Annotated in this window: 49 protein-coding genes (1 of these 49 only partly in view); 12 read left to right on the top strand and 37 right to left on the bottom strand. The window is 73.7% G+C overall.

Features of this window, described 5'->3' with window-relative positions; translation table 11 throughout:
• From ACSJJR_RS04290 to ACSJJR_RS04265, 6 genes are all read right to left on the bottom strand, one after another.
• Nucleotides 1-199, bottom strand: partial view of a glutamate-5-semialdehyde dehydrogenase gene (locus ACSJJR_RS04290; protein WP_435942244.1) — the 5' portion only. It extends 1,133 nt beyond the left edge of the window; 199 of the gene's 1,332 nt are visible here — the first part of the coding sequence; its start codon is at nt 197-199; its stop codon lies beyond the left edge, outside the window.
• A 68-nt stretch (nt 200-267) separates the two neighbouring features.
• On the bottom strand, nt 268-1,410 hold the full coding sequence (proB, locus tag ACSJJR_RS04285) for a glutamate 5-kinase (RefSeq protein WP_435942243.1): 1,143 nt from the start codon (nt 1,408-1,410) through the stop codon (nt 268-270).
• A gap of 5 nt (nt 1,411-1,415) precedes the next feature.
• Entirely contained in the window at nt 1,416-2,981 is a 1,566-nt protein-coding gene (gene obgE, locus ACSJJR_RS04280) for a GTPase ObgE (protein WP_435942242.1), read from the bottom strand.
• A gap of 147 nt (nt 2,982-3,128) precedes the next feature.
• Nucleotides 3,129-3,386: a 50S ribosomal protein L27 gene (gene rpmA / locus ACSJJR_RS04275; protein WP_435942241.1), complete on the bottom strand. Its 258-nt coding sequence runs from the start codon at nt 3,384-3,386 to the stop codon at nt 3,129-3,131.
• 50 nt (nt 3,387-3,436) lie between these two features.
• Complete coding sequence (gene rplU, locus ACSJJR_RS04270) at nt 3,437-3,754, bottom strand: 50S ribosomal protein L21 (protein WP_435942240.1); 318 nt, start codon at nt 3,752-3,754, stop codon at nt 3,437-3,439.
• A 186-nt stretch (nt 3,755-3,940) separates the two neighbouring features.
• Complete coding sequence (locus tag ACSJJR_RS04265) at nt 3,941-6,904, bottom strand: Rne/Rng family ribonuclease (protein WP_435942239.1); 2,964 nt, start codon at nt 6,902-6,904, stop codon at nt 3,941-3,943.
• A gap of 557 nt (nt 6,905-7,461) precedes the next feature.
• On the opposite strand from ACSJJR_RS04265, the gene ACSJJR_RS04260 reads away from it, so the two are divergent.
• From ACSJJR_RS04260 to ACSJJR_RS04240, 5 genes are all read left to right on the top strand, one after another.
• Nucleotides 7,462-8,958, top strand: a complete 1,497-nt coding sequence (locus tag ACSJJR_RS04260; protein ID WP_435942238.1) for a cytochrome ubiquinol oxidase subunit I — start codon at nt 7,462-7,464, stop codon at nt 8,956-8,958.
• Nucleotides 8,959-8,981: 23 nt separating this feature from the next.
• Nucleotides 8,982-10,112, top strand: a complete 1,131-nt coding sequence (gene cydB, locus ACSJJR_RS04255; protein WP_435942237.1) for a cytochrome d ubiquinol oxidase subunit II — start codon at nt 8,982-8,984, stop codon at nt 10,110-10,112.
• Between the two features lie 193 nt (nt 10,113-10,305).
• Entirely contained in the window at nt 10,306-12,048 is a 1,743-nt protein-coding gene (gene cydD / locus ACSJJR_RS04250; RefSeq protein WP_435942236.1) for a thiol reductant ABC exporter subunit CydD, read from the top strand.
• Complete coding sequence (gene cydC, locus ACSJJR_RS04245) at nt 12,045-13,919, top strand: thiol reductant ABC exporter subunit CydC (protein ID WP_435942235.1); 1,875 nt, start codon at nt 12,045-12,047, stop codon at nt 13,917-13,919. The genes cydD and cydC overlap by 4 nt, the downstream gene beginning before the upstream one ends.
• On the top strand, nt 13,916-15,967 hold the full coding sequence (locus ACSJJR_RS04240; protein ID WP_435942234.1) for a GAF domain-containing sensor histidine kinase: 2,052 nt from the start codon (nt 13,916-13,918) through the stop codon (nt 15,965-15,967). Before cydC ends, ACSJJR_RS04240 begins: the two co-directional genes overlap by 4 nt.
• A gap of 39 nt (nt 15,968-16,006) precedes the next feature.
• Here the strand turns inward: ACSJJR_RS04240 and ACSJJR_RS04235 are convergent, their stop codons facing one another.
• The 6 genes from ACSJJR_RS04235 to coaD all read right to left on the bottom strand — a co-directional run bounded on the left by ACSJJR_RS04235 (nt 16,007) and on the right by coaD (nt 20,430).
• A complete protein-coding gene (locus ACSJJR_RS04235) occupies nt 16,007-16,660 on the bottom strand; it encodes a response regulator (protein ID WP_435942233.1) in 654 nt (217 codons plus the stop codon).
• Nucleotides 16,661-16,751: 91 nt separating this feature from the next.
• The gene (gene mutM, locus ACSJJR_RS04230; protein ID WP_435942232.1) at nt 16,752-17,819 is read right to left on the bottom strand and encodes a bifunctional DNA-formamidopyrimidine glycosylase/DNA-(apurinic or apyrimidinic site) lyase; all 1,068 of its coding nucleotides are present in this window, start codon (nt 17,817-17,819) and stop codon (nt 16,752-16,754) included.
• A gap of 3 nt (nt 17,820-17,822) precedes the next feature.
• A complete protein-coding gene (gene rnc / locus ACSJJR_RS04225) occupies nt 17,823-18,608 on the bottom strand; it encodes a ribonuclease III (RefSeq protein ID WP_435942231.1) in 786 nt (261 codons plus the stop codon).
• Nucleotides 18,608-19,186, bottom strand: a complete 579-nt coding sequence (locus tag ACSJJR_RS04220; protein ID WP_435942230.1) for a YceD family protein — start codon at nt 19,184-19,186, stop codon at nt 18,608-18,610. Before ACSJJR_RS04220 ends, rnc begins: the two co-directional genes overlap by 1 nt.
• 37 nt (nt 19,187-19,223) lie before the next feature.
• Nucleotides 19,224-19,805, bottom strand: a complete 582-nt coding sequence (locus tag ACSJJR_RS04215; protein WP_435942229.1) for an ATPase — start codon at nt 19,803-19,805, stop codon at nt 19,224-19,226.
• Nucleotides 19,806-19,875: 70 nt separating this feature from the next.
• Entirely contained in the window at nt 19,876-20,430 is a 555-nt protein-coding gene (gene coaD / locus ACSJJR_RS04210) for a pantetheine-phosphate adenylyltransferase (RefSeq protein WP_435942228.1), read from the bottom strand.
• 153 nt (nt 20,431-20,583) lie between these two features.
• Here coaD and rsmD point away from each other — a divergent pair, with 153 nt between their 5' ends.
• A complete protein-coding gene (gene rsmD, locus ACSJJR_RS04205; protein WP_435942227.1) occupies nt 20,584-21,156 on the top strand; it encodes a 16S rRNA (guanine(966)-N(2))-methyltransferase RsmD in 573 nt (190 codons plus the stop codon).
• Between the two features lie 22 nt (nt 21,157-21,178).
• On the opposite strand, the gene ACSJJR_RS04200 is transcribed toward rsmD, so the two are convergent.
• Together ACSJJR_RS04200 and ACSJJR_RS04195 are read right to left on the bottom strand one after the other, a co-directional pair.
• Nucleotides 21,179-23,449 carry an ATP-dependent DNA helicase RecG gene (locus ACSJJR_RS04200; RefSeq protein WP_435942264.1) on the bottom strand — a complete coding sequence of 757 codons (2,271 nt, stop codon included), beginning with the start codon at nt 23,447-23,449 and terminating at the stop codon, nt 21,179-21,181.
• Nucleotides 23,450-23,501: 52 nt separating this feature from the next.
• On the bottom strand, nt 23,502-25,343 hold the full coding sequence (locus ACSJJR_RS04195; protein ID WP_435942226.1) for a DAK2 domain-containing protein: 1,842 nt from the start codon (nt 25,341-25,343) through the stop codon (nt 23,502-23,504).
• A gap of 246 nt (nt 25,344-25,589) precedes the next feature.
• Between ACSJJR_RS04195 and rpmB the strand changes: the two genes are divergently transcribed.
• Nucleotides 25,590-25,781, top strand: coding sequence for a 50S ribosomal protein L28 (rpmB, locus tag ACSJJR_RS04190; protein WP_003785965.1), 192 nt, complete (start codon nt 25,590-25,592; stop codon nt 25,779-25,781).
• A 96-nt stretch (nt 25,782-25,877) separates the two neighbouring features.
• Here rpmB and ACSJJR_RS04185 read toward each other — a convergent pair whose 3' ends face one another.
• Nucleotides 25,878-26,936: a thiamine-phosphate kinase gene (locus tag ACSJJR_RS04185; protein WP_435942225.1), complete on the bottom strand. Its 1,059-nt coding sequence runs from the start codon at nt 26,934-26,936 to the stop codon at nt 25,878-25,880.
• A gap of 7 nt (nt 26,937-26,943) precedes the next feature.
• Nucleotides 26,944-28,116, bottom strand: a complete 1,173-nt coding sequence (locus ACSJJR_RS04180) for a D-alanine--D-alanine ligase family protein (protein ID WP_435942224.1) — start codon at nt 28,114-28,116, stop codon at nt 26,944-26,946.
• A 118-nt stretch (nt 28,117-28,234) separates the two neighbouring features.
• On the opposite strand from ACSJJR_RS04180, the gene ACSJJR_RS04175 reads away from it, so the two are divergent.
• Nucleotides 28,235-28,924 (top strand): AMIN-like domain-containing (lipo)protein, encoded by a 690-nt coding sequence (locus tag ACSJJR_RS04175; protein ID WP_435942223.1) that lies wholly within the window; start codon nt 28,235-28,237, stop codon nt 28,922-28,924.
• A gap of 55 nt (nt 28,925-28,979) precedes the next feature.
• On the opposite strand, the gene ACSJJR_RS04170 is transcribed toward ACSJJR_RS04175, so the two are convergent.
• From ACSJJR_RS04170 to leuC, 5 genes are all read right to left on the bottom strand, one after another.
• Entirely contained in the window at nt 28,980-30,020 is a 1,041-nt protein-coding gene (locus ACSJJR_RS04170; RefSeq protein WP_435942222.1) for an NAD(P)H-dependent glycerol-3-phosphate dehydrogenase, read from the bottom strand.
• Nucleotides 30,017-30,826: a lysophospholipid acyltransferase family protein gene (locus tag ACSJJR_RS04165; RefSeq protein WP_435942263.1), complete on the bottom strand. Its 810-nt coding sequence runs from the start codon at nt 30,824-30,826 to the stop codon at nt 30,017-30,019. Before ACSJJR_RS04165 ends, ACSJJR_RS04170 begins: the two co-directional genes overlap by 4 nt.
• Before the next feature lie 78 nt (nt 30,827-30,904).
• On the bottom strand, nt 30,905-32,227 hold the full coding sequence (murA, locus tag ACSJJR_RS04160) for a UDP-N-acetylglucosamine 1-carboxyvinyltransferase (protein ID WP_435942221.1): 1,323 nt from the start codon (nt 32,225-32,227) through the stop codon (nt 30,905-30,907).
• A gap of 231 nt (nt 32,228-32,458) precedes the next feature.
• Nucleotides 32,459-33,145 (bottom strand): 3-isopropylmalate dehydratase small subunit, encoded by a 687-nt coding sequence (gene leuD / locus ACSJJR_RS04155; protein ID WP_435942220.1) that lies wholly within the window; start codon nt 33,143-33,145, stop codon nt 32,459-32,461.
• A gap of 20 nt (nt 33,146-33,165) precedes the next feature.
• Nucleotides 33,166-34,587 carry a 3-isopropylmalate dehydratase large subunit gene (gene leuC, locus ACSJJR_RS04150; protein WP_435942219.1) on the bottom strand — a complete coding sequence of 474 codons (1,422 nt, stop codon included), beginning with the start codon at nt 34,585-34,587 and terminating at the stop codon, nt 33,166-33,168.
• 88 nt (nt 34,588-34,675) lie between these two features.
• On the opposite strand from leuC, the gene ACSJJR_RS04145 reads away from it, so the two are divergent.
• Nucleotides 34,676-35,413, top strand: coding sequence for an IclR family transcriptional regulator (locus tag ACSJJR_RS04145; protein ID WP_435942218.1), 738 nt, complete (start codon nt 34,676-34,678; stop codon nt 35,411-35,413).
• 90 nt (nt 35,414-35,503) lie between these two features.
• The gene (locus ACSJJR_RS04140; protein ID WP_435942217.1) at nt 35,504-36,643 is read left to right on the top strand and encodes a glycosyltransferase family 4 protein; all 1,140 of its coding nucleotides are present in this window, start codon (nt 35,504-35,506) and stop codon (nt 36,641-36,643) included.
• A gap of 52 nt (nt 36,644-36,695) precedes the next feature.
• Here the strand turns inward: ACSJJR_RS04140 and nrdR are convergent, their stop codons facing one another.
• Both nrdR and ACSJJR_RS04130 read right to left on the bottom strand, forming a co-directional pair.
• The gene (gene nrdR / locus ACSJJR_RS04135) at nt 36,696-37,169 is read right to left on the bottom strand and encodes a transcriptional regulator NrdR (protein ID WP_435942216.1); all 474 of its coding nucleotides are present in this window, start codon (nt 37,167-37,169) and stop codon (nt 36,696-36,698) included.
• A 256-nt stretch (nt 37,170-37,425) separates the two neighbouring features.
• Nucleotides 37,426-38,223, bottom strand: a complete 798-nt coding sequence (locus ACSJJR_RS04130) for a LysM peptidoglycan-binding domain-containing protein (protein WP_435942215.1) — start codon at nt 38,221-38,223, stop codon at nt 37,426-37,428.
• A 239-nt stretch (nt 38,224-38,462) separates the two neighbouring features.
• Between ACSJJR_RS04130 and lexA the strand changes: the two genes are divergently transcribed.
• Nucleotides 38,463-39,266, top strand: coding sequence for a transcriptional repressor LexA (gene lexA, locus ACSJJR_RS04125; RefSeq protein ID WP_435942214.1), 804 nt, complete (start codon nt 38,463-38,465; stop codon nt 39,264-39,266).
• A gap of 213 nt (nt 39,267-39,479) precedes the next feature.
• On the opposite strand, the gene ACSJJR_RS04120 is transcribed toward lexA, so the two are convergent.
• The 3 genes from ACSJJR_RS04120 to hflX form a co-directional block, all read right to left on the bottom strand.
• Complete coding sequence (locus ACSJJR_RS04120) at nt 39,480-40,484, bottom strand: L-lactate dehydrogenase (protein WP_435942213.1); 1,005 nt, start codon at nt 40,482-40,484, stop codon at nt 39,480-39,482.
• A 105-nt stretch (nt 40,485-40,589) separates the two neighbouring features.
• The gene (locus ACSJJR_RS04115) at nt 40,590-42,485 is read right to left on the bottom strand and encodes an ATP-dependent DNA helicase (protein WP_435942262.1); all 1,896 of its coding nucleotides are present in this window, start codon (nt 42,483-42,485) and stop codon (nt 40,590-40,592) included.
• Nucleotides 42,486-42,591: 106 nt separating this feature from the next.
• Nucleotides 42,592-44,214 carry a GTPase HflX gene (gene hflX, locus ACSJJR_RS04110; protein WP_435942212.1) on the bottom strand — a complete coding sequence of 541 codons (1,623 nt, stop codon included), beginning with the start codon at nt 44,212-44,214 and terminating at the stop codon, nt 42,592-42,594.
• A 77-nt stretch (nt 44,215-44,291) separates the two neighbouring features.
• Between hflX and ACSJJR_RS04105 the strand changes: the two genes are divergently transcribed.
• Nucleotides 44,292-44,900: a class I SAM-dependent methyltransferase gene (locus tag ACSJJR_RS04105; protein WP_435942211.1), complete on the top strand. Its 609-nt coding sequence runs from the start codon at nt 44,292-44,294 to the stop codon at nt 44,898-44,900.
• A gap of 28 nt (nt 44,901-44,928) precedes the next feature.
• Here the strand turns inward: ACSJJR_RS04105 and ACSJJR_RS04100 are convergent, their stop codons facing one another.
• From ACSJJR_RS04100 to ACSJJR_RS04050, 11 genes are read right to left on the bottom strand one after another with little or no spacing between them, the layout of a single operon-like run.
• Nucleotides 44,929-46,416, bottom strand: coding sequence for an MFS transporter (locus tag ACSJJR_RS04100; protein WP_435942210.1), 1,488 nt, complete (start codon nt 46,414-46,416; stop codon nt 44,929-44,931).
• Between the two features lie 28 nt (nt 46,417-46,444).
• On the bottom strand, nt 46,445-47,866 hold the full coding sequence (brnQ, locus tag ACSJJR_RS04095) for a branched-chain amino acid transport system II carrier protein (protein WP_435942261.1): 1,422 nt from the start codon (nt 47,864-47,866) through the stop codon (nt 46,445-46,447).
• Between the two features lie 51 nt (nt 47,867-47,917).
• Nucleotides 47,918-48,904: a diaminopimelate epimerase gene (locus ACSJJR_RS04090; RefSeq protein WP_435942209.1), complete on the bottom strand. Its 987-nt coding sequence runs from the start codon at nt 48,902-48,904 to the stop codon at nt 47,918-47,920.
• Nucleotides 48,905-48,914: 10 nt separating this feature from the next.
• Complete coding sequence (miaA, locus tag ACSJJR_RS04085) at nt 48,915-49,931, bottom strand: tRNA (adenosine(37)-N6)-dimethylallyltransferase MiaA (RefSeq protein WP_435942208.1); 1,017 nt, start codon at nt 49,929-49,931, stop codon at nt 48,915-48,917.
• Nucleotides 49,928-50,596, bottom strand: coding sequence for a YbjN domain-containing protein (locus tag ACSJJR_RS04080; RefSeq protein ID WP_435942207.1), 669 nt, complete (start codon nt 50,594-50,596; stop codon nt 49,928-49,930). The genes miaA and ACSJJR_RS04080 overlap by 4 nt, the downstream gene beginning before the upstream one ends.
• Nucleotides 50,593-51,069: a YbjN domain-containing protein gene (locus ACSJJR_RS04075; RefSeq protein ID WP_435942206.1), complete on the bottom strand. Its 477-nt coding sequence runs from the start codon at nt 51,067-51,069 to the stop codon at nt 50,593-50,595. The genes ACSJJR_RS04080 and ACSJJR_RS04075 overlap by 4 nt, the downstream gene beginning before the upstream one ends.
• Nucleotides 51,070-51,124: 55 nt before the next feature.
• Nucleotides 51,125-51,649, bottom strand: a complete 525-nt coding sequence (locus tag ACSJJR_RS04070; protein WP_435942205.1) for an FMN-binding protein — start codon at nt 51,647-51,649, stop codon at nt 51,125-51,127.
• A complete protein-coding gene (locus ACSJJR_RS04065) occupies nt 51,646-52,422 on the bottom strand; it encodes an ABC transporter ATP-binding protein (protein WP_435942204.1) in 777 nt (258 codons plus the stop codon). Before ACSJJR_RS04065 ends, ACSJJR_RS04070 begins: the two co-directional genes overlap by 4 nt.
• 1 nt (nt 52,423) lies before the next feature.
• Nucleotides 52,424-53,668 (bottom strand): ABC transporter permease, encoded by a 1,245-nt coding sequence (locus ACSJJR_RS04060; protein WP_435942203.1) that lies wholly within the window; start codon nt 53,666-53,668, stop codon nt 52,424-52,426.
• Between the two features lie 5 nt (nt 53,669-53,673).
• On the bottom strand, nt 53,674-54,966 hold the full coding sequence (locus ACSJJR_RS04055) for an ABC transporter permease (protein ID WP_435942202.1): 1,293 nt from the start codon (nt 54,964-54,966) through the stop codon (nt 53,674-53,676).
• Entirely contained in the window at nt 54,966-56,237 is a 1,272-nt protein-coding gene (locus tag ACSJJR_RS04050) for a Fe-S-containing protein (RefSeq protein WP_435942201.1), read from the bottom strand. The genes ACSJJR_RS04055 and ACSJJR_RS04050 overlap by 1 nt, the downstream gene beginning before the upstream one ends.
• Between the last annotated feature and the right edge of the window lie 113 nt (nt 56,238-56,350).

Genomic DNA, 56,350 nt, shown 5'->3' with positions numbered 1-56,350 from the left:
GGACCCGGTCGGTGGCCTCCACGAGCGCGTCCGCGAGGGCGTGCAGAGCGGCGTCCTTGTCCTGGCGGGTGAGCGGGGCGAGCTGGCGCTGCGCCCGGCGGGCGGCGGTGGCGACCTCGGTGACGAGCTGGGCGGCGCGCGCGGCCTCGTCCGTGGGCACCGGGCGACCCGTCGTCTGGCTGGTGGCGTCGTGTGTCATGGCTGCACTCTAGGTGAGGGCCGTCACCGGCCGGAGGGGGCCGCCCGGATCACGGACGCGCCGGGCCCTCAGCCCCGGGTGGTGCGGGGCAGCTCGGCGAGGTCGTCGCGGTGGATGACGGGGGTGACGTGGTCGGGCGCGCCAGCCCCGTCGCGGCGCGCCTGGAGCACCTCGCGCAGGTCGGCCGCCGAGTAGCGGCAGATGCCGCGGGCGAGCAGTCCCGCCGCGCCGACGACCTCGACGACGGAGCCGGACTCGAAGTCGCCGTCCACGCCGACGACGCCGGGCAGCAGCAGGGACTTCTTGCCGACCGTCACCGCCCGGGCGGCACCGTCGTCCACCAGGACCCTGCCCTGGGGCAGGGAGGCGTGCGCCATCCACAGGCGCCTGGAGGGCCGGTGCGGCCCCGTCGGCAGGAACCACGTGCCCATGTCCTGCGGGACCTGCTGGCCGCCGAGGAGCTCGACGACGTCGGCCGCCGAGGCGATGATGGTGGCGGTGCCCGAGCTGCAGGCGAGGGTGGCGGCCTGGACCTTCGTGCGCATCCCCCCGGTGCCCAGTGAGGAGCCGCGTCCCGTGACGTCCACCCCGGCCAGCTGGGCAGGGTCCGTCACGAGGCGGATCGGCCTCGCCCCGGCGGATCCCGGGCGGGCCGTCCACAGGCCATCGACGTCGGTGAGCAGGATGAGGACGTCGGCGGCCACCAGGTGCGCCACCAGCGCCGCCAGGTGGTCGTTGTCGCCGAGGTTGAACTCGGTGTTGGCCACGGCGTCGTTCTCGTTGACGACCGGCACGGCCCCCATGGACAGCAGCGCGTCGAAGGTCTCTCGCACGGTGCGGTAGTGCTCGCGCACGGCCACGTCGTGGGCGGTGAGCAGCACCTGGGCGGCGACCAGGCCGTGCACGCTCATGGAGGCCTCCCACCGCCCCATGATGCGGCTCTGGCCCACGCTGGCCGCGGCCTGCAGCAGCCGCAGCTCGGTGGGGCGCTGGGCCATGCCCAGGGTCGGCAGTCCGGCGGCCACGGCCCCGGAGGCGACGAGGACGACGTCGTGACCGCGTGCGCGCAGCCTGGCGGCCAGCGACGAGATGACGTCGATGCGGTTGAGGTCGAGCCCGCCGTCGGCGCGCGTGAGGGAGGAGGAGCCGATCTTGATGACGATCCTCGCGCCCTGGGGAAGGTGGGCGGGGCGGGTCCCGGGGGCGGTCATGGCGCTCAGTCCTGCTGGTCCCAGCTCGAGGCGTCCGTCCACAGCCCCTCGGCGGCCTCGTCGCGCAGCTGCTGGCGGGCGGCCTCCTTGGCGTCCATGGACGCGTGGTACTGGCGACGGCGCTCGACGTTGGTGCGGCGGTGGTAGTCCTCCACCCGCACGTCGGTGCCCCGGGCGCCCAGGAGCTCGGCACCGGCGGTGACGGTGGGCTCCCAGGTGAACAGGACCCCGCCCTCGACCTCGCCGATGAGCACACTGTCACCGGCGTGGGCGCCGGCCTTGACGAGCTCGGTCTCGACCCCTGCGGTGGCCAGGCGGTCCGCGAGGTAGCCGACCGCCTCGTTGTTGGTGAAGTCTGTCTGGCGCACCCAGCGCTCCGGCTTGTCCCCGCGCACCTGGAAGACCTCCCCCTCCCCCGGGTAGTGGATGCGGTGCACGTTGGCGACCACCTCCGGGGTACGGCGGGCGACGGCGGCGGGGCGGATGACCTCGCGCACGGGCTCCAGGGCGGCGGGGGCGTCTCGGCGGGCCTGCTCGACGAGGGCGGCCAGGGCGAAGCTGAGCGGGCGCAGCCCGGTGCGGGCCAGGGCGGAGACTGCGAAGACCGGCAGGCCGCGCGCGGCGACGTCGGCGCGCACCATCTCGGCCATGGCCGCGCCGTCGGGGTCGTCCACCTTGTTGAGCACGACGACGCGCGGGCGCTCCATGAGGGGCAGGCGCCCGGTGCGGGCCGGGTCGTTCTCCTCCTGCCCGAGCCGGGTGCTGTAGGCGGCGAGCTCGGCCTCGATGGTGTCGAGGTCCGCCAGCGGGTCGCGGCTGGAGTCGAGGCTGGCGCAGTCCAGGACGTGGACGATGACGGCGCAGCGCTCGATGTGGCGCAGGAACTCCAGGCCCAGTCCGCGTCCCTCGGAGGCACCGGGGATGAGGCCCGGGACGTCCGCGACCGTGTAGCGCGACTCGCCCGCCTCGACGACCCCGAGGTTGGGCACGAGCGTGGTGAAGGGGTAGTCGGCGATCTTGGGGCGGGCAGCGCTCATCGCGGCGATGAGGGAGGACTTCCCGGCGCTCGGGTAGCCCACGAGCGCGACGTCCGCAATGGTCTTGAGCTCGAGGACGACGTCTCGCCGCTCGCCCGGCTCACCGAGAAGGTGGAAGCCGGGGGCACGCCGTTTGGAGGAGGCCAGGGAGAAGTTGCCGCGGCCGCCCGTGCCTCCCGCCGCGGCGACATAGGTGGCGCCCGGCTCGACGAGGTCGGCCAGCACGGTGCCGTCGCGGTCCTTGACGACGGTGCCCTCGGGGACAGGCAGCCGCAGGTCCGCGCCGTCTACGCCGCGACGCCAGTCCCCCATGCCGGGCGTGCCCTTGCCGGCGCTGCGGTGGGGTGAGCGGTGGTAGCTCAGGAGGGTGGTGACCTGGGGGTCGGCGACGAGGACGACGTCACCGCCGTGCCCGCCGTCCCCGCCGTCGGGTCCGGCCAGCGGCTTGAACTTCTCGCGGTGGATGGACGTGCAGCCGTCGCCGCCGTCGCCACCGGCGACGTGAAGGACCACTCGGTCGATGAAGCTGGGCATGTCTCGTCTCCTGGGCTGGACGCGTGACGGGGGTCGGGGCCGGCCCCGTCACGGGACGGCCGTGGCGCTACGGCGGGGCGCTGCTACAGCGCGAGGGCGGACGGCCGAAGCCGTTCGCCCTCGCGGATGCCGTGGTGTGCTGGAGGCTCAGGCCTCGGGGAGCACGACGTTGACGACCTTGCGGCCGCGGAAGGTGCCGAACTCGACGTTGCCGGCGGCGGTGGCGAACAGGGTGTCGTCGTTGCCGCGGCCGACGTTCGTGCCGGGGTGGAAGTGGGTGCCGCGCTGGCGGACGATGATCTCGCCGGCGCCGACGTACTGGCCGCCGAAGCGCTTGACGCCGAGACGCTGAGCGTTCGAGTCACGGCCGTTACGGGAGGAGCCAAGACCCTTCTTGTGTGCCATATCAGGCTTCTTTCTCTCGAGCTGGTGCGTTCAGGATGCCCCGAGGGCGCTCACTTGATCGCGGTGACCTTGACGGCCGTGAGCTGGGCGCGGTGACCCTGGCGCTTGCGGAAGCCCGTCTTGTTCTTGAACTTGAGGATGTTGATCTTGGGGCCCTTCTCGTCACCGACGATCTCGGCCGTGACGGAGGACTGAGCCACGTCGGCTCCAGCGGTCACCTTGTCGCCATCCACCAGCATGACGGGGGCGAGGGTGACCTCGTCGCCCACCTCACCGGCGAGCTTGTCGACAACCACGACGTCGCCGACGGAGACCTTCTCCTGACGGCCGCCGGCCTTGACGATCGCGTAGACCACTTGAATGCTCATCTCTGTCGAAATCTTCGGACAGCCCCGTCCGTGGACGGCGGGCCGTCCGCAGGGCTGTCTCCTTGGCATGGTGCAAAGCGCACCGGCGGACCACTGTATGCGATCGTGCAGGCCGGTCCAACTCCGTCGGGCCCGCCGCCCCTGTGGTCTTCCGCACGGAGGCGGGCACCACAGGGGCGGCGCCCCTCACTCCTGCTCGGCGGCAGCGGCCTCGGTGGAACCCTCCTCGGGGGCCTGCTCCGCCTCCTTGTGGGCGTTCTCCGCGGCGGCGGCGATCTGGGCGAGGGCGCCGCGCACGGCCGCACGGGTCTGGCCGTCGATGACGTCGTCGGCGTCCTCCTTGCCCCGGCGGCGCGAGGTGCCCTTGCCAGACGCCTTGGGCGCGGTGGCCTCAGCGGCGGCCTTGCGGCCGCGCCCGCGTCCCGATGAGCGCGCGGCGGAGGCGCTGAGGTCCGCCTGCTGGTTCTCCACCGGCTCGGAGTGGACGATGAAGCCGCGCCCGCCGCAGCAGTCGCAGGGTGTCGAGAAGGCCTCGACGAGCCCCTGGCCCACACGCTTGCGGGTCATCTGCACCAGGCCGAGGCTCGTGACCTCCGTGACCTGGTGGCGGGTGCGGTCGCGCCCCAGGCACTCGACCAGGCGGCGCAGCACGAGGTCGCGGTTGGACTCCAGGACCATGTCAACGAAGTCGATGACCACCATGCCGCCGATGTCGCGCAGGCGCAGCTGACGGACGATCTCCTCGGCCGCCTCGATGTTGTTGCGGGTGACGGTCTCCTCGAGCGTGCCGCCGGCGCCGGTGAACCGGCCCGTGTTGACGTCGATGACCGTCATGGCCTCGGTGCGGTCGATGATGAGCGTGCCCCCGCTGGGCAGCCAGACCTTGCGGTCGAAGCCCTTGGCGAGCTGCTCGTCGATGCGGTGGGCGCTGAAGACGTCCTCCGGGCTCACCCAGTGCTCGAGCCGGTCGGCCAGGTCCGGGCTGAGCTCGGTGACGTAGTCCCTGATGGTGGCCCAGGTCTCCGTGCCCTGGACCACCAGTGAGCGGAAGTCCTCGTTGAACACGTCGCGCACGACGCGCACGGCGAGCTCGGGCTCGCCCTTGAGCAGGACGGGGGCCTTGCCAGAGCCGGACAGGACCCGTGTGGCCTTCGTGTCGATGGCCTGCCACTGCGCGAGCAGGCGCTCGACGTCGGCGGTCAGCTGCTCCTCGCTGGCGCCCTCGGCGGCGGTGCGCACGATGACCCCGGCGGCGTCGGGGACGATCTTCTTGAGGATCTTCTTCAGGCGGGCGCGCTCGGTGTCCGGCAGCTTGCGGGAGATGCCGGTCATCGTGCCACCGGGCACGAGGACGAGGTAGCGGCCGGCCAGGGTGATCTGGCTGGTCAGGCGGGCGCCCTTGTGACCGATGGGGTCCTTGGTGACCTGCACGAGGATGGTGTCGCCACTGGAGAGGGCGTCCTCGATGCGGCGCGGCTTGCCCTCCATGCCCGCCGCGTCCCAGTTGACCTCACCGGCGTACAGGACGGCGTTGCGGCCCTTGCCGAGGTCGACGAAGGCAGCCTCCATCGAGGGCAGGACGTTCTGGACGCGTCCGACGTAGACGTTGCCGACCATGGAGGTCTGGGTCCGTCGGGCGACGTAGTGCTCGACGAGGAGCCCGTCCTCGAGGACGGCGATCTGGTTGAGGCCGTCCTGCTCGCGCACGATCATCTGCCGGTCCACGCTCTCCCGGCGGGCCAGGAACTCGGCCTCGGTGACGATGGGGCGACGGCGTCCGGCAGCGCGCCCCTCACGGCGGCGCTGGCGCTTGGCCTCCAGCCGGGTGGAGCCCTTGAGGGCCGTGACCTCGTCGCGCACGTCGCGCCCCTCACGGCCGGCCTCCGCGCGGGTGGAGCGCGAGCGGCGACGACGGCGACGGCGTGAGCCGGAGGCGGTCTCATCCTGCGCGTCGGCGTCGGTCCCGCCGGTGGCATCGGCCTCGGGCTCGGCGTCCTCAGCGGGCTCGGGGTCGGAGCCCTCGACGGCCTCAGCGGCCTCGTCGGAGCGCGAGCGCGAGCGGCGTCCACGACCGCCGCGGCGGCGCTTGCGGTGCCCCGCCTCGGTGGTGTCCGCAGCCTCGGCGGCCTCGGGAGCCTCGGGGTCCTCCGTCTGCTCGTCGGCAGTCTCCTCAGTGTCGTCGGCGAGGGCGGGCTCGGTGTCCTGCGCGGTCTGGGCGGCGTCGGCGTCCTGGGTGCGTGCGCGGCGTCCACGGCCACGGCGCGCACGCCGGGGCCGGGCCTCCTCTAAGGCGGCCTCCTCAGGCTCCGCAGCCCCGGCCCGACCGGCCTCGGCGGGGTCGGTGTCCACAGGCTCCGCGGCCGCCGGCTCCTGCGGGGCGGGAGCGGTGCCGGGGGTGGCCTGGGCGGCGGTGACCTTGCGGCGACGGCGGGCTCGGGGGGCAGCGGCAGTGACGGACGGCTCCTGGTCCTGCTCGTCGTCCCGCCCGGCGGCTGCCACAGGGCCATCAGCCTCGACCTCGGGGGCGGCCGCGGGGGCCGCCTGGACGGCCGTCACCTTACGACGGCGGCGGGCGCGGGAGGGGTCGGGGGCCTGGAAGAGGAGGGAGGCGGCGGGCAGGCGCGGGCCCTGGTCCTCATCGGCCTCGGTGGTGTCCTCAGCCTGCTCGGCCTCTAAAGCCTCGGCGCCGTCGGCACCGTCGGTGTCCTCGGCGGGGCCGGTGCTGGAGGAGGTGCCCTCGTCCTCGGCGCCCTCCGCGTGTGGGGCCGGCACCTCGGGCTCGTCAGCCCCCTGTCCACCCGTGGACGGAACTGCCGGCGCCACCGGGACCTCCACGGCCTGCGGTGCGGCCGCGGGCGCCGTCTGGGCCGCGGTGACCCGCCGACGGCGCGAGGCGCGCTTGGGCGCTGGCGCCTTGGCAGGGGCGTCTGCCGTCGCCTCGGGGGCCGCCGTCTCGGGGGCAGCGGCGTCGGCGGGCGCCTCGGGGGCCGCCGTCTCGGGGGCAGCGGCGGGGGTAGTTGTCCGGGACGTCGCGCGGCGACGGCGCGCCCTGGGCGCTGCTTCGGCGGTGGGAGCCTGCTCGGCGGCAGGCCCGACGGTCTCGCCCTCAGTGGGCTCGAGGGACTGGTCGGGTGTCGTGGGGGACGTCATAGTGCGTCGCACTCTCCGGGGCACCGCTGCTCCCGCCGTACCCTCGGGCGCGCGGTGCGCTCGTGCTCCCTGGTGCAGGGAGCAGGAAAAGCCTGTGTGTGCGCCTGACGGCGCCGGGCCTGGGCCACCCGCACGAGACGGGACCGCAGCAGCGCTCACGGCGGCGCAAGGTTCCCGGACGGGGTGGACCCTGAGGTCCGGACACCGGGAGCCGGTACGCAGCACCCGGGGCCGGTCCGAGTATCACACACGTGCCGCCGTCACGGCACCAGGCCGCTGCCCCGGCCCTGGTGGCTGCCCGGGGCGACGGGCCCGGCGAGCGCCGTCACAACAGCCCGGACGGCCTCCAGCCGCCCGCCGCACGGCCGTTCCTGACGTCCGGGGCAGGTGTGTCACCTCGCACCCCGCCCGGACCCTTTCTCGTGCGGTTGACACCCTCAAGGGGCCCGTTCTTTCACGACAGGCCGTCAGTGACGGCATACACTGACCTTATCCCTCGTGGCTCATGCCACCACTTTTCTTATCTGTCTCATCACCTACCCCGAAAGGTGGCGCCGATGGTCACTGCACCGATGGCGCTGGACGCCCTTGAGCTCGCTCGATGGCAGTTCGGCATCACGACCGTCTACCACTTCATCCTCGTCCCCCTGACCATCGGTCTGTCACCGCTCGTCGCGCTCATGGAGACCCTCTACCTGCGCACGGGCAACGAGCAGTGGCGCGTCGCCACGAAGTTCTTCGGCAAGATCCTGCTCATCAACTTCGCCCTCGGCGTCGCCACGGGCATCGTCCAGGAGTTCCAGTTCGGCATGAACTGGTCCGAGTACTCCCGCTTCGTCGGCAACATCTTCGGCGCCCCCCTCGCCTTCGAGGCCCTGCTCGCCTTCTTCATGGAGTCCACCTTCCTCGGGCTGTGGATCTTCGGGTGGGACCGCCTGTCCGGACGCCTGCACAACCTGTGCATCTGGATGGTCGCCCTGGGCACCAACCTCTCGGCCGCCTTCATCCTCGCGGCCAACTCCTGGATGCAGCACCCCGTCGGCACCGTCCTCAACCCCGAGACCGGCCGCGCCGAGCTCGACGGGATCGGCGGCTTCTTCGCTGTCCTGACCAACAGCATCTTCCTGCACACCTTCGCCCACACGATCACCTCCTCGCTGCTGACCGCCGGAGCCCTCATGCTGGGCGTGTCGGTCTGGTGGATGGTCAAGGCTGCCCGCGCGGACCAGGGCTACGAGGCCCGCGAGACCTGGCGCCGCATGACCCGCTTCGGCGCGGTCACCATGGTCATCGCCGGCCTGCTCGCGGCCGGCACCGGCCACTCCATGGGACAGGTCGTCGCCGAGGAGCAGCCCGCCAAGATGGCCGCCGCCGAGGGCCTGTACAACTCCGAGGAGGGCGCCCCCTTCACGCTCATCGCCATCGGCGACGACGAGGACTCCACCTTCCGCTTCATCTCGGTGCCCTACGTCTACTCCTTCCTGGCCACCAACAACCCGGGCGCCGAGGTCATGGGCCTCAACGACGCCCAGGAGATGTACGAGGAGCTCTACGGCGAGGGCGTGGACTACACCCCCGACGTCATGACCACCTTCTGGTCCTTCCGCCTCATGATCGGCCTGGGCAGCCTGTCCATCGCCATCGGCGCCCTGACCCTGTGGCTCACCCGCAAGGGCCGTCTCATCACCGACACCCGGCTGGGGACCGCCGCCCTGTGGTCCATCGCCCTGCCCTACCTCGCCTGCACCTTCGGCTGGATCTTCACCGAGATCGGGCGCCAGCCCTGGGTCGTCGTGCCCAACCTCGGCGACCCCATGAACGAGGTCTACATGCTCACCCTCGGCGGAGTGTCCACCGCCGTCTCCGCCGGCACCGTCCTGGCCTCGATGGTCATCTTCACGCTGCTGTACGCGGCCCTGGGCGTCGTGTGGTTCGTGCTCCTGCGGCGCTACGTCCGTGAGGGCGTGCGCACCCAGACCGAGGAGTCCGTGGCGGCCGTGGAGACGGCCGGTGCCACGGGAGCCCAGGCCCCCGTCCTGTCCTTCGAGTACTGAGCCGAGAGAAGAAAGAACACACCATGACGCTCTCCATCCTCTGGTTCATCCTCATCGCGATCCTGTGGGTCGGCTACCTCGCCCTCGAGGGCTTCGACTTTGGAGTCGGCATGCTCCTGAGGATCCTCGGGCGCAACGAGAGGGAGCGCCGCGCCATGCTGGGGACCATCGGCCCCCACTGGGACGGCAACGAGGTCTGGCTCCTCACCGCCGGTGGCGCCACCTTCGCAGCCTTCCCCGAGTGGTACGGCACCCTCTTCTCCGGCGCCTACCTCGTCCTGTTCCTCATCCTGCTGTGCCTCATCGTGCGCGTGTGCGCCATCGAGTGGCGCCCCAAGATCAACTCCCAGCGCTGGCGCGACGGCTGGGACTGGATCCACACGGTGGCCACCTGGCTGCCCGCCGTCCTGTGGGGCGCCGCCTTCGCCAATCTGGTCCAGGGCATGCAGATCGAGGTCGTCGAGACCGCCACCGGCGCCGTCGTGCCCGCCTCCGAGATCGGTGGTGAGCTCGTCCGCGGGGCCTCTCACCAGATCACCGGTGGCTTCCTCAGCCTCCTGACGCCCTTCACCCTCCTGGGCGGGGCCGTCACCTGCCTGCTGTTCCTCACCCACGGCGCCCTGTTCACCGCCCTCAAGACCGCCGGCGACCTCTCCAGGCGCGCCGAGGCCTTCGCCCGCCGCTCCGGCATCGCCTCGACGCTCGTGTGCGCCGTGTGGGCCCTGTGGGCCCAGCTCGCCTACTCCCTCAACGCCCTGGCCTGGCTGCCGCTCGTGCTCGCCGCCGCAGGCCTCCTCGCCTCGCTGTGGACGAGCTGGCAGGGACGTCAGGGCTGGGCCTTCGCCCTGCACTTCGTGGGCATCGCCTTCGCGGTGGTCTTCATCTTCTCCGCCATGGCGCCCAACGTCATGCGCTCGTCCATCGACGACGCCTACTCGCTGACGATCTCCCAGGCCGCCAGCACCGACACGACCCTCGTCATCATGACGGTCGCGGCCGTCATCTTCGTGCCGGTCGTGCTCTTCTACACGGTCTGGGGCTACAAGGTCTTCTCCCGGCGCATCAACGCCGAGGAGATCAACCCCGACGAGGGCGGCCTGCACCCCACCCAGGTGCGTGACTCCCGCCAGCCCGAGGCCGTCATCGGGTACTGACCGGGGCCCGGGCCCCACACGGGCACACGGCCGGGACCACTCCGGACACCGCGAGGACCCGTCGGACGCACACGCGTCCGACGGGTCCTCGCCGTCACGGCCCCTGCCCTCGCCGGCCCTGTCGGGCGCCTGGCCACCGCCCACACGGCCACCAGGTCCTGGGACCAGCGTCCCATCCCACTATCCTGAGCGGGTGAAGCCCCTGGACCCCCGTCTCATGCGCCACGCGCGCACCGCCCGGCGATACATCGTGTCCACCGCCCTGAGCGGGCTGGTCCTGTCCCTGCTCGTCATCGCCCAGGCGTGGCTCATCTCCCGCATCATCTCCCCCGTCATCACCGCGCAGACCGACGCCGGCCAGGTCCTGCCCCTCGTCGGGGCCCTCGCCGCCGTCGTCCTGGCCCGCGCCGGCGTCCTGCACCTGCAGGAGGCCCGCGCCCACCGCGCCGCCGTCGGCACCACCATCGAGCTGCGCCGCCAGGTCCTGGAGCACGCCGCCGTGCTCGGCCCCCGCTGGCAGGCCGAGCACGCCAGCGAGACCGCCACCCTGCTCACCCGCGGCCTGGACGACCTCGAGCCCTACCTCACGCGCTACCTGCCCCAGCTGCTGCTCGCCGCCACCGCCACTCCCCTGCTCGGCCTCGTCATGCTCCTGCAGGACCTCGCCTCCACCGTCGTCGTGGTCCTGACCATGCCGCTCATCCCGGTCTTCATGATCCTCATCGGCAGGCTCACGGAGCGTCACTCCAAGGACCGTCTCGAGGCCATGGAGCGGCTGGGGTCACAGGTGCTCGACCTCATCGCCGGGCTGCCCACCCTCAAGGCCTTCGGGCGTGAGATCGGGCCGGGCCGGCGCGTCAAGGAGCTCGGCAGCGCCTACAACCGCACCACCATGGCCACCTTGCGCGTCGCCTTCCTGTCCGGCGCGGTCCTGGAGTTCCTCACCACCCTGTCCGTGGCCATCATCGCCGTCGAGGTCGGCTTCCGGCTCCTGTTCGGCCACCTCGACCTCGCCACGGGCCTGCTCGTCATCATGATCGCCCCCGAGGTCTACCAGCCCCTGCGCCAGGTCGGCTTCCAGTTCCACGCCTCCGCCAACGGCGCCGCCGCCGCCGACGCCGTCTTCGCCGTCCTCGCCACTCCTCTGCCGCCTCGCGGGTCACGCCTCGCCCCGGACCTGACGGGGGCGAGCCTCGAGATCGAGGGCCTCGGCGTGCGCGCCCGCGGCTCCTGGGCCCCCAGCAGCCTCACCGCGACCATCCGCCCCGGACGCCTCACCGCCCTGGCCGGTCCCTCCGGGGCGGGCAAGACCACCACCTCCCAGGTCCTGCTGCACCTGCTCGAGCCGGACCGCGGCGGCGTGAGCGTCCTCGCAGCCGACGGCACCCGCACGTGCCTGGCCGACATCGACCCCGCCTCCTGGTGGGAGCAGGTCACCTGGGTGCCCCAGCGCCCTGCCATCGTGCCCGGGACGGTCCTCGACAACGTCCTGGGCCCTGAGGCCGCCGGGCGCCCCGGCGCCGAGGACGACCCGGCCCTGCGCGCCGCCGCCCGCGCCTGCGGCCTGGACGAGGTGGTGGCCGGCCTCGACGGCGGCTGGCACCAGCGCGTCGGGCAGGCAGGGGTCGGTCTGTCCGTCGGGCAGCGTCAGCGTCTGGCCCTGACCCGCGCCCTCATCGAGCGCACCCCGCTCGTCGTGCTCGACGAGCCCACGGCCCACCTCGACGCCGCCAGCGAGGCCCACGTCGTTGACGCCGTCGAGGCGTTGCGCTCGGCAGGCCGCACCGTCGTCGTCATCGCCCACCGCAGCGCCCTGCTCGCCGTCGCCGACGACGTCATCACCGTCTCCAGCGCCCCGCTCGAGCAGGATGCTCCCGGCGGGGACGGCACCGACGCGCACGTGCCCCCCACGGCCCGGAAGGAGACCTCGCGATGAGCCTCGTCCTGACCCCCGCCGAGCGCCACGCCCTGCACCGGGCCACGCGGATGCTCGGGCTGGACCGCGGTCGCTTCGCCCTGTCCGTCCTCACCGGTGCGCTCGGCCTCGTCTCAGCCATCGCGTTGTCCGGTGTGGCCGCCTGGCTCATCGCGCGCGCCTCGCTGACCAACGAGGTCGTCGCCCTGGGCGTGGCTCCCGTCCTCGTGCGCCTGTTCGGCGTCTCACGCTCCCTGCTGCGCTACTGCGAGCGCCTCGTCTCGCACGACACGGCCCTGCGCGGCATGAACGCCCTGCGCACCAGCGTCTACGAGGTCCTGGCCTCCTCGCGCGCCGACACCGTCGCCGCTCTGCGCCGAGGTGACGTGCTCGCCCGGGTGGGGGCCGACGTCGATCGTGTGGGTGACCTCGTCGTGCGCGCCTACCTGCCCGCCGCCGTCGCCACCACCGTCGCCGTGCTCACGAGCCTGGTCGTCGGCCTCATCCACTGGCCCGCCGGCCTCGTCCTGGCCGCCTGCCTCCTGCTCGCCGGGCTGGGCGGGCCGCTCATGACCATGCGGGCGGCCCGCGCCGCCGAGCTCGCCCGCCAGGAGGAGGCCACCGACCTGGCCGCCTCCTGCCTCACCGTCCTCGAGGACGGAGCCGAGCTGAGCGTCTCCGGACGCATGGGCGAGGTCATGGACACCCTGGACCGCACCGAGGCCCGCATGGCGGCGGCCCGCGACCGTGCCGCCCGGCCCGCGGCGGCTGCCGCCGCCGTGGACGCCCTGGCCATGGGCCTGTCCGTCATCGGCAGCATCCTCGTGGGCCTGCCCGCGGTGAGCAGCGGCGTGCTGCCACCCGTGTGGCTCGCCGTCATCACGCTGCTGCCCCTGTCCGCCTTCGAGGCCACCGCGGCCCTGGGCCCCGCCAGCGTCCAGCTCGTCACCTCGGCCGGAGCCGCGGTGCGGGTCATCGAGCTCGTGGAGTCGGCCGAGGCCTCCCGTGAGGCCATGGCCCCGGTGACGCCGCTGCCCCCGCAGCGCCAGGCCGTGGGCCCGCTCCTGCGCGCCCGCGGCCTGGCGGTGGGCTGGCCCGGCGGCCCCGTCGTCGCCGAGGGTATCGACCTCGAGCTGCGGCCCGGGCGCAGCCTCGCGCTCGCCGGCCCCTCCGGCATCGGCAAGACCACCCTGCTGTACACGCTCGCAGGGCTGCTCGAGCCCAGGGCGGGCTGCGTCGAGCTCGACGGCGTGCCCGTCTGGTCCGCCCCGCGCGGCCAGGTGCACGAGCAGCTGAGCGTCACCACCGAGGACGCCCACGTCTTCTCCACCACCGTCCTGGAGAACCTGCGCGTGGCCTGGGGCCGGCTCGACCCCCCTGCCGCCGAGGCCAGTCTGGCCGCCGCTGGGCTGGAGGACTGGTACCGGGCGCTGCCGCAGGGCCTGGGCACCATGCTCGGCGAGGGCGGTCAGGGCGTCTCCGGCGGCGAGCGGCGCCGCCTCCTGCTGGCGCGTGCCCTGTGCTCGCCCGCCGGGCTCATGATGCTGGACGAGCCCGCCGAGCACCTGGACCCGGGCACCGCCGACCGCCTGGTCAGCAGCCTGCTCGCCACGGCCCACGAGGACCCGCCGGAGGCCACCGCCGGGGCACGCCGTGGGGTCCTGGTGGTCACGCACCGCCTGAGCGCCCTGGCAGGGGCCGACGAGGTCATCGTCCTCGCGCACGCCGACGGCCAGGACCCGCAGGCGCCCGCAACCGTCACCGACCGGGGCAGGCACGACGAGCTGCGCGAGCGCAACGCGGCCTACGCCTGGTCCCTGGCACAGGAGGGCCTGGCGCAGGAGGACCTCAGCCCCCTCGCGGGGCACGACACCCAGGAGGCAGGCTCATGACGCACCCAGCCACGACGGGCGCCGGCCTGCCACCACAGCGGGACCCCCACACGCCCTTGGCCCCCTTCCCCGGCGCGGGAGAGGACGAGGACCTCCTCGGCCTCCACGTGCCCTCCGGCGTCAGCCCTGACGACCCGGCCGGCGTGGGACCCGTCGCCTACGCGGTCCACACCGACTGCCTCGGCTCGACGCGCGCGGGCGGTGGCAGCGCCCCCGTCCTGGAGGACTCCACCGTCGAGCTGTTGCGTGCCGCACTGAGCCTGACGAGCTCGCTGCAGGTGCCCGACGCGCTGCGCCGTCTGGTCGAGTCAGCCTGCTCCATCACCGGCGCGGCCTGGGGCACGATCGCCGTGCGGGGCCGCTCACGCTCCACCGGGCGCCAGACCGAGCCCGTCACCGTGGGCCCGGCCACGGCCACACCCGACCACCTGGAGTCGATGCTCACCGTGCCCGCCGGGGAGGACGAGGTCGTCGTCGTCAACGAGCTCGCCGCCACCACGGCCTTCACCGGGGCCATCGAGGGCGAGGTCCCCGGCTCGGTCCTGTCCGCACCGCTGCGCGCCCACGGCCAGGTCTACGGGCGCTTGTACCTGTGCGACCGCCCCGGGGGCTTCGGGGAGGCAGAGGTCACCGCCGTCCTCACGCTGGCGCAGGCGGCGGGCGTCGCCGTCGAGAACGCGCACCTGTACCGTCAGGCGCGCAGCCGTGAGAAGTGGATGGCCGTGTCCCAGGAGCTGACGACGATGCTGCTGTCCGGCGCGCAGGAGGACGACGCCTTCACCCTCATCGCCCAGCGCATCCGTCAGGTCGCGCACGCGGACACCTCCGCCCTCGTGCTGCCGGGCGTCGGGGACACGTGGGTGTGCGAGATCGCCGACGGCAACCACGGCCCCGAGCTCATCGGGACCTGCTTCCCCCCCGAGGGCCGCGCACGCCAGACTCTCGTGCGCCAGGAGGGCGTCCTGGTGGAGTCGCTGGCCGAGGCCTGGCAGGCCCAGGAGCTGGCCGTGCCCGCCCTGGCCGGCTTCGGTCCCGCCCTGTACGCGCCGATGATCCACCGGGGCCGTGACGTGGGGGTCATGCTCCTGCTGCGCCAGCAGGGGGCTCCCCCCTTTACCGAGCAGGACCTGGCGATCGCGGAGCTGGTCGCGGGCCAGGCGACGATGGCCTTCGAGCTGGCGGACGCCCAGCACGCGCAGGAGGTGGCGACACTGCTGGACGAGCGCGCCCGGATCGGCCGGGACCTGCACGACCTCGCCATCCAGCAGCTCTTCGCCACCGGGATGCGCATCACCGCTGAGCGCGACCGGCTCCGGCAGGGGACAGCGGGCGGAGTGGACGCCGAGGCCGTGTGCCGTGCCCTGGACGCCGCCCTCGCCGCCGTGGACGACTCCGTGAGCCAGATCCGCTCGATCGTGCGCTCCCTGCGCGACCGGGACGAGGACGCCAGCGTCGTCGAGCGGCTGCGCCGCGAGGCCTCACTGGCACGCACCTCGCTGGGCTACGCGCCCTCCCTGCTGCTGAGCGTGGACGGGCGTGGGCTGGCCCAGGCGGACCGCGAGGAGGAGGACGAGCTCATCGCGGCGGTGGACGCGGCGGTGGACCCGGCGATCGCGGATGACATGGTGGCTGTGGTGCGTGAGGGCCTGAGCAACGTGGCGCGGCACGCGCACGCCTCCTCGGTGACCGTGGACGTCAAGCTGTGGGGGGCGCTGCCGGTCACCTCGTCCCAGGCGGCACGCGGTGACCAGGCCTCCGGCGACTGGGCCCCCTACACGGGTGAGCCCGTGGTGGAGATCGTCTGCCGTGACGACGGCGTGGGCGTGGACCCGAGGGTGACGCGCCGCTCCGGCACGGCGAACATGGCCGAGAGGGCCCGCCGTCACGGGGGATCCTTCGTCATCGGCCCGCGGGCGAGGTCCGACGGCGAGCGGCGCGGGACGTGCTTCACCTGGCGGGTGCCGCTGGAGCGTCCCGACCGGCCCGAGCCCTTGAGGCCACGCCCGCTCGCACCGGTGCCCTGGCAGGTACAGGCCGACCCCCACTGAGCCGACGCGGGTCCGGGCCGCCGAGGTGGCGGGCCGGACTCAGTTGTTGCGCCAGCCGGAGGCGCGCTGGCCGGCCACCCAGGCGGCCACCTGGGTGCGCCGCTGCAGGCCCATCTTCGCCAGCAGCGAGGTGATGTGGTTCTTCACGGTCTTCTCGGCGACGCCCAGGCGCTCACCGATCTCACGGTTCGACATGCCGTCGCCGATGAGCTCGAGGACCTTGCGCTCGGCGTTGGTCAGCTCAGCAGTCGGGTCGTCGTGGTCGGCGCGGCGCCGGGTGACGGTGCGCTCGTCGAGCAGCACGCGGCCGGAGGCGACGGCACGCACGACGTCGGAGATCTCCGCACCGTGGACCGTCTTGAGCAGGTAGGCGCGCGCACCGGCCTCAAGCGCCTCCGCCAGGGCCTCGTCGTCGTCGAAGGAGGTCAGGACGATGGGCAGGGCGTCGGGGGCCGCCTCGGCGAGGTCATGCATGAGCTCGATGCCGGTGCCGTCGGGCAGCTGGAGGTCAACGAGGACGACGTCGGGGCGCATGAGCTCGGCACGACGCACGGCCTCCGCGCGGGAGCCGGCCTCCGCGACGACGTCGAGGCCATCGGCACGGTCGATGATCTCGGCGATACCGCGGCGGACGATCTCGTGGTCGTCCACGATCATCACACGGACCTGCTCGGAGGCGGAGGGGATCGGCATGCCGACGAGACTACCAGCGCCGGGGACCAACGTCTCACGACCCGCGCCCGGCGGGGCCCTGCTGCTCACGGAGCCACGTGCCGTGCGCCGGTCAGGCTGGCCGACGCCGCGTGCGCGGGCGCGTCTGGCAGCGCGGGCAGCTCGTGTGGCTGCGGCCCCCGACGGCCTCGGTGCGCAGAGGCGTCCCGCAGCGCCGGCAGGGCTGTCCCTGGCGCCCGTAGGCGGCCAGGCTGCGGGCGAAGAAGCCCGCCGCCCCCTCGGCGTCGACGTAGAGGGCGTCAAAGCTCGTGCCCCCGGCTGCCAGCGCCCGCCGCATGACGGCGCAGGTCTCCTCCAGCACACGGGCGGTGACCCGCGGCCCCAGCGCACGGCCCTGGCGCAGGCCGTGCACGCGGGCGGCCCACAGGCCCTCGTCCGCGTAGATGTTGCCCACCCCGGAGACGACCGACTGGTCCATGAGCAGGCTCTTGACGGCGCGCGAGGACGAGCACATCCGCTCCACCACCGCCGTGCGGTCCAGGTACGGGTCGAGCAGGTCACGCGCGATATGCGTGGCGTCCTCGGGCACAAGGGCCTGCGCCGAGCCCTGGCCGCCGGGCCCGCCGTCGTCGGTGGGCACGAGCCTGGTCAGGTGCAGGCCGCCGAGCATGCGCTGATCGACCAGGTCGAGGGCTGGCCCGCCCACGCCGGCAGGGCCGTCGGTGCCGCAGCGCCCCCACCCGGGGTCGCCCTCGCGCCCGGACAGGCTCAGGCGCACGCGCAGGTGGCGCGGGCGCACCGACAGGTCTCGCACCAGGCTGGGTGCCCGCGTCGCCGTGAGGTCCACAGGCACCTCGCCGGGGGCGGCGAGGTACTGCGACGGGTCTGGCGCGGGCCGGGCGCCGCCGCTCGGTGCGGTGGCGCGCACGAGGAGCTGACCGCTCATCCCCAGGTGGGCGCTCAGGGCGGTTGCGTCGTCGAGCGGCAGCCACATGAGCTTGCCGCGCCTGACCGCCGCGGTGAGCACACGCCCCGTCAGGGCGCGCACAAAGGCCTCTGCACCGCCCTTCTGGCGGCGCAGGGGCCTGGGGTCAAACACCTCGACGGCGGTGACGGTGCGTCCGACGACGTGGCGCGCCAGGCCGGCGCGCACGGACTCAACCTCGGGCAGCTCCGGCACGGCTCAGCCGAGCCCCAGGTCGGCGCGCAGGGCCTGCGTGGCACCGGGGATCGTGAGGCCACCGTCGCCGTGGGAGGCGAGGATGGTGGCGTAGGCGACCTCGGCGGCCGCGTGCTCGGCGACCTTCTTCGAGGGGCCGGTGCCCGTGCCGCGCACCTGCCCCTCAAGGGCGGCGGAGGCGGTGAAGACGAGCGCGTGCTCGGGGCCCTCGCTCGTGACCTCGTAGGAGGGCGCTCCCAGGCGGTGGACGGCGGCCAGCTCCTGCAGGCTCGTCTTCCAGTCCAGGCCGGCGCCGCGTGAGGGAGCGGCCTCGAGCAGGCGGGCGACGAGCCGGGTGACGACCTCGCGCGTGGGCTCCAGCCCCTGGGTGAGGTAGGTGGCGCCGATGAGCGCCTCAAGGGTGTCGGACAGGATCGAGTCCTTGTCCCGGCCGCCGGACAGGGCCTCACCCCGGCCGAGCCGGATGAACTCCCCCAGGCCCAGGTCCCGGGCCACCGAGGCCAGCGCGGGCTCGGAGACGGTGGCGGCACGCATCTTGGCGAGCTGTCCCTCGGGAACCTGCGGGTGGTCGCGGTAGAGACGCTCGGTGACGATGATCTGCAGGACCGCGTCACCGAGGAACTCCAGGCGCTCGTTGGTGGGCAGGCCGCCGTTCTCGTGCGCCCAGGAGCGGTGCGTGAGGGCCAGCTCGAGCAGCCCGGGCTCGATGGCGGGCCCCCACCGGTAGACCAGGGTCTCGACGTCGGTGCGCGCGGGCGGGGCCTGTCGCCTCTGGGAGCCGCGGGACATCAGGCCTGCCCCTGGCCGTCGGGCGCGCCGCCGGGGGCGGGGTCCTCGCCCAGCAGCCCGGCCAGGGCGGACCAGCGCGGGTCCAGCACCTCGTGGTGGTGGCCGGCAGGAAGGTCGTCCAGCCTCTCCCCGCAGTGCGGGCACAGGCCGGCGCAGTCCTCGCGGCACAGCGGCCGCAAGGGCAGGTCGAGGACGAGGGCGTCGCGCAGGGCCGGCTCGAGGTCGAGGCTCGTGTCCCCCAGGAGGAAGACGTCGTCGGCCTCCTCGTCGCCCTCGGCACGCTGGGCGGCGGCCGCCTCGGGCAGGTAGTAGAGCTCGTCGAAGGAGACCCGGCGCTCCTGGTCGATGTCACGCAGGCAGCGCACGCACTCGGCGTGGACGTGGGCCTGCGCCCCGCCGCGCACGAGGACGCCGTCGTCGACGCTCGTCAAGGTGGCGTCGATGACGAGGGGGGTGCCGGGTGCTGCGCCGATGACCTCGGTCCCCAGGCCCTCGGGGGCCACCAGGTCGAGGTGGACGGCCTTGGCGGAGCCGACCTGCCGGGGCAGGTCAACGATGTCGATGACGAGCGTGCTCACGAGTCCTCCTGTCGGTCCAGGTCGCCGAGGTTACCCGTCAGTGCTGGGAGGCCGCAGCGGAGGGGTCGACCGACCAGCCGGCGCGCCTGCGCCCACCGCCCTCCGGCCTCGTCTCGGAGGGCTGCGCCCAGCGCTGGGAGGGGTCGGCGTGGGCCAGCCTGGCGGCCAGGACCTCGCGCCCGGTGCGGACCTGGTCCAGGACCTTGCCGAGCTCGATCTCGAGCGCGGCCAGGGAGCGGTCGGAGTAGTCGTCCGCGCCGTGGCGAAGCGAGGAGGCGCGCTCCTCTGCGGAGGCGATGATGGCGTCGGCGCGGTCATTGGCCAGGCGCACGACCGTCTCGCCGGCGACCAGGCGCTCGGCCTCCTCCTGGGCCCGCATGACGATGCGCTCAGACTCCTGACGCCCGCGGTCCTGGACGGCGGTGGCCTGGGCGACGATCTCCTCGGCCTGGTGCACGGCGCTGGGGACGGCGGAGCGGGCGCGGTCGATGAGGTCGAGCGCGTCCTCCCGGTTGACGATGACGGAGGCGCTCATCGGCATGGAGCGGGCGCTGGCGATGAGGGTGCTGAGCTCGTCGAGGATGCGCAGGAGTTCCTCTCCGGCGTCGTGTCCGTTCATGGTCACGAGGGTCGTCCTTCCGTGTGGTCGTGCGTTCCGCGGTGGTCGGGGTGTGCGGGGCCGTTCCGGCTCAGCGGGCCGCCGGCAGACGGTGCTGGCCCAGGGCGCGGCTCAGTGCCTGGGCCACGCAGGCCGGGACGTGGGCGGTGACGTCTCCTGCGTGGGAGGCGATGTCCTTGACGTGGGAGGAGGAGACGTGGGCGTGCGCCGGGTCCGCGGTGAGGAACACGGTCTCGGGCCCTCCCAGCTCCCGGTTGAGCAGGGCCATGGGCGCCTCGGCGTCCAGGTCGGTGCCCGAGCGCAGGCCCTTGACGATGGCGGTGGCGCCACGGCTGCGGCAGTAGTCGGCGAGGAGGCCGGGAACGAGCTCCACCTCGACGCCCTCGAGGTGGGCCAGGCTGTGGCGGGCGAGCTCGACGCGCTCCTCGACGCCGAGCAGGTGGCGGCCGGACTTCGCGGCGTTGTGGGCGACAGCGACGACGACCCGGTCGAAGATCGTCAGGGCGCGGGTGACGACGTCCACGTGCCCGAGGGTGATCGGGTCGAAGCTGCCGGGGTAGACCGCCAGCCTCCGTGCGCCGGGGGCGGCGGGCGGAGGGGAGGTCGGGAGGGGGGCGGCGCTCACCCCACGACGGTATCTGCCCGGGGCCTGCGGGGAGCCGGGGCGCGCCGCGCGGGCGCGACGGTGATCACCACACGGACCGTCAGGCTGCCCGTGCACAGCCGGCGGTGGGCCCAGCCGCCGTCACCGGGGGCAAGCTGCCGTAGGCTCCGGCCCATGACGCGGATCGTGGCCGGCACCGCCGGCGGACGCAGGATCGACGTGCCCCGCTCCGGCACCCGCCCCACCTCCGAGCGGGTGCGCGAGGCGCTCTTCGGCCGCCTGGAGCACTACAACGTCCTGCGCGGCGCCAGGGTCCTGGACCTGTGCGCGGGCTCCGGCGCCCTGGGCCTGGAGGCAGCCAGCCGTGGCGCGGCCGACGTCACCCTCGTGGACTCCTCGAGGGCCGCCGCCCAGGTGTGCGAGCGCAACGCCCGCCGCCTGGGCCTGCCGGGCGTGCGGGTGGTGACGGCACGGGCTGAGGCCTTCCTGGCGGGGGCGGCGGGGGCGCCGGCGGAGCTCGTGCTCATCGACCCTCCCTACGACGTCGGTGAGGCCGGGGTCCTCGCCATGCTCGAGCCTCTGGGCCGCGAGCGGGACCCGTGGCTGGCACCGGGTGCCGTCGTCGTCCTCGAGCGCTCGACCCGCTCGCCGGAGCCCGTGTGGCCGGCGGGGCTGCGCCGCTTCAGCGACAAGCGCTACGGGGAGACGACCGTCTGGTTCGCCGAGCCGGACAGGGCCGACGGGTAGCGGCCCCACGGGGACCGCCCGCTCAGGCCCGCTCGAGGTAGGCCTGGGACTCCTCGTCGAGGCGCTCGGCGATCGCGGCGGCGAGGTCCGGGTGCTGCTCCAGCCGCGGGTCCTGGGCGATGACGGCCTCCGCCTCCTGGCGCGCCTGCTCGATGAGCCGCGCGTCGCGGGTCACGCGCAGCAGGTCGAGGTCGCTGCGGCGCCCGGACTGCGCCGCCCCGAGCACGTTGCCCTCGCTGCGCAGCTCCAGGTCCGCCTCGGCCAGCGCGAAGCCGTCCGTGGTCTGTGCGAAGGCCTTGAGCCGGTGGAAGGCGGCGGAGCCGACCTCGCAGCCGGTGACCGCCACGCACAGCGCGGGCCGCTCACCACGCCCGACGCGCCCGCGCAGCTGGTGCAGCTGGGACAGCCCGAAGCGGTCAGCGTCGAGGATGACCATCATCGTCGCCTCCGGCACGTCCACTCCGACCTCGATGACGGTCGTGGCCACGAGCACCGGCGTGCGCCCTGCGGCGAAGTCCGCCATCGCCGCGTCCTTGTCCGCCGGGCTCATGCGCCCCGTGAGCGTGCCAATGCCCACGCCCGCGAGCGCGGGCTCGGCGGCCAGGCGCCCGGCCCACTCGGTGACGGCGGCCGTCGGCCGGGCCGGGCCGTCGTCCTGCCCGGGGGTGGGGACGGGCTCGTCCGGGCCGGCGGGCTCCGGCTCGTCGGCGGCGTCGATGCGCGGGCAGACGACGTACACGCGCCCGCCCTCGGCCACCTCCCGGGCGGCGCGGCGCCAGATGCCCTCGACCCAGCTCCCGCGCTGCCAGGGCACGAGGTGGGTGGTCACCGGGCTGCGGCCGGCGGGCAGCTCGTCGAGGACGGCGGTGTCCAGGTCCCCGAAGACCGTCATGGCGATGGTGCGCGGGATGGGGGTCGCCGTCATGACGAGCAGGTGCGGGGTGCGGCGCTCCCGGGACCCCGGCAGGGCGGAGGGTGCGGACGCTGAGCCGCGCTCGCGCAGGGCGTCGCGCTGGGCGACGCCGAAGCGGTGCTGCTCATCGACGACGACGAGGCCCAGGAAGGGCATCTGGACGCTGTCGCTGAGCAGGGCGTGCGTGCCCACGAGGATGGACGGCTCACCTCCCGCGAGCGACGCGAGGACCTTGCGGCGCTGTGGTGCCGGGGTGGAGCCGGTGAGCAGGTGGACCCGCGTGGCACGCTCGGCGCCGTCGAGCATGCCACCGCGCGCGAGCGGCCCGAGCAGGTGCTCGAGCGAGGCCTGGTGCTGGGCGGCCAGGACCTCGGTGGGGGCGAGCAGGGCCGCCTGCCCGCCGGCGCCGACCACCTGGAGCATGGCGCGCAGGGCGACGAGGGTCTTGCCGCTGCCGACGTCGCCCTGCAGGAGGCGCTGCATGGGCACGGTGGAGGCCAGTGCGGTGGCGATCTCCTCACCGACGTGCTCCTGCCCCGAGGTGAGCGTGTAGGGCAGGGCCGCGTCCAGGTCCGCCCGCAGGGAGCCCGGGCCGGGGACGGGCCAGGCGACGGCGGTGCGGGTGGACTCGTGCTCAGCGCGGCGGCGGGCGAGCGCGGTCTGCAGGACGAAGGCCTCCTCGTGGCGCAGGCGCTGGCGGGCGGCGCGCCACTGGCCTGCGTCCTCGGGACGGTGGACCCAGCGCCAGGCGGTGAGGGCGTCAACCAGGCCGTGGGCGGCGCGCACCTCGTCTGGCAGGGGCTCGGGCACGTCCTCGGGGCCGAGCTGGTCCAGGACGGTGCGCACGGCCTTGGCGACCCTCCACGAGGGCATCGCGTCGCTGGCGGGGTAGATGGGCACGGGCCGGGCCACAAGCGCCTCGCGCTCGTCCTCGTCGAGGTCGTCGAGGACCTGGAAGCGGGGGCCGGCGAGCTGCCTGCGGCCGTGGCGCAGGCCCACCCTGCCCGACAGCAGGACCGTGGTGCCCGGGGCGAGCTGGTCGGCGTGGTGGCTCATGAGGCCGGCGGTGCCGAAGAGGACGACCTCCATCGTGCTCGTGCCGTCGGTGACGGTGGCCTCCATGAGGGCGGGAGGGCGTCCGCTGCGGGTGCGCCGGCAGGAGGCGCGCAGGACCTGCGCCTGGACGGTGGCCTGCTCGCCATCGACGAGGCGGCTGAGGTCGGTGAGCTCTCCCCAGGTGTCGTAGCGGCGTGGCATCAGGCGCAGGAGGTCGCCGACGGTGCCCGCGCCCTGACGCGACAGGTGCTCGGCGGTGCGGGTTCCCAGGACCTTGCCAAGCCGCTGGGCGAGCAGGGGGACGCTGCCGCGCGGCGGGGGCACGGCGGGCGGGGCCTGTCGGCCGGGGAGGTCGGGGATCACGTCGGCGCGCACGCTACTCGACGGCGATGAGGACGTCGGGGTGGGCCTGTCCCCCGGCGTGGACGACGACCTCGACGGGCAGGCTCCCGGTGAGGCCGGCGGCGCGCTCGGCCGCGCAGACGGCCAGGGCGCCGACGTCAGGCAGCGCGTCGCGTCCGAGGATGATGGTGAGCAGCTCGTCGTCGGGCCGCAGGAGGGTGTCCAGGGTGGAGGCGACGGCGTCAGGCTCAGCGGCCTCACCGTCCAGGGCGAGGGTGCGCATGTCCTCGCTGGCTCGCCCGGCCCACAGGGCGAGGTCGGTGAGGCTGGTGCCGGTGGCGCGCGAGGCGACGGCGACGGCCGCCGCCAGGACCCGGGCCTCGTCGTCGGTGTCGGCGATGAGCAGCTGGGTGGAGGCCGGGGCCTGCCCCGCGTGCACCGGGGTGGCCGCTCCGGAGGGGCCGCAGACCGTGGAGGGCACGGTGCGGGCGCTCAGCTGCCGTCCGGCCTCGTGGGCCCGGGCGGCGCAGGCCGCGTCGCAGGGCAGGACGAGGACCTGGGGCAGGCCGAGGTCGCCGACGGCGCGCAGGACGCCCTCACGGTCGGGGTCGAGCAGGACGACGGCGCCGGTGCGGGCGAGCTGCTCAATGAGCCCTGGGGCCCGGGTGCAGGCGATGACGCCCACCCGGCGGGCCCGGTCGGGCTCCCAGGGGCTGCGACCCAGGTCCTGCGGTGTGGCGCCGACCAGGCGCCGCCCGCGGCGGGCGGCCAGCCGCTCGAAGGAGACGACGTGCCCGGCGGCCGCCTGGGCGGAGGTGTAGGGCAGCGGGGGATCACCGGCCTCCAGGGGCTCGCTCAGGGCGAGGGCGGTGGGGTGCAGGTGGTGGATGCAGACCTGGCGGCAGCGCCCGGCGCGGGGCAGAGCGGCACGTGGGGTGTCGGTGTGGACATGGACCTGGTAGAGGCCCACGCCCAGGGCGTCCGGGGTCCCGACGACGCCGACGCTGTCTCCCACGCGCTCGAGCTGGTGGCGCAGCTCGGCCGCCTGGGCGGCGGTGGCCTCGAGCAGGTACATGACCTCGAACTCCCCGGTGGAGGAGTCGGGGCCGCCCTGGGCCAGGGCGCCGTGGGAGACGCTGGAGGCGGCCAGGTCGGTGAGCATCTGGACGGCGACGGAGGTCAGCGGACCGTTAGGCGCCACACCGGCAGCCTCCTCGCCGGGCCTGGCGGCCGGGAGGGACAGGACGTCGCACAGGGCGGTGAGCATGAGCATGAGCGCGGCGCCGCCGGCATCGACGGGGCCGTGGCCCGTCCCGGCGGTCTCGACGACGCTCTCCTGGGCGCTGAGCGCTGCCGCCCCGGCAATCTCGCCGACGGTGGGCGGGGTCAGTGGGCGGTGCTCGCCCAGGACGGCGCGGGCCGCGGAGGCGGCGTCGGCGGCGACGGTGAGCAGGGTGCCGGTGACGGGACGGGAGACGGCCTCCCAGGTGGAGGAGGCGATGGCCTCGTAGGCGTGGACGAGCTCGACGGGGCGCAGCCCGCCGGGGGCGTCGGCGGCGACGTCGGCGAGGGCGGCCAGGGCCTGGGAGACGAGCAGGCCGGAGTTGCCGCGGGCACCTCTCACGGCGCCGTCCGCGACCGTGCGGGTGGCCTGGGCGGTGTCGGCGGCCCGGGGCAGGCGCTCGAGGGCCTCGGCGGCCGAGGTGAGGGTGAGCAGGACGTTGGTGCCGGTGTCGGCGTCGGGGACGGGGAAGACGTTGAAGGTGTCCACGAGCTCGCGGGTGAGGGTGGCGGTGCGCACCGCCAGGCTCATCCAGGAGCGGATCGTGCGCGCGTCGAGCACGGGTGGGGTCGTGCGCGTGCCTGTCACCGTCATGTCCTCCTGGGGCGGGGCGCGCGAGGAGCGCGGCCTGTCCTGCCCAGGCTACCCGCCCCGGGTGGGTGCGCTCGGACCTCGGGGGCCGCAGGGTGTGCCTCACCCCACGCGGGTCCGGCTTGGGGACGGCCTGGGGCGTCAGATACAGTGACCGGGTTGTCCGAGGGACCTGTTCCCCGGGCGGTGGACCTAGCGCCGGGCCGTTCGGCTCGAGCGCTCAAGCAATGAAGATTCAGGAGTGAGACCGTGGCTGCTGTGTGCGACGTCTGCGGCAAGGGCCCCATCTTCGGCAAGAGCGTCTCGCACTCCCACGTGCGGACCAACCGCCGGTGGAACCCGAACATCCAGCGTGTGCGTGCTCTCGTGAACGGTGCTCCCAAGCGCCTCAACGTGTGCACGTCCTGCCTCAAGGCCGGCAAGGTGACGCGCAACATCTGAGCGCACCCGCCGGTCCCGGCTGCTGGAGGCCGTCACCCCCTGGGGTGACGGCCTTCCTTGTCATCCGCCCGCCCCTCAGGCCCCGCGGCACTGCCCTCAGGCCCCGAAGTGGTCCCATCCGAGGGGCCCTGCCCAGGGGCGCGAGCCCACGAGCACGCCCGGGGCCGCAAGCGGGCCCTCGCCGAGGGGGCGCACGCGCCCGATGACGCTCACGCCCTCCGGCAGGCCGGTGCCGGGCGCGACGGTGGCGAGCAGGCCGTGGTCCTCTCCCCCGGTGAGCACCCAGGAGCGCGCCGCCGCGGCCGGGTCCGCCTCGCCCGCCAGGGCGGCCACGGGCTCCAGCGCGGCGAGGGCCGCCGCCAGCCGGCTGCGCGCACCGCCCTGCGCCGGCTCGTCCAGGTCGATGACCACCCCGGAGGCGGCCGCCACCCGCCCGCAGTCGCGCACCAGCGAGTCTGAGACGTCCATCATGGCGCTCGCCCCGGCAGCAGCCAGTGCCGGGCCGGCGTCCAGCGGAGGCTCCGGGGACAGGAAGCGCTCGACGCAGTGGCGCGCTGCGCCGTCGGCGGGCAGGGGCTGCGGGACGGTACTGGAGCTGAGCAGGGCCAGACCGGCCCGGGAGGTCCCGATGTCCCCGGCGTGGACCAGGAGGTCGCCGGGGCGCGCCCCCGAGCGCAGCACGGGCGCGCGCCCCTCAAGGTCCCCGTGCACGGTCACGGCGATGACGACCGCGTCCCCGGAGCTGAGGTCCCCGCCGACGACGCCGGCCCCCGCCCGGCGGCAGGCCCGGCCCAGGCCCCGGGCCAGGCCCTGCACCCAGGACAGTGGCGTCGTGGCAGGCAGGACGAGTGAGACGACCAGGGCGGTGGGCCGGGCGCCCATGCCCATGACGTCGGCGAGGTTCTGCACGGCGGCGCGCCGACCCACCTGCTCGGGCGTGGACCAGTCGGTGCGGAAGTGACGGCCCTCGACGAGCACGTCGGTGGACACGACGTAGCGGCCGTCCGGGGCCGCCAGGACCGCACCGTCGTCGCCGTTGCCGACCAGCTGGTACGGGCTCGCAGGCAGCAGCGGGGTGAGAGCGGCGAGCAGCTGGGACTCGTCGACGTCGCCCACGAGGGGGCCGGGCAGCGCCGTCGGGGTGCCGGTGCCCACCAGGACCTCAGCGGTTGACGCTCAGCGGGCGTTCGAGGGCCAGCTCGATGAGCTCGGTGACGAGGTCCGTGTAGCCCAGGCCGGAGACCTGCCACATGTACGGGTACATGGAGAAGGGGGTGAAGCCAGGCATGGTGTTGACCTCGTTGACCACCACCTCGCCGTCGGCGGTGAGGAAGAAGTCAACCCGGCTCAGGCCCTCCCCACCGATAGCCTCGAAGGCACGGGCGGCGGTGCTCATGAGGCGCTCGCGCTCGTCCGGGGTGATGCGGGCGGGGCAGACCATCTGGACGGCGTCGTGAGCCAGGTACTTGGTCTCGTAGTCGTAGAACTCGCCGGCGCCGTGGGAGGCGTCCATGACGATCTCACCGGGCTCGGCCACGCGGGGGGCGTCGTCGCCGTGCCCGCCGAGGACGGCCACCTCGACCTCGCGGCCCAGGACGCCGGACTCGACGAGGACCTTCGGGTCGACGGCGCGGGCAGCCTCGATGGCGGCCTCGAGGTCCTCGGGGCGCTCGACCCTGCTGATGCCCAGCGAGGAGCCGGCGCGGGCAGGCTTGACGAACAGCGGGTAGCTCAGCTCCTCACAGGCCGCCAGGACGCCGGCCCGGTCGCGCACCCACTCGTGGCGGCCGACGAGGACGTGGGAGGCGGTGCGGATGCCCGCGGCTCCCAGCAGGACCTTGGTGACCTGCTTGTCCATGCCCGCAGCGCTGGCCAGGACGCCACAGCCGACGTAGGGCACGCCCATCATCTCGAGCATGCCCTGGATGGTGCCGTCCTCACCGTAGGGGCCGTGCAGGAGCGGCAGGACGACGTCCACCTCCCCCAGGACCTGCGGGCCGCTGGCCTTCAGCGCCGTGAGGCTGGTCATCGCCGCGCCACCGAGCCTGAGGGAGAGCTCGCCGCGGCCCAGGCCGTCGGCCGTGATCTCGACGGGCTCAGGACCGCTGAGGCCGAGGGGTGCGGGGTCGTCATCGACGAGGAGCCACTGGCCGTCGGTCGTGATACCCACGGGCAGGACCTCGTAGCGCTCACGGTCGATGGCCTCCAGGACGCCTGCGGCGGTGGCGCAGGAGATCGCGTGCTCGCCGCTGCGGCCGCCGAAGACGACGGCGACGCGGCGCCTGCCCGTCGCGGTGGTGGGTGCGCTGGGAGCGGGCTCGAGGGTGTGCGGCATGGCGGCAACGCTACCGCCTCCTCCCACCGGCTCGGCACGTACCCTGGTGCCGTGTCCCCGGCCCCGTCTCGCGGTGGGCCACGGGGCGCCCCGCCCGCAGGACGCACCAGGAGGAGCCGTGCCCGTCACACGCCGCACCGCGCTGCCCGCCCACCCCCTGGGCGCTCACGTGCCGCGCCGCACCGCGCTGGCCGCCCTCGCCCTCACGGGTGCGGGCCCGCTCGTGGCCTGCGCAGGGCCCTCCCCGCATGACCCGGTAGCCTCGGCTCCCGCGCCCAGCGCCTCCGCAGGCGCCGCGTCGCCGTCCACCTCCGCCGGGTCCTCGCCGCTGCCCGCCGCCCCCGCCGCCACGGCCGAGGAGCCGCGGTGGACCACGGGGGACTCACTCGCCGCGCCCGCGCCGGGCTCGGCGCTCGTCGTCACCGGGTTCCGGGTGGGGGCGCACCCCGAGGAGGGCTACGACCGCGTCGTCGTCGAGCTCACCGGCACGGGTGCGCCGGGGTGGAACGCCAGGTGGGTCGAGGAGGCTCACAGCCAGGGCAAGGGTGAGCCCATCGACGTGGCGGGCTCGCACACCCTCGTCGTCTACGGCACGGGAGCCACGATGGCGCTGGTGGAGGACGTGCCCGCAGCCCTGGACTCGGGCCGGCGCGAGAGCGTTCCCGGCGGGACGGGCCTCATCGAGGCGGACCTCCAGCTGACCTTCGAGGACCAGTTCCAGCTCACCCTGGGCACCCAGACGCAGGACTACCGGGTCCTCACGCTCACCGGGCCCACGCGCCTGGTCGTCGACGTGCGCCGTCCCTGAGGCCCGTGGGCGGCTCCGCGGCCGCCCAGCCGGCGCCGCCCGGCCCGCCGTCGCCTCAGGGCATCGGGGCGGCGTTGACGCCCTCGGCCTTGCGCGGCCGGGTGAGCAGGGCGTCCGTGACCTCCTCGGCGGTGGCACGGCCCTCGACGACGGCGACGACGCCCGCGGTGATAGGCATCTCGACCCCGTGGGAGGCGGCCAGGTCGAGCACGGCGCGCGCCGAGCGGGCGCCCTCGGCCACCCCGCGTGAGGCCGCGGAGGCCTGCTCGGCCGTCATGCCCTCGCCCAGGTGCCGGCCGAAGGACTGGTTGCGGCTCAGGGGTGAGGAGCAGGTGGCGACGAGGTCGCCCATCCCGGCCAGTCCGGAGAAGGTCTCCGGACGCGCGCCCAGCGCCAGCCCCAGGCGGGTGATCTCCACCAGGCCCCGGGTGATGAGCGCGGCCTTGGAGTTGTCGCCCAGGCCGCGCCCGGCAGCGATGCCGACGGCGAGCGCGATGACGTTCTTGACGGCCCCGCACAGCTCCACGCCCAGCACGTCGGTGTTGGTGTACGGGCGGAAGGTGCTCGTGGCGCAGGAGGCGGCCACCGCCGCCGCCAGGGCCTCGTCCTGGGCTGCGACGACCGTGGCCGCCGGCTGGCCGGCAGCGATCTCGTCGGCGAGGTTGGGCCCTGAGACGACGGCGAGGTGCTCCGTCCCCAGGCCCAGGGCCTGGCCGAGGACCTCGCTCATGCGCAGGCCCGTGCCCAGCTCGATGCCCTTCATGAGGGACACGGCGGCGGCACCGTCGGCCAGGCGCCCCTGGAGGGGGGCGAGGACCTGGCGGGCGCTCTGCGAGGGCACGGCGACGACGACGAGCCCGGCGCCGTCAACGGCCTGGGCCAGGTCCGCCGTCGCGCCGAGCAGGCCCGGCAGGACGACGCCGGGCAGGTAGCGCTCGTTGCGGCCGGCGGCGATCTCGGCGGCCACCTCAGGGCGGCGGGCCCACACGGTCGTCGGCGTGCCGGCCTGGGCGAGCAGGGCGGCGAAGGCCGTGCCCCAGGCGCCGGAGCCGACGACGGCCGCACGCGCGAAAGGGCCCGGCGTCGTGCAGGTCACGAGGCGTCCTCGGCGGGGGGCGCACCCTCGGCCCCGCTGTGCCCGGCCCCGGGCTGGGGGTCGGGGCGCCGGGTGCCGAGCAGGTCGCGGCCGCCGGGCTCCTTGCCGGGGTCGCCGTCGTAGTGCAGGTCGTAGGGCCGCGGGGCCTTCTGCCCGCGCAGGACCTCGACCAGGCCGGTGATGCGGGCCATGATCTCGGCGGTGGCGGCGACGACCTGCTCACGGTCCTGGGGGTCGGTGCCGAAGCGGTCGGTGAGGGTGAAGGGCTTGCCGATGAGCACCCGGACCTCCTTGCGCGGCAGCGGGTGGAAGCCGCCGCCGAAGGAGTCGAGGATCTCGTGGGCTCCCCACTGCCCCATCGGCAGGACCGGCACGCCGGTGGACATGGCCAGCCGGGCGGCTCCGGTCTTGCCGGTCATGGGCCACTGCAGCGGGTCACGGGACAAGGTGCCCTCGGGGAAGATCATGATGACGTCTCCCCCGCGCAGGCGCCGCTCGGCCTCGATAAGGGCGTTGCCGGCCTTGTCGGTGCCGCGGTAGACGGGGATCTGGCCGCCGGCCTTGAAGACGTGGCCGAGGACAGGGACCTCGAAGAGCGTGGACTTGGCCAGGGAGTAGGCCGGGACGTCGGCATCGACGAGCGCCCGCATCGCCGTGAGCGAGTCGAGGTCGGACAGGTGGTTGGCCACGGCGATGAAGCCCCCGTCGGGCGGGATGTTCTCCAGGCCCTCCACCTTCTGGCGGGAGACGGCCTTGAGGAAGGGGATGATGACACCGCGCGAGGCGAAGCGGTAGAAGGCAGACATGGGGCGCGTGCTCACAGGGCGACTCTATCCTCCGGCCGCCCGCCGCGTCGGCGCCCGGCACCTGTGAGGACGGCGGCCTCAGGCCAGGCGGGTGACGTCGGCGTCGAGAGCCTTGAGCTTGCTCATGAAGGACTCGTAGCCGCGGTCGATGAGGTTGATGCCCTCGACCCGGCTGGTGCCCTCGGCCGCCAGCGCCGCGATGAGGTGGGAGAAGCCGCCGCGCAGGTCAGGGACCTCGATGTCGGCGCCGTGCAGGGGCGTGGGCCCGGAGATGACGGCGGAGTGGTAGAAGTTGCGCTGGCCGAAGCGGCAGGAGGCACCGCCCAGGCACTCGCGGTAGACCTGGATCTGGGCGCCCATCTGGCACAGCGCGTGGGTGAAGCCGAAGCGGTTCTCGTAGACGGTCTCGTGGACGATGGACAGGCCCTGGGCCTGGGTGAGGGCGACGACGAGGGGCTGCTGCCAGTCGGTCATGAAGCCGGGGTGGACGTTGGTCTCGACGACGAGGGACTTGAGGTCGCCTCCCGGGTGCCAGAAGCGGATGCCGTCCTCGCGCACGTCGAAGGCCCCGCCGACCTTGCGGAAGACGTTGAGGAAGGTCGTCATGTCGCTCTGGTGGGCGCCGCGCACGAGCACGTTGCCGCCAGTGGCCAGCGCGGCCGAGGCCCAGGAGGCGGTCTCGATGCGGTCGGGCAGGGCGACGTGGTGGTATCCGACGAGCTCGTCCACACCCTCGATGTGGATGGTGCGGTCGGTGTCCACGCTGATGATGGCGCCCATCTTCTGCAGGACGTCAACGAGGTCCATGATCTCCGGCTCCACGGCGGCGCCGCGCAGCTCGGTCAGGCCCCGGGCGCGCACGGCGGTGAGCAGGGTCTGCTCGGTGGCGCCGACGCTCGGGTAGGGCAGCTCGATGACGGCGCCGTGCAGGCCCGAGGGCGCGGTGAGGCGGATGCCTTGGGACTGCTTGTCCACCGTGGCCCCGAAGGTGCGCAGGATGTCGAGGTGGAAGTCAATGGGGCGGTCGCCGATGCGGCAGCCACCGAGGTCCGGGATGAAGGCCTCGCCCAGGCGGTGCAGGAGGGGTCCGCAGAAGAGGATCGGGATGCGTGAGGAGCCGGCGTGGGCGTCGATGTCGGCCACGTGGGCGCTCTCGACCCGGGAGGGGTCGAGCCCCAGGACGCCCTCCTGCTCGTCGTACTCGATGGCGACGCCGTGCAGGCGCAGCAGCCCTGAGACGACCTCGACGTCCCGGATGCCCGGCACGTTGCGCAGGACGGAGGCCGTGGTGCCCAGCAGCGCGGCCACCATCGCCTTGGGCACGAGGTTCTTGGCCCCACGCACGGTGATCTCACCGGTGAGCGGACGACCGCCCTCGACCTGCAGCAGTCCATCGACCATACGAGTCCTCCGTGGGTCACGACGCTCCCGGGCTCGCTCGTGCCCGGTCCTGACAAGGCGGCAACAGGTGCCGCCCCTGAGGTGTTCCCCGCCGGGGCAGTGGCTCTGACCACGTCGGAGGGGTTGTCCCAGCATAGGCGAGCGTTCCGACGACGACGGGCGCTCGCCGACTGCCCGGGTGCGGCGCGCGTCTCACCGTCGGCCACGGCCTGGGGCCGTGGCCGACGGCCGTCATGCCTGCGCGGGGCGGATGAAGGGGTAGCCCAGGGCGACGGGCATGTCCGCGCTGCGGGCGGGCACGACCTCCTCCTTGGGCAGCGTGCGCGCCGGCAGGGTGCGGGGCTTGTAGGCGGGGCGCGCGGCCTCGAAGGTGGCGATCTCGTCCTCGTGCGTCAGGGTCAGGGAGATGTCGTCGAGACCCTCCATGAGGCACCAGCGCACGTAGTCGTCGATCTGGAAGGTCGTGCGGAAGGAGCCGGCCTCGACAGTGCGCTGCTCGAGGTCCACCGTGATCTCGCTGCCGGGATCGGCCTCGAGGATCTTCCACAGCTGCTCGGTGTCCTCCTGGCTGATGACGCCGGTCACCAGACCCTGCTTGCCTGAGTTGCCGCGGAAGATGTCGGCGAAGCGCGGCGCGAGGACCACCTTGAAGCCGTAGTCCTTCAGGGCCCACACGGCGTGCTCGCGTGAGGAGCCGGTGCCGAAGTCGGGGCCGGCGACGAGCACGGAGGCACGCTTGTAGGCCTCCTGGTTGAGGACGAAGTCAGCCTCGCTGGCGCGCCAGCCGGCGAAGAGGGCGTCGTCGAAGCCGGTGCGGGTGATGCGCTTGAGGTAGACGGCGGGGATGATCTGGTCGGTGTCCACGGCGCTGCGCCGCAGGGGGGCGCCGATGCCGGTGTGGCGGATGAACTTGTCCATGGGGGTCTCCTTTGTCCGGCTCAGGCGACAGGCTCGAGGGCCGGCAGGTCCGCGGGGGTGGACAGGGTGCCGCGCACGGCGGTGGCCGCGGCGACGACGGGCGAGACGAGGTGGGTGCGTCCTCCCTTGCCCTGACGTCCCTCGAAGTTGCGGTTCGAGGTGGAGGCGGAGCGCTCTCCGGGCTGGAGCTGGTCCGGGTTCATACCCAGGCACATGGAGCACCCGGCGTTGCGCCACTCGGCGCCGAAGTCCTTGAAGACCCGGTCCAGTCCCTCGGCCTCGGCCTGCAGGCGCACGCGGGCGGAGGCGGGCACGACGAGCATGCGCACGCCCTCGGCCTTGGTGCGTCCGCGCAGGACCTCGGCGGCGGCGCGCAGGTCCTCGATCCGCCCGTTGGTGCACGAGCCGAGGAAGACGGTGTCGACGTGGATGTCGCGCAGGGGCGTGCCAGGAGCCAGGTCCATGTACTCCAGGGCGCGCTCGGCGGCACGGCGCTCGGTGGCGTCGGCGATCTGCTCGGGGTCGGGCACGGTGGCGGAGATGGGCAGGCCCTGGCCGGGGTTGGTGCCCCAGGTGACGAAGGGCTCGATGTCCTTGGCCTCGAGGACGACCTCGGTGTCGAAGACGGCGTCGTCGTCGGTGCGCAGACTGCGCCAGTAGGCGACGGCGGCGTCCCAGTCCTCGCCCTCGGGGGCGTGGGGGCGGCCCTTGAGGTAGGCGAAGGTCGTCTCGTCCGGGGCGATCATGCCCGCGCGGGCACCGCCCTCGATGCTCATGTTGCAGATTGTCATGCGGGCCTCCATCGACAGCTGCTCGATGGCCCTGCCGCGGTACTCGATGACGTGACCCTGGCCGCCGTTGGTGCCGATCTTGGCGATGATGGCCAGGATGATGTCCTTGGCGCCGCTGCCAGCGGGCAGCTCACCGTCGATGCGCACGCTCATGGTCTTGAAGGGCGCCATCTGGAGGGTCTGGGTGGCCAGGACGTGCTCTACCTGGCTGGTGCCGATGCCGAAGGCGAGGGCGCCGAAGGCTCCGTGGGTGGAGGTGTGGGAGTCGCCGCACACGACGGTCATGCCCGGCTGGGTAAGGCCGAGCTGGGGGCCGACCTGGTGGACGATGCCCTGGTCGGCGTCGCCCAGGGAGTGCAGGCGCACACCGAACTCGGCGCAGTTGGCGCGCAGCGTCTCGATCTGGGTGCGGCTGGTGAGGTCGGCGATGGGACGATCGATGTCCAGCGTGGGGGTGTTGTGGTCCTCGGTGGCGAGGGTGAGGTCGGGGCGGCGGACCTGCCGGCCCGCCAGGCGCAGGCCCTCGAAGGCCTGGGGGCTGGTGACCTCGTGAACGAGGTGGAGGTCGATGTAGAGCAGGTCCGGGGCGCCGTCAATGCCGGCGGACACGACGTGGTCCCGCCACACCTTCTCGGCGAGGGTCATTCCCATCGCGTGATGCCTCCTGAGACGAACGGATGTCGGAAAACACGACCGACGGTACTTGAGGTCTCACCCCTTGGGATGGCAGTATCAGATTATGGACGCATCACATGAGAGCGAGAGCAGCGGGGTCGGCGTCATCGACAAGGCCGCTCTCGTCATGAGCGCACTCGAGGCAGGACCGGCCACGCTCGCCCAGCTGGTCTCCTCCACCCACCTCGCACGCCCCACAGCCCACCGCATCGCCGTCGCCCTGGAGTACCACCGTCTCGTCTCGCGCGACTCCCAGGGCCGCTTCGTCCTGGGGCCCCGCCTCAACGAGCTCGCCGCTGCCGCCGGGGAGGACCACCTGCTCGCCGCCGCGGGCCCCGTGCTCGTCGCCCTGCGCGACAAGACCCACGAGTCCGCCCAGCTCTACCGCCGCCAGGGCGACGTGCGCGTGTGCGTCGCCAACGCCGAGCGCCCCATCGGCCTGCGCGACTCCATCCCCGTGGGCGCCACCATGTCGATGCTCGGCGGCTCCGGCGCCCAGGTGCTCCTCGCCTGGGAGGAGCCAGACCGCCTCCACCGGGGCCTGGCGGGCGCCCGCTTCAACGCCACCATGCTCTCGGCGGTGCGCCGCCGCGGCTGGGCCCAGTCCGTGGGCGAGCGCGAGCCCGGCGTCGCTTCCGTCTCAGCGCCCGTGCGCGGCGCCGGGGGCAAGGTCATTGCCGCGATCTCCATCTCCGGGCCGATCGACCGCATGGGCCGCCAACCGGGCCGCACCCACGGCCCGGTCGTCATGGCCGCCGCCAGGCGCCTGTCGGAGGTCCTGCGCTCCAGCGAGGAGGACTGAGCCCTCGCGGCGCCACCGCGCCCACGGCAGGGCCGCCTTGCCACGGCGAGGCTCTGCCTCCTGCGCGCCCGCGTCCCTAGACTCCGGCACATGCGCCGCACCCTGCTCGTCACCAACGACTTCCCGCCCGTCGTGGGCGGCATCCAGTCCTACCTGGACGACTACACGCGGCGGCTGCCCGCCGAGGACCTCGTCGTCCTGACCTCCATGCCTGCGCAGGGCCCCCAGGCGGCCGCGGTGCACGACGCCGGCCTGCCCTTCGCCGTGCACCGCGCACCCACGCGGGTGCTGCTGCCCACGCCCGACGTGCGCAGGCGCATGACGCAGCTGGTCCGCGACGAGCGCATCGAGACGGTCTGGTTCGGCGCTGCCGCGCCCCTGGGGCTGCTGGGTGGCGCCGCCCACCGGGCCGGCGCGACCCGGGTCATCGCGACCACCCACGGCCACGAGGTCGGCTGGTCGATGCTGCCCGGCTCACGCCAGGCGCTCAAGAGGGTCTTCCGCGAGGCCGACGTCGTGTCCTATATCTCCGACTACACCCTGGGCCGCCTGCGCCCCTTCATGGCGCCGGACCAGCAGGTGCTGCGCCTGCCCAGCGGTATCGACGTCGAGAGGTTCCACCCCGACCCGCACGCGCGGCGGACGCTGCGCGAGCGCTACCACCTGGGACAGTCGCCAACGGTCGTGTGCGTCTCACGGCTCGTGCCCCGCAAGGGCCAGGACTCGCTCATCGAGGCCTGGCCGAGGGTGATCGAGCAGGTACCCGACGCCCAGCTCGTCATCGTCGGCTGGGGCTCGTACGCCAAGCGGCTGGCGCTGCTCAAACGGGACTCCCCCGTGCGCGGCTCCATCATCCTCACCGGTGCGGTGGCGGCCGAGGAACTGCCCGGTCACGTGGCGATGGGGGACGTCTTCGCGATGCCCTGCCGCACCCGCGGAGGCGGGCTCGACGTCGAGGGCCTGGGCATCGTCTTCCTCGAGGCCTCCGCCTGCGGGCTGCCGGTCATCGCCGGCACCTCGGGCGGGGCGCCGGAGACGGTGGTCGAGGGGGTCACCGGCAACGTCGTCGATGGCCGGGACCAGGACGCCCTTGTGGACGCCCTGGTCACCCAGCTCTCGGACGCCTCCCTGCGCGAGCGCATGGGGCGCGCCGGCCGACAGCTGATGGAGGAGCGGTGGACGTGGCCGGGCCTGGTGGACACCCTCGTGACCGCCATCGACTCCCGGTGACCGGCCCGCGCGGCACCGCCGTGCGGGCAGCACGCACCGCACGGACGGGCGCTCAGCCCTCGCGGTCCTGCGCCCGCCGGGCGCTGCGCTCGCGCAGCTCAGCGATGGCCTTGTCGAAGTCCTCAAGGGTGTTGAAGCCGGAGTAGACGGAGGCGAAGCGCAGGTAGGCGATCTCGTCGAGCTCGCTGAGGGGGCCGAGGATCGCCAGGCCGACCTCGTGGGAGTCCACGATGGCCTGGCCGGTGGCGCGCACCGCCTCCTCGACCTTGTGCGCGAGCAGAGCCAGGTCGTCGTCGGAGACGGGACGCCCCTGGCAGGCGCGTCGCACGCCGACGACGACCTTGGCGCGCGAGAAGGGCTCGATGGCGCCCGAGCGCTTGCGCACCGACAACGAGGCGGTCTCCGTCGTGGTGAAGCGGCGGCCGCACTGGAGGCACTCGCGGCGCCGACGGATGGACAGCCCGTCCTCGGAGGTGCGCGAGTCCACGACGCGCGAACCGTCATTGCGGCAGAACGGGCAGTGCACGCGGGGCCTCCGGATCATCGCAGGTGCAGTGCCTCGGAGAGTAGGACCCCGCATGAGCCAGTGGCAAGCCGTCTCAGACCGGGCCCCGGGGCCCTCAGGCACGGCATGACGCGCGCAGACGCGGCAGGGGCGGCGGACAGGGGACCACCGGGCACCAAGGACAGTGCCGGTGGCGCCCTCGCCGCCCTCGGGCGCGGTGGGCCCGCCCGCCGGCCCAGGGCCGCGACGGCCGGGCGCGACGGCGGGCGGCCGGGCGTCAGCCGACGGGGACAATGAGCGTCTGACCGGCCTGGAGGGTCGAGCTGGTGAGGTTGTTGAGCTCGACGATCCGGGCGGCCGCGTCGGCGACATTGGACGAGCCCGTGGCCACGGCGATGTCCCAGATGGACTGCCCGGGCAGGACGGTGGCCACCACCGTGGGCTCTGGAGCGGCGAAAGCCGAGGCGACGATCGCACCCGCGGCGAGCAGGACGACGACGAGCACGCCGGCGGCCGCCACAGCAAGACGACGCAGCGGTGCGGGCACCTGCGAGAGCGCGGGACGTGGCCTCTGCTGCCGACGGGCGAGCGGGGTGCGCGAGTCCTCCGAGCGGGCGTGCCGGGAGGCGGCGGCCTGCGCGCGGCGGGCACGCGCCGCCCGCACGGCGGGGTGGGTGGGAGCCAGGTCCTCCGCGCGCAGGCCGCTGTCCGCCCGGGGGCTGAGCTCCGAGCGCAGGCCGCTGTCCGCCCGGGGGCCCGACGCACGACGCACGGCCACCGGACGCCGGGTGAGCTCGAGGGACAGGCTGCGGGCAGGCAGGCCTCTCTCGGGGGCTCCTGCGCCGGGGACGTCCTGCGTGACCAGGCGCAGGTTCCCCCTCCTCTCCCCCCCCCCCGGGCCTCCCCCCCCCACCACTTGGGGGGCCGGCGTCCCAGGGCCCTGCGGGGCTGCGGGCTGCTGGCCGTTGGAGCCGCCGCCCGTCCGGGCCGTGAGGCGCACCACCACGGCCTGCTGCGCGCGGGCGGCCGGGACAGCACGCAGACGGGGCGAGGGCGGGACAGCGAGAGCGCTCATGAGATCCTCCTGGAACACGTGTTCGACGAACACCTGTTCGACACGATAGCGACCCACGGGCGACACGTCCAGCATCACGTCGAACACATGTTTGAACGCATGGCGCTGGCCCCGTAGGCTTGGCACGTCAAGGTCACCGCACAGCACTGACACGAATCCCGGTCCGAGACGCCGGGGCGCGCCCGGTGCCGTGGCAGGTGCCATGAGGCGGCCCACGACGCCCCCACAGGAGGACAGGCATGAGCACCAGCAGCAGGCACGACGCTCAGGACGACCCCGTGCGCGAGGCACTGCACTGCCTGGACCCGCGCGCCCGCGCCGTCTACGAGGCCGTGCGCGCAGCGGTCACCACCCACGGCTACCCGCCCTCCATGCGCGAGATCGGTGCCCAGGTGGGCCTGACCAGCCCCTCCTCCGTCAAGCACCAGCTCGACAAGCTCGTCAGGCTCGGTCTCGTGCGGCGCAACCCTCGGCTGCCGCGCGCACTGGAGGTCATCGTCCCCGCGGAGCCGGAGGCTGACGCCCCCGAGCCCGCTGCCGCCCCTGAGCACGTCTCCGCCACCCCCGGCGCTGCCGTCACCGGCCTCGCCTCCCGCCTTGGCCAGGCACGGCACGAGGACGCCGCGCTGCCGGTGCTGCCCGGGGTCGGCGAGGGCGAGGCGGTCGCTGTGCCCCTGGTCGGCCGTATCGCGGCGGGCTCCCCGATCCTCGCGGAGCAGGAGGTCGAGGACGTCATGGCCCTGCCCCGGCGCCTGACCGGCGACGGCGAGCTCTTCATGCTCCAGGTGAGCGGCGACTCCATGATCGATGCCGCCATCTGCGACGGCGACTGGGTGGTGGTGCGGGCCCAGGCGGACGCCGCCAACGGTGAGATCGTCGCCGCGATGGTCGAGGACGTTGACGGAGCCTCCGCCACCGTTAAGGTCCTCTCCCGCCGCGACGGGCACCAGTGGCTCCTGCCCCGCAACCCCGACTACGCGCCAATCCCCGGTGACCACGCCACCATCATGGGCAAGGTCGTCACGGTCCTGCGCGCGCTCTAGCACCCCCTCGAACGCCTGACAGCGGCCCGGCTGCGCCACTCGCGGGGATGCCCAGACGCGCCGACGGCGTGGGGGGGGGGGACATAGCAGGAGAAGGAAAAGAAAAAAACGAACCAGAAAAGAAAAGAAGGGGTGCTCGCGACCGGGCTGGGGTTGTGCCCCCTTCCTCTGAAAGAGGGCCCCCCCCCCACGCCGTCGCAGGTAGGAACGCGGTCAGTAGCCCAGGCCGCGGGCGACGTCACGCAGACGGGTCGCCGAGGCGGTGAGCGCGTCACGCTCGTCCAGCGTCAGAGGCAGCTCCAGGCGCCGTCCGGCGCCCTCGCGCCCGACGATGGTGGGAACCGCCATGCACACGTCGGAGATCCCGTGCCAGTTGTCGAGCAGCGGCGAGACCGTCAGCACCCTCTGCTCGTCGTTGAGGACGGCGCCGATGATGCGCGAGACGGCCAGGCCGACGGCGTAGTTCGTCGCCCCCTTGCCGTTGATGATCCGGTAAGCGGACTGCACGACGTCGTGTGCGATGCGGTCGCGCTTGTCCTGGTCGAAGTACCCGCCGTCGAGCGTCTTGCCCCACTGCGTGATGGGCACACCGCCGATCTGGGTGGAGGACCACAGCGGGACCTCGGAGTCGCCGTGCTCACCGGCGATGTAGCCATGGATGTTCTGGGTGGCGGTGCCGGTCTCGAGGGAGACGAGGTAGCGCATGCGGGCCGTGTCCAGGACGGTGCCGGAGCCGAAGATCTGGTTGGCGGGCAGGCCGGTGATCTTCTTCGCGCAGTAGGTGACGACGTCCACCGGGTTGGCCACGAGCACGAAGATCGCGTGGGGGGCGACCTCGACGAGCCTCGGCAGGATCTTCTCCATGATGCCCACGGTCGCGCCGGCAAGCTCGAGGCGGGACTGGCCGGGCTTCTGCTTGGCCCCGGCGGTCACGGCGATGATGTCCGCGTCGCGGCAGATCTCGGGGTCGTCGGAGCCCGAGACGGATCCGGCTGAGGTGAACTGGATGCCCTGTGCGATGTCGAGGGCCTCGGCCTCGACCTTCTCCTTGGCGATGTCCTGCAGGACGATCTCACGGGCGACGCCCTTGGTGACACAGGCGTAGGCGAGGGTGGAGCCGACGGCGCCGGCACCGATGATGGCGACCTTCGAGGGGCGCCCGCCCCCGCTGGTCGGGTAGGAGCCCTGGGCAGAGTTGGTGATGGTGGCTTCGGACACGGCGTTCTTCCTCCGGGGTCGTGTGGAACGGCAGGCGTTGGCCTCCACGTCCAGGCTACCCTCCCCGCCCGCTTGTGACAGGCCCGGTCATGACAGTGCTCACACTTAGGACTGCCCGGCCAGCCGCGCGAGCGCCCCGAGCACGACCTCGCGCTCACGTGTCGGCCACAACGGTGGCATCGAGCGGGCCAGGAAGGTGCCGTACCTGGCCGTGCGCAGCCTCGGGTCGAGCACGGCCACGACGCCGCGGTCCTCGCTGCGGCGCACGAGGCGCCCGGCGCCCTGGGCCAGCAGGAGGGCGGCGTGGGTGGCGGACACGCTCATGAAGCCGTTGCCCCCAGCGGCCTCGACCGCCTCGGAGCGTGCCTGGGCCACGGGGTCGTCGGGCCTCGGGAAGGGGATGCGGTCGATGATGACGAGCCGGCAGGTGCGCCCGGGCACGTCCACGCCCTGCCACAGCGACAGCGTGCCCACGAGGCAGGAGTCTTCCTGGGCGGCGAAGGCCTCCACGAGGGTGGGCAGCTGGTCGTCGCCCTGGGCGTAGACGGTCAGGTCCGTGGCCCGGCGCAGGAGCGCGGCCGCCTCGTCAGCGGCGCGGCGCGAGGAGAACAGACCGAGCATGCCGCCGCGGCTGGCCTCGGTCAGGGCCAGGACCTCGTCGAGGGCGGCCTCGCTGATGCCGTTGCCCGGCCGGGGCAGGTGGGTGGGTGTGTAGACAATGCCCTGGCGGGCGTAGTCGAAGGGTGTGCCGACGTCGAGGCCCTCCCAGGGCCTGTCCGCGAGGTTCAGGCCGAGGGCCCGGGCCATGGGCTCGAAGCTGCCGCCCAGGGACAACGTGGCTGAGGTGAGCACGGCGGCCCTGCCATCGAGCAAGGTGCCGGCCACCGAGCCGGCCACGTCCACCGGCGCCAGGGTCAGGCGGGGCGGCTCGGCGCCCATCCGGGGGCGCTCGACCCAGGCGACGTCGCGGCGCGTGTCCACCGAGTCGGAGGTGATGCGCTCGACCGCGGCGATCATGTCGGCCACGGCCGTCCTCGCCAGGGCCAGGCCCCCGGCCTCCGCGGCCCCAGTGGCCTTGGCGGCCTCACGCACGCCGGTGAGCACCTCCTGGCCTGCGGTGCCGAGCAGGACGAGGGCGGCGCGTAGCCCGGGAGGCACGCCCTCGGTGAGGCGGCCGTCGGGCAGCTCGGCCAGGGCCAGCTGGAGGTGCTGGCCCGCCTCCTCCAGGCCGGTGACGAGGACCCCGGCCTGTGCGCGGGCCGTGGCGGCCACCCGCGCGACGGCTCCCGCGGACAGGGTGACGGTGCCCTGGGCGCGTACGCGGTCGGCGAGCTCGTGGGCCTCGTCCACGACGAGGACGGCGTGCTCGGGCAGCACGTTGGGGTTGCCGGAGGCGGCGACGCCGAGCATCGCGTGGTTGGTGACGACGACGTCGGCCTGCGCCGCGGCCGCCCGGGCCAGCTGGGGGAAGCACTCGTCCCACACCGGGCAGGAGGAGCCCAGGCACTCGGCGCGGGAGACCGACACCTGCGCCCAGGCACGGTCCGACACGCCCGGCACGAGGTCGTCACGGTCACCGGTGGTGGTGCGCCCGGCCCACTCGCGCAGGCGCACGACCTGCTCCCCCACGCCGGTGGTGGAGGCCGAGCCGACGCGGCTGGTCGTAGCCTGGGCGGCGCTGAAGAGCGTGCCGGACTCGTCGTCGGGGTAGCCTCCGGCCGCCCGGTGGCGGCACACGTAGTTCTGCCACCCCTTGAGCAGGCGCACCTCAGGGCGCCGCCCGGTAGCCTGCTCGACGGCGTCGGCGGCCAGGGGCGAGTCCTTGGTGAGGACCTGGCGCTGGAGGGCGAGCGTGGCGGTGGACACGACGACCCTCTCACCGGAGGTGACGGCGTGCACCATCGTGGGCACGAGGTAGCCCAGTGACTTTCCCGTGCCGGTGCCCGCCTGGACGAGCAGGTGGTGCGAGCCGGCCACGGCGGCGGCGACCCGCCGGGCCATCTCACGCTGGCCCTGGCGGACGCTGCCCCCGAGGCCGGCGACGGCCAGGTCCAGCGCCTGCTCGGCCAGGCCCACTGTGGTCCGGGTCGTGCTGCTCACACCGGTCTCAGGCGCCCGGGCGGGCGTGGGAGGGCTGCACGTCGGCGGCCCGCAGCTCAGCCGCCAGGGGCGCGTCCACCAGGGCACGCAGGCGGGTGCCGGCCGCGACGTACTCGATCGTGTCGATCTGGCCGTCGGCGTGCACGCGTGAGACGAGGTCCCCCCGTGAGTAGGGCACGACGACGTCCACGGCGACGTCCGGGCGCGGAAGCATCTCCTCGATGCGCCTGCGCAGCTCCTCCACCCCCTGCCCCGTGCGGGCGGAGACGACGACCGCCTGGGGCAGCCGGGTGCGCAGGGCCGCCAGGGTGACGGCGTCGGCGAGGTCCGCCTTGTTGAGCACGATGAGCTCAGGCACGTCCAGGGCGCCGGGGATGCCTCCGAGGACCTCGCGCACCGCCGCGATCTGGCTCAGGGGGTCCGGGTGGGCGGCATCAACGACGTGGACGAGCACGTCGGCGCCTGCGACCTCCTCGAGGGTGGAGCGGAAGGCCTCAATGAGCTCGTGGGGCAGGTTGCGCACGAAGCCGACGGTGTCGGTGAGCGTGTAGACGCGCCCGTCGGCGGCCTCCGCGCGGCGCACGGTGGGGTCGAGGGTGGCGAAGAGGGCGTCCTGGACCATGAGGCCGGCGTCGGTGAGGCGGTTCATGAGGGAGGACTTGCCGGCGTTGGTGTAGCCCGCGATGGCCACGGAGGGGATGGGGCCGCGGCGCCGTGAGCCGCGCTTGACCTCGCGGGAGGGGGCCATCGCCTTGATCTCGCGGCGGAGCTTGGCCATGCGGTCGCGGATGCGACGGCGGTCGAGCTCGATCTTCGTCTCGCCGGGCCCGCGCGAGCCGATCCCGGCGCCTGCCGCGACACGCCCACCGGCCTGCCGGGACATGGACTCGCCCCAGCCGCGCAGGCGCGGCAGCAGGTACTCGAGCTGGGCGAGCTCGACCTGCGCCTTGCCCTCACGGGACTTGGCGTGCTGGGCGAAGATGTCGAGGATGACGGCGGTGCGGTCCACGACCTTGACCTTGACGACGTCCTCGAGGGCGCGGCGCTGGGAGGGGGCGAGCTCGCCGTCAACGATGACGGTGTCCGCGCCGGCGGCGGCGACCATCTCAGCCAGCTCCTGGGCCTTGCCGCTGCCGAGGTAGGTGGCGGGGTCAGGGTGGTCGCGCTTCTGGATGAGGGCGTCCAGGACCTCGGATCCGGCGGTCTGGGCCAGGGCGGCGAGCTCGGCGAGGCTCGTCTCCGCGTCCTGGGCGTCAACGGCCTCGAGGGCGGCGCCGTGACGTGCGGGGCCCAGGGTGGTGGAGGCGTGGGCGGTGGGCAGCTCGAGTCCGACGAGCACGACCTTCTCCAGGCGGACCTGGCGGTACTCGACCTCGCTGACGTCCTCGAGCTCGGTGGACAGGGAGGCGACACGGCGGGTGCCGGCGCGGGCCTCGCGCTCGAGGGCGCCGTCGTCGGCGGCGTCGCGGTACTCGTGCTGGGCGGCGGTGGAGGCCAGGGCGGTGCCGTGGCGCGACAGGATCCGCGAGACGATGTCCTCGGCGGTGGGTGCGAGGGGCTCGTCGGCGGTGACGTGAGCGGGCTCGGTGGCCGGGGCGGCGGGGCGGTCAGGGCTCTGGGTGGTCTTCATGCGGGTGCCGATGCTACTGCCCGGCCGCCGCCACGTCAGCGAGCGGGGCCACGCACCCGCGCAGGTACGCTCAGGGCGTGAGCGAGCACTACTTCACCTCCGTCCCCTCCACCGAGGCCGGGGAGCGCACCCACGTCTTCACGATCCGCGGCCGCGAGCACACGGTGACCACCGCCTCCGGCGTGTTCAGCGCGGACCGGCTCGACAAGGGCACGCAGGTGCTGCTCGACCACGTGCCGCAACCTCCCGCGCAGGGCACCTTCCTGGACCTGGGCTGCGGCTGGGGGCCGGTGACGCTCGCGCTGGCGGACGCCTCGCCCGAGGCCAGCGTGCTGGCCGTGGACGTCAACGAGCGCGCCCTGGAGCTCACCGCCCGCAACGCCGCTGCCGCCGGGCACACCCGGGTGCAGGTGGCAGAGGCGGGGGCGATGGCGCACGAGCTCAGGCGCACGGGGCGGCTCCTGGACCTCATCTGGTCCAACCCCCCGGTACGCGTGGGCAAGCAGGCCCTGCACGAGCTGCTGCTCACCTGGCTGCCCCTGCTGTCGCCGCAGGGCGAGGCCTGGCTCGTCGTCGGCCGGAACCTGGGGGCGGACTCGCTGGCCCAGTGGCTGGCGCAGCAGGGCTGGGTGGTGGACAGGCACGCCTCGTCGAAGGGCTTCCGGGTCCTGCGCGTGGGCCGCTGAGCAGGGCCCGGGCCCGGCAGCCCGCCCGTCAGCCGGCGCGGGTCTCGCACCGCGCGCCCACGGCGTCCAGCACAGCGACGGCCCCCGCGACCAGCTGCGAGGCGATGATGACCACGACACTGACGACGAGCGCACGCTCCCACCCCGACGAGGCCGCCACGGCGAAGGCCAGGGAGGAGATGACCGCGACCCCCGTGGCCGTGCCCAGGCGCTGACCGGTCTGGAGCACGCCTCCGGCGGTGCCCGCGTGCCGCACGGGCACGTCCATGAGGCTGAGCGTCTGATTCGGGGAGACGACGAGGGCCTGCCCGGCGCCGACGAGGGTGAGGCACAGGGCCAGGACCCACACTCCTCGCGAGTCGTCGAGCTGGACCGCCACGGCGCCCGCCGTCAGGGCCAGGCCGGCGATGACCAGGACGATGCCGAGGACCACCATCGCCCGGCCGGCGCGCAGCACGTGGCGGCCCGTCACCGCGGCAAGCACCGCAGCGACGAGGGACGAGGGCAGGCCCACGACCCCCGTGGTGAGCGCGGAGAGCCCCAGCCCCTGCTGGACGTACTGGGCGACGATGATCCAGATGGAGGTGGAGCCGAAGAAGAAGCCGGAGATGACCAGGCACCCCAGTGAGAAGGAGCGCTGGTGAAACAGGCGCAGGTCCACCATCGGCTCGTTGCCGCGTGCGAGGTACCAGCGTTCCCAGGCGGTCCAGGCCGCCAGGCACAGCACGGCGCCGAGAGCGCTGGCCAGTCCTGCGGCCCCGGTCCCCAGGCTCACGAAGGGAAGCATGAGCAGCAGCATCGAGGCGGCCAGCAGGAGCATGCCGACGGGGTCGAGGTCAGCGCGCCGGGGCCCGACGCCCACGGCCTTCTCCCCCACGGCGGGCTCAGCGGGCGCGCCCTGCCAGGTGCTGGCCGGCAGGACCTTCCAGGCGGCCAGGACACCTGCTGCCGCGATGGGGGCGTTGACGGCGAAGCTCGCCCGCCACCCGGCGTCGTCCCCCAGCACCTGGAGCAGCACCCCGCTCATCACCGGCCCCAGGGCCACGCTCACCCCGACCACGGCCCCGAACCAGCCGAAGGCCCTCCCGCGCATCGGGGCGGGGAAGACCCGCTGGATCATGCCGGTGACCTGCGGGTTGAACAGGCCCGCCCCCACCCCCATGACGACGCGCGAGAGGTTGAGCACGCCGATGGATCCGGCCAGGGCGCAGCCAAGCGATCCCAGCCCGAACAGCGCCAGGCCGGTGACGAAGAGCCGGGCGCGCCCGAGCACGTCGCCGGCACGCCCCGCGGCCACGAGCAGGACGCCGAAGACGAGGGAGTAGCCGGCGATGACCCACTGCAGGGCCGAGGCCGAGGCCGCCAGCGAGTCCTGGATGACGGTGAGCAGGATGTTGACGCTGGAGACGGCGAGCAGGGAGGTGAAGGTGGGGATGAGCAGGACGGCGAGCACTGCCTTCTGCTCGGGGCTCATGTCCTCGCGCGAGTCCGTGCGCGGGCGCGTCGTCCTCGTCATGCGCGCGTGCTCCTCGCGGTCCAGCAGCTCAGCGCTGGACCTGCCCCGACACGATGCGCTCGACCCGGGCGGTGGTACCGGAGTCGTCACTGGCGGGCGTGGACCAGCGGCCGCGGCTGACGTCCCAGGCCAGGGCGGCGGCGCCGACAACGAGGGTGGGCAGGATCCAGCCTGTGGAGTCGTTCCACAGCCCGGTGCGTGCCAGCAGCCCGCTCGGCGCCGTCCAGCCGACGTCGGACAGGGCGGAGACGAGGCCCAGGACGAGGGCACAGCCCACGGGCCAGGAGTAGGTGGCGCGCAGGTGGCCGGGGGCGAGAGCGTCCACCAGGGTGACGACGACGAGGCAGATGGTCACCGGGTAGAGCAGGAGCGTCAGGGGCGAGATGACGGTGAGGATCGTGCTCAGGCCGAGGTTGGCCAGCAGGAGCGAGACGGCGGCCGCCCCCAGCAGGTGGGCGCGGTAGCTGCTGGCGCGCCAGGCGGTGGAGGCGTAGCCGGACCAGGACGACAGCAGGCCCACGGAGGTCGTCAGGCAGGCGAGCAGGACGATGCCGGCGAAGACGACGACACCGACGTTGCCGAGCCCGGCGGCCGAGGCGGTGCGCAGCAGGGCGGTGCCGTCGGAGACGTCGTCGCCTGGCGTGCGCGCGCCCACGAGGGCGAGCCCGACGTACACGGCGGCCAGCAGGACGGCGGCGACGAGGCCGGAGGACGCGGCCGATCGCGCGACCTGTCCCGTGCTGTGGTGCCCCTGCTGACGCAGGGAGGAGATGACGACGATGCCGAAGACGGTCGCCGCCAGCACGTCCATCGTGAGGTAGCCCTGGGTCAGGCCCGTGGACAGCGGTGTGGTGGCGTAGGCCTCCACGGCCTCACGCGCGACCGCCGCGGCGCCCGTGCGCCCGGGAAGGAAGGTGACGGCGAAGAGCACGGCGAGCAGACCGAGCAGGGCCGGGGTCAGGACCTTGCCGATCCGGTCGGCCAGGCGGGCGGGGCTCAGGGCCACCCAGGCGGTCAGGACGAAGAAGACGAGGCTGTGCGCCGCCAGCGCCCAGCGTCCCGGCTCGACGCCGAGCAGGACGAGGACCGGACGCGTGGCGAGCTCGTAGGCGACCGTGGCGACACGGGGCATGGCGTACAGCGGGCCGATCGAGAGGTAGACGGCCAGCGGCGTGAGCACGCCGAAGCGGGGCCCCACACGGTGCGCCAGGCCGAGCACGCCCTCGCCGGAGGTGCACACGGCGATGACGGCGAGCAGCGGCAGGAGCACACCCGTGATGATGAAGCCGGTGAGGACGACGGGCAGGTGCTCGCCGGCCGAGGCTCCCAGTGCGGGCGGGAAGATGAGGTTGCCGGCGCCGAAGAAGAGGGCGAAGAGCATGAGCCCCGTCGTCAGCACGCCGCGCAGGGGCGTCGTGCGCGAGGGGCCCTCGCAGGCCGGGGCGTCCACGTCGTCGGCGGCAGGGGCGGTGGCCGTCGTGGGGGCTGAGGTGCTCACGGATCAGGCTCCTAGGGTCGCGCGGCCGGTGAGGACCGCCTGGACAACGAGCAGGACGCTGGCGTCAGGGGCCCACGGGTCAGGGCCGACGCGCACACCCGCCTGGCCGCCGGGGACCTCGATGACGTAGTGCTCGGGCGCGTGCGGGCCGAGCCACTCGTGCAGGGCGACGGCGACGGCGCAGCAGCCCGAGGCGCTCGAGGGCCGCTCCCCCGCCGCGGCGACCAGGACGCGCGCGCGGGCCCGGGCCGGGCGCGGCCCGTCTGCGGCGTCGGGGACGGCGGCGTCGTCGGTGGCCTGCGCGTCGTCTGTGAGGACGACGAGGTCGAGCGCGGTGCCGTCCTGGGGGGCCGGCTCGTAGGCGGGGTCAGCGCACAGCAGGGCGGCGTCGAGCTCGCTCTCACTGGCGAGGGCGACGACGGTGTGGGGCTCGGGACGCGCCTGCGACAGGCGCACGCTCAGGGCCGCCCGCTGCCCCTCCAGCCCGGCGACGGTGACAGCGGTGTCCCAGCCCTCAGTGCCGACGTCGGCCAGGGCGCCGGCCGGGCGGACGAGGGCGGCCGGCCCCATGTCGATGGTCCACAGGCCGTCGGTGCGGGTCAGGGTGCGGGCGCCCGCGCGGGTGCCCAGGGTCAGGGGGGCGTCGTCGCCGACGAGCCCGTGGGCGAGCAGGGCCTCGGCCATGACGACGGCGGCCAGGCCGTCAGCGCCCAGCGGGGCCCCGGTGGGGTCGTAGGCGTCGAGGAACCACTCGGCCTCGGGGGCAGCCTCCAGCAGCGCGTCCGTTCCCTCCAGGCAACGGGTGCGCGTGGCTCGCACGAGGGCGTCGGCACCCAGGCCCGTGCGACGGTCGCAGGCGGCGGCGACGTCGGCGGCCGTGAGACAGACCTCGAGCCCCGGGTCGACGAGGAGCAGGACGTCGCTCTCAAGGGCGTGCCCCTTGAGCAGCTCGTGTCCGTCGAGGCCGGCGGCGCGGGGGGGCTCAGTCATGGGGCTCAGCCTAGGGGAGCGCGTCTGTGGTCCCTGAACCCGGGTGGGAGTCAGCCTGCTCACGCTCGCGCACGAGGCGCAGGGCCACGGCGGTGGCACGCTCGCGCTCGCCCGGGCACCAGCTGCCGTCAGGGGCGAGGGCGACGTCGATCCAGGTCACGCGCGGGTCTCGGCGGAACCACTTGACCTGGCGGGAGGCAAGGCGGCGGGTGGCGGCGGCGGTGGCCTCGGCCGCCTCCGGCACGCTCATCGTGCCGTCGAGGACGGCCAGGGCCTGGGCGTAGCCGATGGCGCGCGGCGCCGTGGTGCCCTCACGCAGCCCCTGCGCTGTGAGTGCCTCGGTCTCCTCGACCAGCCCCTCGGCGAACATGCGCCGGGCCCGCTGCTCGATGCGCGCGTTGAGGGCCTCACTCCCGGGCCTGAGGGCGAGGTGGACCGTGGGCACGACGTCCTCGTAGCGGGGCAGGGACGCGGAGAAGGGGCGCGCGGTGACGGCCTGGACCTCCAGGGCCCGCACGACCCTGCGGGTGTTGGCGGGGTCGATGCGCGCGGCGCTGGCGGGGTCGCTCTCGCGCAGCTCCTCCCACAGGCGGCGCGTGCCCTCCTGCTGGGCGCGGGCCTCAAGGGCGGCGCGCACGGCGGGGTCGGTGCCCGGGAACTCCAGGGCGTCGGTCAGGGCGCGCACGTACAGGCCTGAGCCGCCCACGATGAGCGCCCTCGCCCCGCGGGCGGCGACGGCCTCGAGGTCGCTGCGGGCGGCGGCCTGGTAGGCGGCGACGCTGGCCTCGTCACGCACGCTGAGCACGTCGAGCTGGTGGTGGGGGGTGCCACGGCGCTCGGCGAGGCTCAGCTTGGCGGTGCCGATGTCCATGCCGCGGTAGAGCTGGGAGGCGTCGGCGTTGAGGACCTCTGCGGGGGCGGCGCTGGAGGGGCCCTCGCCGAGGGCGGCGACGAGGTCGAGGGCGAGGTCGGACTTGCCGGTGGCCGTCGGGCCGACGACGGCCACCCGCAGCGGGGCCGGGCTCACAGCTCGGGCAGGAGCGGTCCCACGTGGGACAGCGCCTGGGTGCAGGCGGACAGCGCCGTGTCCAGGTGCAGCTGGAGCTGCGCCGAGGACACGCCTGTGGACAGGTCCACGAGGTAGGTGGCGCGCACAACCGCTCCCGCGGGGGTATCGATGAGGCAGACGGTCGGGTAGTACTTCTCCCGGTTCCAGTCGTTGACGCTGGCGGCGACCTCGTCGCGCTCGCCGGGGCTCACAGGCTCCTGGGCGTCGCCGGAGACCAGCAGCCAGCCGGGGTGCTCCTCGGGCTCCTCGATGAGGAAGGGGAAGCCGTCCCACGTGCCGAGCAGGCAGCTGTGGCCCTCGTCCTCGTGCCTCTCGACCCTGTAGCCCATCGGGCCGGTGACCATGCGCTCGACGCGTTCAAGGGTCAGGGGGCTCGTGGCCTCGCCCGTGGGCGTGGCCGGCCCGGCCGCGCTCACCGGCCCGGCCGCGCTCACCGGCCCGGCCGCGCTCACCGGCCCGGCCGCGCTCACCGGCCCGGCCGCGCTCACCGGCCCGGCCATGCTCGTCGGCGCGGCGGGCAGGTCGGCGCCCCGCGCCTGCGCGCGGGGGTCCACCGGGGAGGGGACCTGGGTCCCGAGCAGGCGAAAGATGAGGGCGCGCAGGCCCCTGCGGTGCGTGCTCATGGCTCAAGGTCTCCTCGCAACGGGTCCGGGAAGGTCTCCTCGGCCTCACGCATGAGGGCGACGATGAGACGGCAGCTGGTGAGCACGAGCTGCTCGATCTGGGAGTCCGTCATGCCGGCGCCGAGGGGGTAGGTGACCTCGCCGTGCAGGCGCACGACGCCGCCGTCGGCGATGGTGAGATAGGCCTTGGGGCCGATGCGCGTGACGTTCCACTCCTCGACGAGCCGGCGCAGCCGCGCCAGGTGCTCGGTGTCGGCGACACGGTGCCACACGCCCAGCAGCTGGAGCTGGCGCTCGTCATGGACAACGACGTGCACCGTGACGTAGCGCCAGGGGATGCCGGTGTCCCCCTCGTCATCGACGAAGAACCGCAGGCCCCGACGACGCACGCAGTCGCGCACCCGCGCGGCGTCAACCGGCGCGGGGACGGCGGGTGCGGGGACACCGGCGTCTGTGGGGGCGTGAGCGGGCATGGCCCCAGCCTAGCGACCCCGGCAGCGGCCCCACGCCACCACCCGGGCCACGTGGTCAGGCCCCGGCCGCCTGGGCGGCCTGGGCCGCGATGGCGTCGATGGCCTCGTTGAAGGCCTCGGAGGTCTTCGAGGCGCCGGCCAGGGCGGTGACGTGGGCCTGCTCGACGCTGCGGCCCACCACCTGCGCGTTGACCTCGTTGACGAAGTCCTGCATGTAGTCCTTGGACCTCTCGGCGAAGGGGTGGCCGACCACCGTCAGCTCGGTGACGACCCCGTCGGTGAGCGTGGCGGTGACGTCGATGGAGTCCTGCTCGATGAGGTCGTCGAGGACGCCGTAGGTCTGGGACGAGGTGTACTCGCCGTCGGCGTAGGGCCCCCCGGTGGGCGCGGTGGCGGGCTGCTCGGTGGCCTGGTGCCCCCGGGCCGTGGGCTGGGCGGTCTGGGCGCGGCCGGCGTACTCGTCACCGCTGATGGTGACCTCCTGGCCCACGGCGCAGCCGGACAGCAGGGTGCCGACGGCGAGCAGGGCGCCGGTGGCCGCTCCGGTTGTGCGCAGCGCGCCCGGGCTGTGGCGGCTCATGCGCGCACCTGCGTGGGCTGTGCGTCGGAGAAGTCGAGCATGTCGTGGCTGCGCGGGCCGTGGTGCCCGTCGTTGAGCCTCTCCCCCACGAGCCGCCCGTGGTTGAGCAGGACCTGGCGCTCGCCGCAGGAGGCGACGTGGGCGTCGTGGGTGACGACGATGAGGGTCGTGCCCTGCTCGTGCAGGCGGTGGAAGATGTCCAGGACGAGCTGCTCGTTGGCCTCGTCGAGGTTGCCGGTGGGCTCGTCCGCCAGGACGATCTCCGGGTGGTTGATGAGGGCGCGGGCGATGCACACGCGCTGCTGCTCACCACCGGAGAGCTGGGAGGGCAGGTGGTGGGCCCGCTCGGCCAGGCCGACATTGTCCAGGGCCGCCAACGCCTCCTTCTCGTCGGTCATCGAGTGGTAGTACTGCGCCACCATGACGTTCTCGACGGCGCTCAGGTGCGGCACCAGGTGGAACTGCTGGAAGACGAGGCCGATGACGTTCTTGCGGATGTCGGTCAGCTGGGCGGCGTTGAGGCGCCCCAGCTCGCGCCCATCGAGCAGGACGGAGCCCTCCGAGGGTGTGTCCATGCAGCCGATGATGTTCATGAGCGTCGTCTTGCCCGAGCCGGAGGAGCCGACGAGGGACAGCCACTGGCCGCGCGGCACGTCCAGGCTGACATCGTCAACGGCGTGCAGGTCCCCGTAGATCTTGGACACGTGGCGCAGCTGGAGCAGGGCGGGCGCCTCCTGCTGCGGCGTGGCGGTCACGGTGGTGGTGTCAGTCATCTCATTCCTCTCTGAGGACGACGGCGGGGTCGATGCGGATGGCACGGCGCACCGGGGCGCTGGAGGCGACGACGGCGACGGCCGCGGACAGGGCGAGCGAGCACAGCGCCAGCCACCAGGAGAAGGCGATGGGGCGCTCGAAGACGCCGACCCCCACCGCCCAGGCCAGCGCGTAGCCGACGCCCGTGCCCAGCACGCCGCCGACCAGGCCCATGACCGCGGCCTCGGTGTAGAACTCCGCACCGATGGAGGCGGCCGAGGCGCCCAGGGCCTTGCGCAGGCCGATCTCCTTCTGGCGCTCGGAGACGATGACGGTCATCGTCGTCGAGACGCCGACGAGGGTCAGGGCGAGGACGACGACGGCCACGACCCAGAACAGGGTGTTGAGCATCGCGATGATGCGGGTGTTGCCGCTCGTGATCTTTGACACCTCCTGGGCGCGCAGCCCGGTGCCGTCCCGTCCCGTCACGTCGGCGGCGTTGATGGCGTTGACGACCTGCGCGGCACTGGCGGCACTGGTGTCCACGGAGTACTCGACGACGTCGTAGCCGACCTCGCTGGCGCCGGTGAGCTCCTCGAGCGAGGCCAGGGGCACGTAGAGGATGTCGTCCTCACGGCCGCCGGTGTCAACGGTGCCCACGACGCGCCACCGACGCTCGCCCTGGGTCTGGGAGGCGCCGTCGGAGGAGACGACCGAGCCCAGGGTGAGGTTGTCGGAGGACAGGTACTCCACGGTGACCATGTCCCCGACGCCCAGGCCGGCGGCCTCGGCGACGTCGGCGCCTAGCAGGACCTCGCCCTGGCCGGGCCAGGCGCCGTCCACCTCCCAGTGGCCGTTGAGCGAACGGGTGGCGTCGGTGTCGATGCCGCCCATGAGGTAGGAGCTCTTGTTGACCCGCACGGTCTCGTAGCGGTAGGCGGCGCTGCGCAGGGCCCCGCCGCCGGGTGTGTCGGCCACGGAGGCGATGACGGCGGTGGCGGCCTCGACCTCGGCGTCCTCCAGGCGCGCGGGCGCCGAGCCCGCCGTCGTCCCGCCCGAGGAGGAGGCGACGGGCACGAGGATGACGTTGGCGCCGTACTGGCGCATCTCCTCGCTCATCTGCGCGGGCACGGCCAGGCAGACCGCGGCGAGGCAGAACAGGGTGGCGGCACCGACGGCGGAGGAGCCGATGGCGGCGGCGGCGCGCCCCCGGCGGCGCACGAGGGCGCCCAGGAGCATGGTCCAGAACATGCGGCGGTTGGTCATGGCAGTCACCTCCGGTGCAGGGCCGTCGCCGGCTGGATCCGCAGGATGGAGCGCATGGACGAGGCGGTCGCCACCAGGAGCACGAGGGCGACGAGCAGGACGACGAGGACGTAGACCATCGGGCGCATGGTGATCGAGGAGTCGAAGACGATCTTGCCGATGAGCTGGGCCAGGCCGGATCCGACGAGGGCGCCGACCGCGGTGCCGATCGCCCCGATGACCGCCGTCTCGGACAGGATGAGCCGGTTGATCGAGGCGCTGGAGGCGCCCACGGCCTTGAGCAGGGCGAACTCCCCGGTGCGCTCGACGAGGGAGGCGGTGGTGAGCGAGGCGACCGCCAGGGCGGCGGCCAGCAGGGACAGGGCGGTCATGAGGATCATGAGGACCTGGGTCTTCTCCAGGACGCTGCCCTCGACGGCGGCCACCTGGCGCACCGGCTTGGCGACCACCCCGGGGATGGCCTCCTCGATCTGGTAGGTGATGGAGGAGGCGTAGGCGGTGCAGTACCAGGTCTCCCACTCGTAGCTCGAGACGATGGCCGGGTTCTGCGAGACCTTGCGCGAAAGGTCGTTCTCGGGGGTCGTCAGGGCCTTGACCTCGACCTCCTCGACCTGCCCGGGGTGGCCGGAGAGCTCCTGGACGACGGCCAGCGGCGCGTACAGGGTGGCGTCGTCGTCGTCACCGGAGGTGTACACGCCGGTGACGGTCAGCGTGCGCTGCCCCAGCGGTGTGCTCAGGGTGACGACGTCGCCCACGCCCACTGCCAGGTCCGCGGCGAGGGCGGAGCCGACGACGGCCTCGTCGGCCTCGTCGCCGGGCCACGCGCCCTCCAGGGCCCACCACGAGCGCAGGGTGGTGACGCCGGCGACGACGTTCTCCCCGGTGGGCAGCGTCAGCTCCTTGTTGAACCAGGTGCCCACAACGCCCAGCTCAGGCGCCGTGGCACCGGAGGCGGAGGAGACATCGACGCGGGCACTCAGTCGGGCGGCGAAGTCAACGATGTTGTAGGCCCAGAAGATCGTCTTGAGGGAGGTGACCGAGCTCTCGTCGATGAAGGCGGTGGCCTGGGTCTCCTCCTCGGTCTCGTACAGGTCCGCCACGACGGCGTCGGCCTTGGGCTGGACGGTGATGTTGGAGCCGTAGGCGGTGAGCTCGGCGTGGAGCTTGTCGCCGACGTCGAAGACGACGCCGAGCATCGCCACGCTGATCGAGGCGCACAGCGCCACGGTCAGGCCGATGAGCGAGCGGCGGCGCAGCTGGCGGGTGAAGGAGCGGTGCAGCAGGCGCAGGAGGAACATCAGTCGAACACCTTGGCGCTGGCCTCAAGGACCTCGGTGGTGATGAGCATGGTGCCGTCCTCGACCGTGTACTCGATGGGGATGGGGTTGCAGCCGCCCTTGAAGCCCACGGTGGCCGGGTTGATGGCGACGTCGCAGCGCTTGCAGATGACCTTGCCGTCCGCCTCGTAGTACCCGGAGGGCCCGCAGGACTCGCAGGCGTCGAGGCCGACGCCGTAGGCGCCGCCGTTCTTGAGCAGGGCGATCCACCGCACCTGGGTGCCGCCGCTGGCGCCGTAGACGAAGCGGTGCAGGTGCCCGTCGGCCAGCAGGCTCGTGGGGATGCGGGCGCCGTCGGCGGACAGGTCATAGGGCTCGGGCTCGGACAAGGTGGGGACCTCGTTGACCTTGGCCACGGCCACGGTCCGGGTGAGCACGAGGGCGGTGAAGGCCCCCACCGAGGCCAGGACCCACCGCCGTGAGCGGCGCCGGTCCGCCTTGACCGAGCGCAGGCGTGCGGGGTTGGCCTGGGCCGGTGCGCGGCCGACGGCGCGGGCGAGCTCAACGGCCAGGGGCACGAGCCATATGGCGGCTGCGGCCAGCAGGATGATGCCCTCGAGGTTGTTGGCGCCCCAGGACAGGAGCCTGAAGCCGGTGCCGGTGATGTGGATGCGCTGGGTGCCGTTGAGCAGCCGCAGCAGCTGCAGCAGGTGCACGCAGGCGACCACCGCGATGAACAGGGCCAGGCTGGCGCGGGTGAGGACCACGGGGGCGCGGCGTGCGGCCCGGTAGTAGAGGAAGGACAGCACCGCCACGCAGGCCCACGCCCCGGCGAAGCCGAGCACGCGCAGCAGCATCTCGGAGGAGACGACCTCCTCGCCCGGCTCGATGAAGGCGGCCAGCTGGAGGATGACCTCGGGGACCGCGCGGAAGAAGGCGCCGGCGAGGGCGACGCAGGCCGCGGCCTGCGCGAGGACGCCCAGGCGCCCGGACGCGCCCCAGCGGGGCTGGCGGGCCATCGCCAGGACGCAGCCCAGCAGCACGAGGTCGGCGACGACGCACACGATGAGAGTCGGCACGGTGACGGCGGTGCGGTCGGTGACGACCGCCAGTGCACGCAGGACGGCGAAGACGACGGCCCCGGCCGTGCCGACCAGGGCCGCGGCCAGGCGCTGGCGCGAGCTGCGCGGCCACCCCTCGATGAGAGCCGGGGCGAGGATGACGGCCGCCGCCGCGTAGAGCAGGAAGGGCAGCGTCGCTCCCCCTACGACGGAGACGAATCTCTCGAGCACGTGCAGTCACGCTTCCTTGTCGTCGGTTGTGTGGGTGGGCCACCGGCCGGTGGCGCGGAACCTTCCCCGCTTTGGTTCTCTGTAGGGCAAGGGAGGGTTTGGCGCCCACTGCT

It is taken from the genome of Actinomyces sp. W5033, from assembly GCF_051303165.1.
The sequence above is the reverse complement of the archived record's forward strand: the minus strand, read 5'-3'. Positions and strand labels throughout refer to the sequence as shown.

Bases quoted from the DNA above. Each gene is read 5' to 3' on its own strand.
- ACSJJR_RS04215 (WP_435942229.1), bottom strand. From the start codon at position 19,805: ATGAACGGACACGACGCCGGAGAGGAACTCCTGCGCATCCTCGACGAG.
- ACSJJR_RS04180 (WP_435942224.1), bottom strand. From the start codon at position 28,116: ATGCCGCACACCCTCGAGCCCGCTCCCAGCGCACCCACCACCGCGACG.
- ACSJJR_RS04060 (WP_435942203.1), bottom strand. From the start codon at position 53,668: ATGACCAACCGCCGCATGTTCTGGACCATGCTCCTGGGCGCCCTCGTG.
- cydC (WP_435942235.1), top strand. From the start codon at position 12,045: ATGAGCCTCGTCCTGACCCCCGCCGAGCGCCACGCCCTGCACCGGGCC.
- leuC (WP_435942219.1), bottom strand. From the start codon at position 34,587: ATGGGAATGACCCTCGCCGAGAAGGTGTGGCGGGACCACGTCGTGTCC.
- ACSJJR_RS04075 (WP_435942206.1), bottom strand. From the start codon at position 51,069: ATGCCCGCTCACGCCCCCACAGACGCCGGTGTCCCCGCACCCGCCGTC.
- ACSJJR_RS04140 (WP_435942217.1), top strand. From the start codon at position 35,504: ATGCGCCGCACCCTGCTCGTCACCAACGACTTCCCGCCCGTCGTGGGC.
- lexA (WP_435942214.1), top strand. From the start codon at position 38,463: ATGAGCACCAGCAGCAGGCACGACGCTCAGGACGACCCCGTGCGCGAG.
- rplU (WP_435942240.1), bottom strand. From the start codon at position 3,754: ATGAGCATTCAAGTGGTCTACGCGATCGTCAAGGCCGGCGGCCGTCAG.
- rsmD (WP_435942227.1), top strand. From the start codon at position 20,584: ATGACGCGGATCGTGGCCGGCACCGCCGGCGGACGCAGGATCGACGTG.
- ACSJJR_RS04090 (WP_435942209.1), bottom strand. From the start codon at position 48,904: ATGACTGAGCCCCCCCGCGCCGCCGGCCTCGACGGACACGAGCTGCTC.
- ACSJJR_RS04145 (WP_435942218.1), top strand. From the start codon at position 34,676: ATGGACGCATCACATGAGAGCGAGAGCAGCGGGGTCGGCGTCATCGAC.
- ACSJJR_RS04165 (WP_435942263.1), bottom strand. From the start codon at position 30,826: ATGTCTGCCTTCTACCGCTTCGCCTCGCGCGGTGTCATCATCCCCTTC.
- ACSJJR_RS04260 (WP_435942238.1), top strand. From the start codon at position 7,462: ATGGTCACTGCACCGATGGCGCTGGACGCCCTTGAGCTCGCTCGATGG.
- ACSJJR_RS04080 (WP_435942207.1), bottom strand. From the start codon at position 50,596: ATGAGCACGCACCGCAGGGGCCTGCGCGCCCTCATCTTTCGCCTGCTC.
- ACSJJR_RS04115 (WP_435942262.1), bottom strand. From the start codon at position 42,485: ATGGCCCGGCGGGTCGCCGCCGCCGTGGCCGGCTCGCACCACCTGCTC.
- ACSJJR_RS04195 (WP_435942226.1), bottom strand. From the start codon at position 25,343: ATGACGGTGACAGGCACGCGCACGACCCCACCCGTGCTCGACGCGCGC.
- hflX (WP_435942212.1), bottom strand. From the start codon at position 44,214: ATGAAGACCACCCAGAGCCCTGACCGCCCCGCCGCCCCGGCCACCGAG.
- leuD (WP_435942220.1), bottom strand. From the start codon at position 33,145: ATGGACAAGTTCATCCGCCACACCGGCATCGGCGCCCCCCTGCGGCGC.
- ACSJJR_RS04240 (WP_435942234.1), top strand. From the start codon at position 13,916: ATGACGCACCCAGCCACGACGGGCGCCGGCCTGCCACCACAGCGGGAC.
- ACSJJR_RS04065 (WP_435942204.1), bottom strand. From the start codon at position 52,422: ATGACTGACACCACCACCGTGACCGCCACGCCGCAGCAGGAGGCGCCC.
- ACSJJR_RS04070 (WP_435942205.1), bottom strand. From the start codon at position 51,649: ATGAGCCGCCACAGCCCGGGCGCGCTGCGCACAACCGGAGCGGCCACC.
- ACSJJR_RS04055 (WP_435942202.1), bottom strand. From the start codon at position 54,966: ATGTTCCTCCTGCGCCTGCTGCACCGCTCCTTCACCCGCCAGCTGCGC.
- ACSJJR_RS04130 (WP_435942215.1), bottom strand. From the start codon at position 38,223: ATGAGCGCTCTCGCTGTCCCGCCCTCGCCCCGTCTGCGTGCTGTCCCG.
- ACSJJR_RS04265 (WP_435942239.1), bottom strand. From the start codon at position 6,904: ATGACGTCCCCCACGACACCCGACCAGTCCCTCGAGCCCACTGAGGGC.
- ACSJJR_RS04235 (WP_435942233.1), bottom strand. From the start codon at position 16,660: ATGCCGATCCCCTCCGCCTCCGAGCAGGTCCGTGTGATGATCGTGGAC.
- cydB (WP_435942237.1), top strand. From the start codon at position 8,982: ATGACGCTCTCCATCCTCTGGTTCATCCTCATCGCGATCCTGTGGGTC.
- obgE (WP_435942242.1), bottom strand. From the start codon at position 2,981: ATGCCCAGCTTCATCGACCGAGTGGTCCTTCACGTCGCCGGTGGCGAC.
- rpmA (WP_435942241.1), bottom strand. From the start codon at position 3,386: ATGGCACACAAGAAGGGTCTTGGCTCCTCCCGTAACGGCCGTGACTCG.
- proB (WP_435942243.1), bottom strand. From the start codon at position 1,410: ATGACCGCCCCCGGGACCCGCCCCGCCCACCTTCCCCAGGGCGCGAGG.
- murA (WP_435942221.1), bottom strand. From the start codon at position 32,227: ATGGTCGATGGACTGCTGCAGGTCGAGGGCGGTCGTCCGCTCACCGGT.
- rnc (WP_435942231.1), bottom strand. From the start codon at position 18,608: ATGTCCCGCGGCTCCCAGAGGCGACAGGCCCCGCCCGCGCGCACCGAC.
- ACSJJR_RS04100 (WP_435942210.1), bottom strand. From the start codon at position 46,416: ATGACGAGGACGACGCGCCCGCGCACGGACTCGCGCGAGGACATGAGC.